Origin of the sequence: Pseudoxanthomonas sp. CCNWLY206-1 (assembly GCF_039710385.1) — a bacterium.
Lineage (GTDB): Bacteria > Pseudomonadota > Gammaproteobacteria > Xanthomonadales > Xanthomonadaceae > Pseudoxanthomonas_A.
The window spans coordinates 397,171-438,259 of the sequence record NZ_JBDKXI010000004.1 but is presented as its reverse complement, the minus strand read 5'-3'; the positions used below and the strand labels follow the sequence as shown (position 1 = coordinate 438,259).

Genomic DNA, 41,089 nt, shown 5'->3' with positions numbered 1-41,089 from the left:
GCAGCGTTTACGAACTCTGCCGCCGGATGTCTTCAATCAAATGCGAGCGCCTTCGTGAAAACGTGGGGATACCTCAGACTCTGACCCCTGTTTCGCCTGTTTCGTATCACACTAGCTGGGTGGCTTTAGCCCGCCCTATGGCCCTGTCGCACCCATCTAGTCCTCGGGTCTGGCATGTCCCAAGATATCCCGAGCCACAACTAGGACGAATCCGGGTTTTGCCGTCGCAGGAACTCCATGGTGCTGACTTTGCTGGTGGTTATGAGTCAGGCCCAGCGTGGATAGCAGTGTCCCCACCGCCGCAAAAGGACCTTCTAGCGCAAATCCTAGGGCAGAAATGCCTAATCCGAGTATCCCGGAAGCATTTCGGCGCAATGCTCCCGAGCGTCTTGTAGCTTGGGCAAGTTCGGCCCTGACTTCCTCCGCTTGCTCTCTGAGTTCGGCCACGCAGTCTTCCCAACCATCGGCTCTAGCAACGCCTGCTCTAGCTGCTAGCCTTCTTGCCAAAAACTCCCGCAATGACGGCAATGCCTGGGATGCTTCATGGCGAAGTTGAATCGTCTGCTCAACTGTCAATCCATTCACCCAGGGGAGTTCTGCAGCCCTTTGGCCTTCGAACTCTCGGTAGTTGAAGTCCTCTCCTGCCAAACCCTCTGCTGTCAACAGACCCCGTAGCCCAGACCGCGAGTTCGAGAATACGGCGCCACTTACCATGCTGGCGTCTCTTGCGTCCCAAAGCGCAAACCTAACGGCCCGGATAGCCATCATCTTTATCAGGCCACGATCTGATTCCTCTGCGAGTCTTGATCCGAATCGCACGAACAGAGGCGGCTCAAACATTGACCCGGTGTTGATTGCTGTGTATTCATCCGTTCTTTCAACAGACATCGCGCCGTCAGTCTGCTGTATTACAGCGTCGGCAAGAACTTCAACACGACGCTCAAACTCATCCATACAGCTCACGCAAGTCGGCAGCACGGGGGCAATAAAACGAAGTAGCCCCTCCCTCACGAGCGGCTTAAGCTGGTGTAGCACATAGACGTCAGCCGTTAGTCTTTCGAGGTCGGCATTGGTAGGTCTTCCCTTAAGATCAAGGATCGTCTCACGCAGAAAATCGTGCATTGTGACTTGGTCTGCCATAAGCGCAATGCTTCTGGATATTCGAGTTGCGTAGCCGATTCGACATAACGGAGCTTGGCAAACACCATCCCTCCCAAACAGATCCAGTCCGCCACTCAAAACGGCTCTAAATACAGAAGGGTCATTCCCTAGATCAGGGAGCATCTCAAAGTTGGCAATTCGAGCCTGGCTACGCAGTTCTGAAAACATCGATTTCAGCTGTCTGCAGACCGCTCTCGCGTCGCTGAGATCAAAATTCTCATTGAGCAACATTGCAATATGAGGCGGCACACCGACTGTCGGATCGATCATCTCCGCTCTCCAATTTTCCAACTTATAGGATAAGCCTTAGCCTGCAGCGATGAAGCATCGTGATCACCACCCGGCGGGCTTGAGCCAACCTATGGCCAGGCTGTTAGGCGTCCTTACGGAGCCAACCGTTGTCCGATCTTTCAATCTCGAAGTGTGATTTAATATATTCGCTGAGCGCTAAAGCAACGTGATACAGCGGAGCGGGCTGCGTTTCAAGTACAGGCTTCTCGTAAGGATAACGCCACGTTTTGAAAGTATCCTTCTCATCGGCGAGAAGTCTTCTAAGGGCATCATCATTAAGTTCAGTGAAGCCGATTTGAAACTCAATGAACTCTGACTGCACGGCATGGGGTAGTGCGTTGAAGAGCGACAAGAGGTCGTGCCCATCACCTTTAGGGCGTCCAACTGAGTAGGCGACCAGAAGTGCTTTTAGTTGAATTTCAATGGCAAGCGTCAAGCACGTTGTGACGGGAAGCGTTGGGACGAGTGCGCCGTTGTCGTCGTTGATCCCGTCACTGTCAATGATGATCTTGGCACCACCCAGATAGGAGCGGGCGGCCTCGAACATGAGGCTAATGGTGTCGATCAGGTTGCCGTCACGTGTCATAGCCACTTATTTCCTGAACTATGCCGGCTTGCGTCGCAGGCCCGGCTTGAACTAGTTGTGAAGGTTCATAACTTAGCCTTCGCCAGAAGACGTTGATGTTCGCTCTTGGCTTTCTGCAGCCGTTCATTGGCGGAAGCCAAAGCTTGGCGCTGGGCATCAAGGACCGACTGGAACTCAGTAGCCAAAGCGCCGGCGGGCGAGCCTACTGCAGCACAGATACTCTTGAAGGGATCTTCAATTCGCTGCAAATGGGCGAGTACGTTGTGCGCATCTGCAACAGCCAAGTTCTCCTGACCTACCAAGTAAGACGCGTAGTCGAGTTGCTCTTCGTATGTCACAGCATGCCCCTATGGCTGAACTAATCCGACCCGCGAAAGTGATTCGGTTGAATCAATTGCTAAGTGCCATTGGCCGGCAGCCTCAAGGGCACTTAGAACCAACCCAGCCTAGGACCTTGGGTATAAGTTTTATGAAGCCTTAGCATCACCACATCCGTTGTGACGAGAAGTCTTCGATCAATCCAAGCTCCTCCAGCCGAATTGCCATGGCGGTTGGAGAAACCCGGAATTTGTTTGCTAGCGAATCAAATGGCAAGCCCATGTACATACTTGCCTGAGCGACGACATAAGAAACATCTCGCGTGTTACGAAGTTTGTGAAGACCGGCACGAAGACTAAGCCCAAAAATTGATTCCTCATTCAAGCGGAATACATCGGTGCCGAACCGTTTTGCAAACTCTCCGAAGACCAGTTTCGGAGACATCAAGTAAGCTGACGTAAACCTATCTGCTTCAACTTCGACCTTCTCTTTGCGGTATTGCGGCCCTGACAATGCGCGGTCGCGATGCAAGCCGTTCATGGCTGGATGAAGAACGGCGTGCGCCAATTCATGTCCTGCCGTGAAACGCGTTTCTTGATGTGTCAACTGAGACGAAATACGTACAATTTTTCGACCCGTATCAATCTGCCCCGCAACTCGCACGCGACGTCCGCAATCGAACATCTCACCCAGATCAATTTCCGTTAGCACTTCAAAGCCGAGCATGCACAAAGCAATTCCCGGCTCCAATAAATCTACTGGATTGTCTGGAATCCGTCCTTTAAACAAATCGCAACGGCTGTTCCAAACCGACCAACGCAGTTGATGCGCCTGCTCCTCGATGGTGGATGCTTTCCGAAGCTGAACTACCTTCTGGTCAATGCCCGCCTTCATGATGATTCCTCACCCGCACTTCGAATAACCACAGTTCAAACACGTAGCGCAGCCGTCCATGATGACGAGCGCTTTGGTGTTGCACTTGTGGCAGAGGGTGGCGGAGGGGGGAAAGCTGGTGCCGTCGCCGGTGACGGCGATGTCTTCGGTGCCGTTGGAGGGCTCAAGATCAAGAGCGACCCCTCCCCGGCCCTCCCCTGCTTTCGCAAGGGAGGGGGAAGAGCTTACGTCAGAGTTTTTTTTTGCGCGGTTTTCGTATTGGGCGCGTTTTTCGGCCAGGATGGCGCGTTGGTGGTCGCTCATTTCCGGGTCGTGGATCAGGCCGATCGACTTCATGTGTTCTTCGACGATGGCGCCGAGTTCGGCGACCAGGGATGGCATGTAGACGCCGCCGGCCTTGAAGTAGCCGCCGCGGGGGTCGAACACGGCCTTCATTTCATCGACCAGGAAGGTGACGTCGCCGCCCTTGCGGAACACGGCGGACATGATGCGGGTCAGGGCGACGATCCACTGGAAGTGTTCCATCGACTTGCTGTTGACGAAGATCTCGAACGGGCGGCGCAGTTCGTGTTCGGTACCAGCGTTGAGCACGATGTCGTTGATGGTCACGTACATGGCGTGTTCCACCAGCGGGGATTTGATCTTGTAGGTGCTGCCGATCAGCACTTCCGGGCGCTCGATGCGCTCGTGCATGTGGATGATGTCGGCGGTAGGCAGTTCGGCCTCGGCCTTGGCGCGGCTGACCGACTCGGCGAGGACGACCGGCGCGGATTCGCGAGCCTTGTCTTCCGCGGTGAGTACGCTGTAGCCCTTGATTTTCTTGTCGATCTTGACGGCCATACGGGGAATCCTGTTTTGCGTTTACGTTGAATTGGTATTGGGTGGTGCGGGCGTTGCGCCTGGCCCCCACCCCAACCCTCCCCCGCACGCGGGGGAGGGAGTGGAGCACTTACTGCACTTATTTACGGGCCGCTTTCTTGGTTGCTTTCTTGGCGGCTTTCTTCGGGGCCTTGCTGGCGACTTTCTTAGCCGCTTTCTTGGGTGCTGCTTTTTTTACCGCTTTCTTGGCTGGTGCTTTTTTTGCTGGCGCTTTCTTGGCAGGCGCTTTCTTCACTGCTTTCTTGGTGGCGGCTTTCTTGGCGGGTGCCTTTTTGGTCGCTGTCTTGCTGCCGGTTTTCTTGGCTGCTTTCTTGGCGGTCTTCTTTGCCGGCTTCTTGCCGGTTACGCGGCTTTGCAGGCTGGCGGCTTCTGCCTTGGCAGAAGCGCTGGCTGCGGCCAATTTCTTCTTGGCGCTGGCCACGGTTTTCTTGACTGCCTTGGTGGCCTTGTCGGTGCGCTTGGTGACTTCCTTGCGCGCGTTCTTGGCCGCTTTTTTCGCCTTGGCGACGGTGGCGTTGGCGCTGTTGACCATCGCTCCGCCGATTTCCATCGCCTTGTCTTTCACGCTTTCGGCGGCGTCGGAAAGCGTCGCCGCTACACCATTACCGTTATTCATGCTGCCCTCCTAATGGGCGTGGGTTGTGACGCTGCCGATGCTATACCGGTTGTTGCGGGTTTTGCGGGTTGATGCGTGTGGAAGTTGCTGCGCTTCATGTTGGGTGGAGCGGTTGGGTTTGGAAATGCAATCAAAAGCAACTCGCGTTGCTCGCTTCCCCCTCCTGCCCCTCCGGGCATCCTCCCCCGCAAGCGGGGGAGGAGATGGAGCAATTGCAAAAGCAAGATCAAGAGCTTTACCCCTCCCCAGCCCTCCCCTGCTTTGCAAGGGAGGGGGAAAAGCAACAGCAAGATCAGGAGCTTTACCTCTCCCCGGCCCTCCCCTGCTTCGCAAAGGAGGGGGAAAAGCAAAGCAAGAGCAAAAGCTTTACCCCTCCCCAGCCCTCCCCTGCTTCGCAAGGGAGGGGACGAAGCTCAGGGCAGAAACTAGAACTTGCCGTAGTAGCCTTCTTTCAGGGCGTCGAAGAGGTTGGCGGCGGTGTGCATTTCGCCGTCGTATTCGATCTGTTCGTTGCCTTTGACTTCCACCACGCTGCCGTCTTCCAGTTCGAAGCGGTAGGTGGTGTTTTCCAGGTCGGCTTCCTTGACCAGCACGCCCTGGAAGGCGGCGGGGTTGAAGCGGAACGTGGTGCAGCCTTTCAGGCCCTGCTGGTGGGCGTAGCGGTAGATGTCCTTGAACTGCTCGTACGGGTAGTCGGTGGGGACGTTGGCGGTCTTGGAGATGGAGCTGTCCACCCACTTCTGCGCGGCGGCCTGTACGTCGACGTGTTCCTTGGGGTGGATGTCGTCGGCGGAGATGAAGTAGTCCGGCAGCTTGGCGTCGGCTTCTTCGGCGAACGGCATGGCCTTGGGATTGACCAGGTGGCGGTAGGCCAGCAGCTCGTAGGAGAACACGTCGACCTTTTCCTTGGACTTCTTGCCTTCGCGGATCACATTGCGGCTGTAGTGATGGGCGAACGAAGGTTCGATGCCGTTGGAGGCGTTGTTGGCCAGGCTGAGCGAAATGGTGCCGGTGGGCGCGATGGAGCTGTGGTGGGTGAAGCGCGCGCCGACATCGGCCAGCTCATCCACCAGGTCCGGAGCCACCGAGGCCACGCGCTGCATGTAGCGGCTGTACTTGGCATGCAGCACTTTGCCGGGGATTTCCTGGCCGATCTTCCAGCCGTCCTTCGCCATTTCCGGGCGCTGGCGCAGCATGGCGGCGGTCACTTCGAAACGCTCTTCCATGATCGGCGCGGGGCCTTTTTCCTTCGCCAGGGCCAAGCCCATTTCCCAACCGGCCACGGCCATTTCGCGGGCGATGGATTCGGTGAACTCGCAGGATTCCGGGCTGCCGTACTTGTGCTTGAGCATGGTCAGGGTGGAACCCAAACCCAGGAAGCCCATGCCGTGGCGGCGCTTGCGCAGGATCTCGGCGCGCTGCTGTTCCAGCGGCAGGCCGTTCACTTCCACCACGTTGTCGAGCATGCGGGTGAACACGCGCACGACTTCCTTGTATTCCTCCCAGTCGAAGGTGGCTTCGTCGGTGAAGGGCTTGCGCACGAACGTGGTCAGGTTGACCGAACCCAGCAGGCAGGCGCCATACGGCGGCAGCGGTTGTTCGCCGCAGGGATTGGTGGCGCGGATGTTTTCGCACCACCAGTTGTTGTTCATCTCGTTGACGCGGTCGATCAGGATGAAGCCCGGCTCAGCGTAGTCATACGTGGAGACCATGATCATGTCCCACAGGTGCCGCGCGCGGATGTGGCCGTAGATCTTGCAGGCGACCAGGCCGTCGTCGCGAACGACGTAGTTCTTGTGGGTGGGCCAGTCGCGCCAGATCACCTGGTTGGCGTCTTCCAGGTCCAGGTCGCCTTTTTCCTTCACGTTGACCGGGAACACCAAGGGCCAGTCGGCGTCGCTGTCCACGGCTTCCATGAAGCCGTCGGTGATCAGCAACGACAGGTTGAACTGGCGCAGGCGGCCGTCTTCGCGCTTGGCGCGGATGAAGTCCTTGACGTCCGGGTGACCGATATCGAACGTGCCCATCTGCGCGCCGCGGCGGCCGCCGGCGCTGGACACGGTGAAGCACATCTTGTCGTAGATATCCATGAAGGACATCGGGCCGGAGGTGTACGCGCCGGCGCCAGCGACGAACGCGCCGCGCGGGCGCAGCGTGCTGAACTCGTAGCCAATGCCGCAGCCGGCTTTCAGGGTCAGACCGGCTTCGTGGACTTTGTCCAGGATGCCGTCCATCGAATCCTCGATGGTGCCGGACACGGTGCAGTTGATGGTGCTGGTGGCGGGCTTGTGCTCCAGCGCACCGGCGTTGGACGTGATGCGGCCAGCGGGGATCGCCCCACGGCGCAGCGCCCAGACGAAGCGTTCGTACCAGTAGGCGCGCTTCTCGGGAGTGGCTTCGGCATCGGCCAGGGCACGGGCCACGCGCTGGTAGGTGCCGTCGATGTCGGCATCCAGCGGATCGCCCTGCTTGGTCTTCAGCCGGTACTTCTTGTCCCAGATGTCCTGGGACGCCGGCTGCATCGGGATGAGGTCTGCCGGCTGTTCTGTTTTGATCGCCTCGAGGCGCACCGTACTCATGATTTTGTTGTTCTCCTTATTCTTGTTCTTGAACCAGGTTCAATGCATCGGCGGCCTGGCGCCCGCCCTTTGTTTACGACCTACCACCTACGACCTTCCCCAGGCCGATGCGGCGACGCCGCGCGCGCGGCTGCACAGGGTGCGCCACGCAGGTTTCTGGTTGATGTAATTGGGCCCTGGCAACGCTGCCATGCCCATGATTTCCCTCGCCATCTCACACTTCTTCCCAGGTGCTTGATCCCAAGCCAAACCCCAGTACTTTGGGTCCATCACGCACCTGACCGCTATATGTAGTGGCGGAGCGAGACTCGCAAGCTACGCCCGGTCGGGCGGCCTGTCAACCGGATTGACAGCTGTTTTCGGTTGCGCCAAAGGGGTGCGCGGATGGCCCTGGACAGGCCGATATCGGGGCGCCCACAGCTAACGCCGGACGGCCGAAAAACCGGACTTCATTGCCGGTTTAACGACCTGTGCGCAGACTCGTTCAGCTATCCCGGCGGACTTGAGTTTCGCCCCTTCCACCGCGATCTGAATATGCACTCAGAAGACCCTTCACGCCCACCGGATATGACTCGACCGATGCGCCTGCGCCCTTTCCCCACCTTGTTAGCCCTCACCGCCGCTGCCGCGTTTGGCGGCTTTGCCGCGACCGCCCTGCAAGACACTTTCGAAAAGCCGGCCCAGGCCAGCCCGGCCGCGGTGGCCGCTCTTCCCGCCATGGCGACCCTGCCGACGGCGGTGGACGGGCAGGCAGTTCCTTCACTTGCGCCCATGCTGAAGCGGGTCACGCCGGCGGTGGTGAGTGTCTACAGCCGGCAGACGGTGCGGGTGGCCAGTCCGCTGGGACCGTTCGCGGATGATCCGTTTTTCCGCCGCATCTTCGGCATTCCCGACATGCCGCGCGAACGCGTGGAGCGCGCGCTGGGTTCGGGCGTGATCGTCGATGCGCAGCAGGGCCTGGTGCTGACTAATCACCACGTGGTTGAGAATGCCGAGGGCGTGTCGGTGACCCTGAGCGACGGGCGCACGATGGAAGCCGAGTTCATCGGTTCGGATCCCGACACCGACGTGGCGGTGATCCGTATTCCCGCCAACAATCTCACTGCCATCCCGCTGGCCGACAGCGACCAGCTGCAGGTAGGCGATTTCGTGGTGGCAATGGGCAACCCGTACGGCCTGGGCCAGACGGTCACGTCCGGCATCGTGTCGGCGGTGGGCCGCAGCGGTATCCCGGTGATGGGATTCCAGAACTTCATCCAGACCGATGCGTCGATCAATCCGGGCAACTCCGGCGGTCCGCTGGTCAACCTGCAAGGCCAATTGGTAGGCATCAACACCGCCAGCTTCAACCCGCGCGGCAGCATGGCCGGCAACATCGGCCTGGGCTTCGCCATTCCCATCAACCTGGCGCGCAACATCAAGGACCAGTTGGTGAGCACCGGCGAAGTCAGGCGCGGCACGCTGGGCATCGAAAGCCAGGATCTCGATGAGCGTCTGGCGCAAGGCCTGGGCCTGGAAAACGCCCGCGGTGCGCTGGTGACGCGTGTGTATCCGGGTTCGGCCGCCGCGGCCGCGGGTTTGCAGGCGGGCGATGTGGTGTTGTCAGCCAACGGGCAGCGCATCGATAACAGTCCGTCGCTGCACAACTTCGAAGGTTTGCAGGAAGTCGGCAGCCGCATCACGCTGGATGTGCGCCGCGAAGGCAAACCGTTGCGGGTGACCGCCACGCTGAAAGAAGGCCTGCGCTCGGTGGACGGCGGCACGCTGGACCCGCGCTTGCAGGGCGCCACTTTCAAGGAACTGGACGAAAGCAGCCGTCAGCAGCTGCGCAGCATGGGTGCCAATGGCGGTCTGCAGGTGGGCACCGTGGCCCGAGGCAGCCGCGCATGGAACAGCGGTCTACGCCCGACGGATGTGGTGGTGGCCGGCACCAGTGGCAACTTCAGCGACCTGACCAGCTTCCGCGCCAGCTTCGAACGCAAGCCGCAGCAGCTGGTGCTGCGGATACTGCGCGGTGGGCGAGCTGCGGATGTGTTGATGCAGTAGCTGGGGTTAGCCCCCTTTCGAAAAGGGGGCGGGCGTCCGCGTGGCGGGCGACGGGGGATTTGCTTTTACCTTTGCTTTTGAAGAGCAACAGCAAATCCCCCTCAATCCCCCTTTTCCAAAGGGGGAGGCAAAGCAAAAGCGCTTCTCGCTTTTTCGATTCCCGATTCCCCATTCCCCATTCCCAGCTCCCCCGTAACAGCTTATTCATGCCCTCCTGCTATAGAGTTGTCGCTCACCTGCCGTAGGAGACGACGATGAGCCCACCAACTGCTTCCGATAACCTGAAGGGCAACCTGAGCGAAGCCGGGTCGCACCTCAAATCCGCCGCTTCCGCCGCCAGCGAGGCCATCAAGGAGGCCGCTGGAGCTGCTGGCGAAGAACTGCGACTGGGCAAGGCCAACGTGAAATCCGAACTGGCCGACAGCGCGTTGTCCGGTATCGCCGCCGCTGAATCGGGTGGTGCTGCCGCACGCGAGCAGGTCGATGCGCTGATGGACAAAGGCCGCGATCTGATCGACAGCGCCGCTGAATTGATTCGCGAGCGTCCGCTGGCTTCGTTCGGCGTGGCTTTCGCTGCGGGCTGGATCATCGCCAAACTGGCGCGTAGCGGCGACAAGTAAGCCGAATCGTGGTGAGCGAACCCGGCCAAACGCCCGACGCTGCCGGCTCGCCCGACGGTCCCCCGCCCGACAGCAGCGCTCCTCCCGGCCTGGATGAAACCTTTCGCCAGGTCGGCGCTGCCGGGCGTGCTGCCTTTGGCTCGGCCAAGGACACCGGGCACGCCATGCGCCGGTTGTTCTCGGCCGACCTGGCACTGGCGCGCAGCGCCTTCGGGCGCGCGCTGGCGTGGGTCGCGGTGGGAATCGTGTTTGGTGCTTCCGCCTGGCTGCTGGTCACCGGCGCGCTGATCGCGCTGCTGCAGCGCTTTGGCTGGTCGTGGCTGCAATCGCTGTCGTTCGTGGCAGCGATCAGCTTGATCATCACCGGCGTGGCGGTGTGGAAAGTGGGGCACTACTTCGACCTTACCGGCATGCACGCCACCCGTCGTCAGCTGTCGCGACTGGGATTTCTCGACGAGAAAGATGACGACGAGCCGGCGCCGCCGGAGAATCCAAGCCCATGAAGTTCGGACTGCTGCAAAAACGCGTGGAGCGCGCCGAGCGTCTGGTGGAACTGCGCGCCGAGCAATCCGTGTGTGAGTGGGAAAGCTTGAAACAAACCTGGCGCGCCGGTTGGACGCCCGCACGCATCGTCGCTGCGGGATTGGCCGCCGGCTTTCTGGTCGGGCGCGCCAATCCCATGCGAGCGCTGAGCGGCACACGCTGGATGCCATTGGTGAGTTCGATCTCCAGCCTGTTCGCCAGCCTGAAAGCGGCGATGGCTGCCGGGCAAGCCGGTGAGGCGGCGGACACGGCCGTGGAAACCGCCGATCAAGCCGCGGCCCACTCGCAGACAGCCCCGGCTTTCGATGATCTGGAAGAAGAGCCCGTGGTGGACGAGGCCTTCTACGACGAAGACGAAGACGGCGATCCCATCGCCCCGCGACCGGCTGAAGCGGCGACCGAGGTTTCGGAACGCTGAGCAAAAGCTCGCGCCGGGACGGCGCTCCTACAACAACGTTCGCCCGTGTAGGAGCGCCGTCCCGGCGCGAGCTTTTGCTTTTGCCTTTTCGCCAAGCCAGACAAACGGGACGGCCCCGAGGAGTTCACGCCGGGACGGCGCTCTACGGATGCCGAAACGATTCCCACCTGCGGCGCTGACAAAGGTATTTAATGCAGCCATCACCATCGGGCGACCATCCTTCATGCACACCCTTGCGAGCGGCCTTCTTTGAACGTTTCCGCTGACTCCGATACGTCACCATCCGGCGAAGCGACGACACCGGAAACCGCCCTGCCGCCACGGCCGCGCGCGCCGGTGTCGCTTTTGGTACTCGCCACGCTGGCGGTCTGCTTTACGCTGTGGGCGGTGCAGGATGTGTTGCTGCCGGTGTTGTTGGCGGTGTTCTTCGCGCTGGTCGGCAATCCTTTCATTCGATTGCTGCGGCGGCTGTACATACCCCGATTCATCGCCGCGTTGCTGGTGCTGGTGGCGGGCATCGCCGGCATGTTGGCGTTGGCCAACCAGCTATTGCCGCCGGCGATGGAATGGGCCAGCGATGCACCGCGAGAAATGCGCCAGCTGGCACCCAAGCTGCGCGCGCTGACCAAGCCGATGCAGGACGCCAGCAAGGCGGCCGAAAGCTTCGCCCGCGCGGCCGGCGGCGACACCAGCAAGCGCCCGCCGCTGGTGCATATGGCACCGGACGATCCCTACCGCTTGCTCACCGCTACGCCCAAGCGGCTGGCATCGATCCTGGCGGTGGTGTTGCTGACGTTCTTCTTCATGGTCTATGGCGAAAATCTGCAGCGCAATGCGATTGCGTTGATGCCGGGGCGGCAGCAGAAGAAATTCACCGTCGGCATCTTGCAATCGATCGAATCCGAAGTGTCGCGCTACGTGCTGACCATCAGCGTGATCAACGTCCTGGTGGGTGTGGTGTTTGCCGGCGTGCTGTACGCGCTGAAGGTTCCTCCGACGGAGGCGCTGCTGTGGGGCACGATGGCGGCGGTACTGAACTTCGCGCCATATGTGGGGCCGCTGATCGGGGTTCTGGTGATGGTGGCCGTCGGCTTCATCACGTTTGATGATCTGTGGGAATCGCTGCTGCCTTCAGCGTCGTATCTGATGCTGCACACGCTGGAAGGCCAGATCATCACGCCCATCGTGCTGGGCCGGCGCATGGCCTTGTCGCCATTGATATTGATCCTGGCGCTGATGGTATTCGGGTGGTTGTGGGGGATCATCGGTTTGCTATTGGCGGTGCCGCTGCTGGTCTGCATCAAGCTGGTGCTGGCGCGGGTGGAAGGCATGGAAGGCTGGGCGAAGTTGTTGGAATGAGAGGTGGTGAGCGTCGTAGAGCGGAGCTTGCTCCGCTGCTTTTGCTTTCCGCGAAAAGCAGCCGAGCAAGCTCGGCTCTACAAGAGCGCTGGCGGCTATTCGTTATCACCTGCCGTTGCGACGGCTTCATTGCTACTGGTTCGGTATTATCGCGGGGCGCAGCTCGGCTCTACAAAAGCGCCGTCAGCTATTCGCTATCATTCGCCGTTGCGACGGCCTCATTGCCACTGGTTCGGTGCTATAGCGAGGCGCCCCATTACGTTAAGATGTCGCGGTGAGCTTTCCTGTCCGCGCCATCACCCTTGATCTCGACGACACTCTCTGGCCGTTCGCCCCTATCGGTGCGCGGATCGAGCAGGTGCTGCATGCGTGGTTGCTGGAACATAGTCCGCGCACCGCGGAGTTGTTCCCAGTTGAAAAGATGCGTGCGCTGCGCGAACAACTCTTCGCCCAACACCCGCAATTGCATCACGATTTGAGCGCACTGCGGCGGCTGACCTTGCAGCAGGCGCTGGCCGAAAGTTGTGCCGATCCTTCGCTGCTTGAACCGGCGTACGAGATCTTCTACGCCGCGCGCAATCAAGTGGAATGCTATCCCGACAGCATTGCCGCGCTGGAGCGCATTGCCGCGCGCGTGCCGGTGGCTGCCGTTACCAACGGCAATGCCGATCTGGAGCGCATTGGACTCGCGCAGCACTTTGTATTTCAGCTGGGTGCGCGCGAACACGGCGCTGGCAAGCCTGATCCGGGCATCTTCCACGCGGCCTGCTCGCGACTGGGGTTTCCCCCGGCTGAAGTGCTGCATGTAGGCGATCACATCGATATGGATGTGATCGGCGCGGCGCAGGCGGGCTTGCGCAGTTGCTGGATCAATCGTCCGGACCTTGACGGCCGCGCGCAGGACTGGGCGCGCCAGGATCTGCAACCGGACCTGCATTTCGACACTCTCACCGCGCTGGCCGACTGGCTGGACGCTCATCCCCAATTTGCCACGGAGCATGCCGCCGCATGAGCCTTCCCCACGGTTTCACCGATTCCGCCGCCAACGCGCTGCCGCTGTATGTGCTGGAGCGCGCGCAACTGGATGCCTGGCGTGCGACGCAGCCGGCTGCCACTGGCGCTTGGCTGGATGCGCAGAGTTTTACTGCGGCAGCTGGCACGCTGATGTTGTTGCCTGGCGATACCGGCATCGCGGGTGCGGTGATCGGTATCGGTGATCCGCTGGATCCGTATTCCTATGCACACGCGCCGCTCGGTTTGCCAGTAGGCGACTGGCAGCTGGCGGGCGACCTGGCTGCCGATGCGCGCGCTGCATTGCAGCTGGGCTGGGGACTGGGCAGCTATCGCTTCGATCGCTACAAGACGCCGCTGCGCAAACCGGCACGACTGCTGCTGGAGCACGCCGATCCAGAAACCTTGCACGTGTTGGCTGCCAGCCTGCGCGTGCGGGATCTGGTCAACACGCCGACCGAGCACATGGGCCCGGACGAGTTGGAAGCGATCGCCCGTGAAATCGCATCGACGCATGGCGCGCAATTCGAAGCCATCACCGGCGACGAACTACTGACGCAGAATTTCCCCGCCATCCACGCGGTCGGCCGCGCCTCGCATCGCGCACCGCGTCTGATTGCGTTGCGCTGGGGTGAACCCACTCATCCGCATGTGGCGCTGGTCGGCAAGGGCGTGTGCTTCGATACCGGCGGCTTGGACATCAAGCCAGCCGATGGCATGCGCAACATGAAGAAGGACATGGGCGGTGCCGCGCATGCGATCGCCTTGGCGGAACTGGTCATGGCGCAGCGTTTGCCGGTGCGATTGACCTTGCTGGTGCCTGCGGTGGAGAACGCTATTGGCCCGAATGCGTTCCGCCCGGGCGAAGTGGTCGCTACGCGCAAGGGCATAAGCGTGGAAATCGACAACACCGACGCCGAAGGCCGCATGGTGCTGTGCGATGCGCTGACGTATGCGGGCGAGCAGTCGCCCGACCTGATCCTGGATTTCGCCACGCTGACCGGCGCAGCACGCATCGCGCTTGGTCCGGATTTGCCGGCGCTGTTCGCCAACGACGATGCGCTGGCCAATGCGTGGATCGATGCGGGCATGCAGCGGCGCGATCCGGTGTGGCGTATGCCGCTGTGGCGCCCTTATCTGCGTTACCTGACCAGCAACGTCGCCGACCTGGCCAACGCCGGTTCGCGCATGGCCGGCGCGGTCACCGCCGCACTGTATCTGGAGCGCTTCGTACCCGCCGGGCAATCGTGGGCGCACCTGGACGTCTATGCGTGGAACGACAGTGATCGCGCTGGACGGCCTGCAGGCGGCGAAGCAATGGCGTTGCGTAGCGCATTCGAACTGCTGAAAGGCCGCTACGCGTTGTAGGAGCGCCGTCTACGCTTTGTAGGAGCGGCGTCCCGCCGCGAGCTCTTCCCGGCAGATCGCGATGAAGCCAAGAGCAATTCAAGCCCCAGGCGTCCGCCATCCGGGCGCGCTGCGGCGCGCTTTTGATCACGCACGCCGAGAGGCTACCGGGGCGCGGAGCGGCGTCTCGGCGCGAGCTCTTCCTGCAGATCGCCATAAGAGCGAAAAGCTCGCGGCGGGACGCCGCTCCTACAAGAAAATGTTTGAGCTGGAGGATGGCTTCCTAGCCTCGGTAATGTAGGAGCGCCGTCTCGGCGCGAGCTCTTCCTGTCAGATCGCGATGAAGCCAAGAGGAATTCAAGCCCCAGGCGTCCGCCATCCGGGCGCGCTGCGGCGCGCTTTTGATCACGCACGCCGAGAGGCTACCGGGGCGCGGAGCGGCGTCCCGCCGCGAGCTCTTTCTGGCAGATCGCCATAAAAGCGAAAAGCTCGCGGCGGGACGCCGCTCCTACGGAAAATGTTTGAGCTGGAGGATGGCTTCCTAGCCCTCGTAAATGTAGGAGCGCCGTCTCGGCGCGAGCTCTTCCTGCAGATCGCGATAGAGGCGAAAGCTCGCGGCGGGACGCCGCTCCTACAAATTTTTGATCCCGATGATGGCGTTCTTTCGACGGATTGCGCTATCACAGCAAGCCTTTCTGCCGCGCCAATCGATAGGCCTCAATCCGATTGCCGACGCCCAGTTTGCCGATGGCCTCGGAAAGATAATTACGCACCGTGCCTTGCGACAGGTTCAACTGGCGCGCGATCTCGCTGGCCGACATTCCCTCACCGGCCAGCCGCAACACTTGTCGTTCGCGATCGTTCAGGGGATCGGCTTCCGACCAGGCTTCCACCGCCAGTTGCGGGTCGATGGCGCGGCCGCCGGCCTGCACCTTGCGTAGCGCATCGGCCAGGTGTTCGGCCGGTGCGTCCTTCAGCAGATAGCCGACGACACCCGCTTCCAGCGCGCGGCGCAGGAAACCGGAACGCGCGAAGGTGGTGACAATGACGACCTTGCAGCCGATGTCGTGACGCTGCACGCGCTGCGCCAGCTCCAATCCGGTCAGGCCGGGCATCTCGATGTCGGTCACCAGCACATCCGGCCGCAGGCGTTGCAGTTCGCGCCAGGCGATTTCGCCATCGGCGGCGGTGCCGATCACATCGATGTCAGGTTCCAGATTCAACAGCGCCGACAACGCGCCCCGCACCATCGCCTGATCTTCGGCCAGCAGTACTCGGATCATGGGATGTGCCGGGAAAGAAAGACGCCAGCAAGCTAGCAGAAGCGCCGACGGAAGGCGCTAGGGCAGCAACGAAGCCGGGCCCATCGCAGCCGGCAATGCTTGGCTCTCCTTCTCCGCCGGCGGCAGCGGAAGCTGCACCTCCAGCGTGGTGCCGCGGTTCGGTGCCGAATCGATGCGCAAGCCGCCGCCCAGCGCTTCCAGTCGCTCGCGCATGCCGGTCAATCCATTGCCGGGCACCACCGCGCTGCCACGGCCGTCGTCGATGACGCGCAGGATCACTTGGCGGTTGGTGAAATGCACCGACACCTCCGCCTTGCCTGCACGCGCGTGCCGCTGGATATTGGTCACCGCTTCACGCACCGCTAAAGCCAGCACGGTTTCCAGTTCCGGTGGAATCGGCTTGGGGTCGGCCTGGTAGGCGAACGCGATACCGTCGGATTCCATCAGCAGCTTGGCCGATGCCAGCTCCGCCGCCAGTCCCGCCGCACGAATGCCGCTGACCGCACGTCGCACCTGCGACAAAGCATCGCGCGCGACCCGGCTGACGTCGTCGATTTCTCGCTTGGCGGCCAGCGGATCGCGTGTCATCAACTTGCCGGCCAGATCCGATTTCAATGCCACCAGCGATAGCGTGTGCCCCAGCAGATCGTGCAGGTCGCGACCGATGCGTTCGCGTTCGGCCAGCGCCGCCAGTCGCCGCACTTCCTCGTGGCTGAGCGCCAGTGCCGCGTCGGCCTGTGCACGGCGAGCGACGCTGATATTCATCAATCCGACCGCCAGCCCTACCAGCACCGCGCTGGCCATGTACAGCAACGACCAACCCAGCCACAGCCACTCGGCTACGTACAGCCCCAACAGCACCACCATCCATGACGTGGCGCCGCGCGGTGTCGCGCAGAACGCGAAGAACGCGCAGGCGTAGATCAGATATCCCTGCGCGCCGGGATTGAACGGGGTAACCACGAAGCTCAGTGCGGCAATGCCCAGCGTATTGCCCAACAACTGCCGGCGATCGCCGAAGTAGGCCCGGTAGTACAACACCAGGAACACCGCATAGCTGGCGACGGTGGGCCACAGCCAGTTCTTGAAATATTCCGGCTGATACAACGGTGTAATGAAGATCCACACCGACCACACCAGCATCATCACCGGAAACCAGTGCCGCTTCTTGGGAGTGAACTCGCCGCTCAGGCTGCCCATGCCGCCTATCCCACGCGTGCGCAGCAGCGAGTTCGGGTTGGGGCGGAACAGGTGGATGATCACGGGAAGGTCCTCATCGGGATCGCATCGGCAGCCACTGTATCGATCCCCTCAAGCGCGCGCCAATCGCCGCCATGCCAGCGCCAGGAACAGCGCGGTGACCACCGCCAGCACGGCGATGTGCCCGGCGATGGCACCGCCAGCATCCATGCCGACCACCTTCAGCGCCACCTGTGCCAGGTGATACGACGGCCATACCGGCGTGGCGGCGGACAGCCATGCCGGCAACATCGTCAACGGCAACCACAGCCCGGACAGGAACGACATCGGCAGATAGACCAGGTTGACCACCGCGGGCGAGCCCTGCCCTCCCACGTGCGTGCCGATGAACAGGCCGATGGCACAGAAAGGCAGTACGCCGACAACATCGACCACCAGCAAAGCCAGCCACTGCCACGGCGTCAGCGACACGCCGCCCAACGTGACGGCCAACAACGCGAGCAAGATGGAAATCAACGCCGCGAATATCGCCGCCATCGCCATCTTCGCCAATAGATAAGCGCCGCGAGGCATCGGCAATGCGCGCTTGAACGTCAGCAGGCCACGCTCACGTTCCATCGCCACGGTTACGCCAAAGCCGAACAAGCCCACGCCCATGACACCGAACACGCCATACGTCGCCAGCAGATAACGCGCGGCTTCGCCGCTGCCGGAACGATTGAGGAGGATGCCGAACAACAGATAGAACAACGCGGGAAACGACAGCACTGGCAGCACGAAGGATGGCGTGCGCAGCAAGCGCAGGAATTCGTATCGGGCTTCCAGCGCGTACGCCCGCCAGGAAGAGAAAACGGGAGTGGCGATAGTGTTCATGCAGCCTCCGGCAGTGCATTACGGCGGGTCAGTTCGACGAAGGCTTCGGCCAGCCCGGCGCGCTGCACTTCCAGGTCGCTCAGGCCGGGATCCTCGGCCAGCAGCCGATACACGATGGGTTCGGCGATATCGGCGGTGACTTCCAGATAGCCGCCATCCGTTTTCGCATGCTGTACGCCCGGCCACCCGGCAACGGCTTCCGGCGATAACGACGACATGCAGCGAATGCGCCGCTGTGCGACATGCGCGCGGATGTCCTGCACGCTGCCCTGGGCCATGATGCGTCCGCCATCGATCACCACTACCCTGTCGGCCAACGCTTCGGCTTCTTCCAGGTAGTGCGTGGTCAACAGCACTGCGCAGCCTTGCGCCACCAGTTCACGGATCGCTTTCCATAGTCCCTGGCGTGCTTCGATGTCCAGGCCGGTAGTGGGTTCATCCAGGAACAGCAGTTGTGGCCGCCCGCAGATGGCGAGCGCGAATTGCACCCGCCGCTGCTGCCCGCCGGACAACTGCCCGTAGCGTCGCTCCATCAGTCCGTCCAGACCGGCCAAGGCGATGCAGTCGGCCATGCTGCGCGGATCGGGGTAGTAGCTGCGGGTCAGCGCCAGCAGTTCGCGGACTTTCAAGGCTTCCTGGATACCGGCCGACTGCAGCATTACGCCAACGCGTCGGCGTGCGGCCAGTTGCTGCGGATCCAGTCCGAACAAGGTGGCCTGCCCGGCATCGGCCCGTTGCAGTCCCAGCAGCAAGGCAATGGCCGTTGTCTTGCCGGCGCCATTGGGGCCCAGCAGCGCCAACAGTTGCCCCGCCTGCACGTCCAGGTCGATGCCCGCCAGCGCCCGTACCTTGCCGTAGCTTTTCTGTGCAGCCTGCAACTGGCCGAGGATGGGGAGAATAGGATTCGGAGAAGACATGGCGCACTCCTGTCGGGATGCCGCCACGATAGGCGCGCATCGCCGTAGGGTTCAGTGGCGAGCTTCATGCGCTGCGGATGACAACTGTCACTTGGTTGCGGCGTGTCGGGGCGGCATGATTCGCCCGGTGCCGAATACCGAGTGCTCCGTCCGCGGCAGCACGGACCTTCCGGCAGAAGACATATCCACATCGCCAATCCGCTCGGCAATGGTGGGTACGTCCCAAGCTGGTGTAGCCTACGCGGTCACACTTTCGCAACCGTCACGTCTGGGTACTTGATGAACACTTCTGCTGACCTGCTTAAGGAACTCCGCATCGATCGCAAGGCTCCGGCTCCCGAGCCGAAGTCGGGTCGAAGCATATGGATCGTGCTGGCCGTGGTGGTCGTGCTGCTCCTGGCGGCAGGCGCCTGGGCGATATTCGGCCGCGAGAAAGCCATTGAAGTGCGCACCGCTCCGACCGTGTCGCTGAGCAGCGGCGGTGCGGCGGCGTCCGTTCTGGATGCTTCGGGTTATGTCGTGGCGCGGCGCATGGCGACGGTATCGGCCAAGGTCACCGGCAAGGTGCAGGAAGTGCTGATCGAAGAAGGCATGCAAGTGGCAGAAGGCCAAGTACTGGCGCGACTGGAACCCATCGATGCCAACGCCGAGCGCGCATTGGCAGGCACCCAGCTGCAAGCCGCGCGTAGCCAGAGCAACGGTATCCAGGCACAGCTGAAGGAAGCCGAAGCCCATGCCCGCCGTTTGTCGCAGTTGGTCGACCAGCAGCTGATCTCCCGATCCCAGTACGACCAGGCAGTCGCCACGCGCGACTTGCTGCGCGCGCAGCTGATCACGTCGCAACGCAATGAGAGAGTCGCTTCGGATCGTCTGCGCATCACCGACATCGGACTGGACAACACCATCGTGCGCGCACCGTTCGCGGGCGTGGTGGTGGCCAAGGCCGCGCAGCCGGGCGAAATCGTATCGCCGCTGTCGGCGGGCGGCGGCTTCACCCGCACCGGCATCGGCACCATCGTCGACATGGATTCGCTGGAAGTCGAAGTGGACGTGGGCGAAGCCTTCATCGGCCGCGTACAGCCGAAGATGCCGGTCGAAGCCACATTGAATGCCTACCCGGACTGGAAGATCCCGGCCGAGGTCATCGCCATCATTCCCACCGCCGACCGCGGCAAGGCCACGGTGAAAGTGCGCATCGCGCTCAAGCAGAAGGATCCGCGTATCGTGCCGGACATGGGGGTCCGGGTCAGCTTCCTGGAAGCGGCCAAGCCCGAAACGGAGAAGAAGCCGCAAGGCGTGCGCGCACCTTCCGCTGCCATCGTCGAACGTGGCGGCCAGCAGGTAGCCTTCGCATTGACCGAGGAGAACACGGTTGAACAGCGCGCGCTGAAGACCGGCCTGGCGATGGGTGATGATCGGCAGGTGCTTTCCGGGTTGTCTGCCGGCGAAACGGTGGTGCTGGATCCACCGGACACGCTGAAGGACGGCTCCAAGGTGAAGCTGGTGGAAGAAGCGGCGGAAGAATGACGGCATGGGCGCGAGTATTCGCGCCATGACGAGCCACATAGGTATTGCCTGGTTTTACTGTTGTAGCGGACGCTCGGAAGATGGCCGCAAACGCTGTAACCCGAATACCCCTTCGTCTCAGAGCGGGAGACGAAGCGCAACCAGTATTGAATTCCAGCTTGCTGGAATGCCAGGCGACGCGCGCGACCAACGGCGCTAGCGGTTCCAGAAGCAGCTTTCCCATTACGTCCTGCAAGACGACGGGCAGCATCCCGACCGGCTCACGGACGTCCAACGAACACACAGAAGGAGAACACGATGTCCTCACTGGTCACCATCCGCAACCTCGTCAAGACCTATCAGCGCGGCCCGGAAAAAGTGCAGGTGCTGCACGGCCTGGACCTCGAGATTCCCAAGGGTGATTTCGTCGCACTGATGGGGCCGTCCGGCTCTGGCAAGACCACGCTGCTGAACCTGATCGGCGGCCTGGATCTGCCCAGCTCCGGCGAGATCGAAATCGAAGGACAACGCCTCGATAAAATGAGCGCCGGGCAGCTTTCCGCGTGGCGCAGTCACCATGTCGGCTTCGTGTTCCAGTTCTACAACCTGATGCCGATGCTGACCGCGCAGAAGAACGTGGAGCTGCCGTTGCTGCTGACCAAGCTGGGTGCCGCGCAGCGCAAGCGCAATGCGGAGATCGCGCTGCAGCTGGTGGGCCTGGCAGACCGCGGTTCGCATCGTCCCAATGAGCTCTCAGGCGGACAGCAGCAACGCGTGGCAATCGCCCGCGCGATCGTGTCCGATCCCACCTTCCTGATCTGCGACGAGCCCACCGGCGATCTGGATCGCCATTCGGCGGAGGAAATCCTGGACCTGCTGCGCACGCTCAACCGCGAGCACGGCAAGACCATCATCATGGTCACCCATGATCCCAAGGCCGCTGAATACGCCACTCACACTATCCATCTCGACAAGGGCGATTTAGTCGAAGCCCCCGCGATGGCGCACTGAGCGGGAGCCCGCCATGAAATATTTTTCCCTGATCTGGGCCCAGCTGTTCCGCAGCAAGACACGCACCCTGCTGACCTTGTTGTCGGTGGTGGCGGCGTTCTTGTTGTTCGGCTTGCTGGATTCCGTACGCGTGGCATTCAACTCTGGCGGCAGCGTCGACGGCGCCAACCGCCTGGTCGTCGCTTCGCGTCTTTCCATCACCCAGTCGCTGCCGGTCAACCTGGCGCCGCAGATCGAATCGGTGCCGGGCGTAAAGAAGGTGACGTACGCCATGTGGTTCGGTGGCATCTACCGCGACCCTAAGGAATTCTTTGCGAATTTCTCCGTGGCACCGAACTTCTTCGATGTCTATGGCGAGTACGAAGTGCCACCGGCTCAACTGAAGGCGTTCCAGGAAACCCGCAACGGCGCCATCGTCGGCGAAACGCTGGCGAAGAAGCACAACTGGAAAATCGGCGACATCATTCCGCTGCAGGCCACCATTTTCCCGCGTGGTGGCAGCAACGATTGGCCGTTGGAATTGAAGGCGATCTTCCGCGTGAAGGATCGCAAGGACGTGGGCGCGGAGAACCAGTTGATGATGAACTGGAAGTACTTCGACGAATCCAACGACTACATCAAGAGCCAGGTCAGCTGGTACACCGTGCAGCTTGCCAATCCCGCGCAGGCTTCACAGGTGGCGCGAGCGATCGACGCACTGTCGGCCAACTCGGACCATGAAACCAAGAGCCAGACCGAATCGGCATTCCAGCAAGCCTTCGCCAAGCAGTTCGCCGACATCGGCCTGATCGTCACCGCCATCATGGGCGCGGTTTTCTTCACGCTGCTGCTGCTGACGGGTAACACCATGGCGCAGGCCGTGCGCGAGCGCATACCGGAGCTCGCCGTGCTGAAAACACTCGGTTTCAAGGACAGCACCGTACTGATCCTGGTGATGGTGGAATCGGTGCTGCTGGTGGTGCTGGGCGGACTGATCGGCATGGGCCTGGCGGCATTGATCATGCCGGGCCTGACCGCGGTCAGCCAGGGCGCGATCGCGCTACCCACCGTACCGGCGCAGACCTGGTTGATTGGACTGGGCCTGATGATCGTGATCGGCGTCGTGGTGGGACTGCTGCCCGCCTTGCGCGCGCAGCGCCTGAAGATCGTCGACGCACTGGCCGGACGCTAGGGGCTGTTGATGATTCCCGAGCAGGTCGCGTTGGGCCTGGCGAGCCGTCAGCGCGCGTTGCGTGGCGCAGCGCTTGACTGGCGGTCAGGTCAAGCCGCGCGGCGCCCGCTGACGGCTCGCCAGGCCCAACCCGAAGGGCCGCCTCTGCGCGCGCCCCGGGGCTGCGTCATCGCGCGGGCGTGGACGGAGGTCCACTTCCTTACTCTTCCTTGCCCCGAACGCGCGCAGAGGCGGCGCGGCCTACTCGGGAACCGTCAACAGCTCCTAGGAGAACGACATGCCTAACTGGATTACCAACATTATCTCCGTCGTCCTGCTGATCGTCGGCCTGGTCGCCTGGATACTCGCCCCTTGGTACGTGATCGCCGGTGTCGCCGTTCTGCTGGTGCTGTGGCTGGCGCTCACCCGCAGCGGGCGGCTGGCGCTGGCGGCCGCACGCATCGGCATCAGCAGTCTGCCGCAACGCTGGGGTGCGTCCTCGGTCATCGTGGTGGGCATCGCCGGCGTGGTTGGCGTGCTGGTGGCGATGCTGGCGATGGGCGAAGGCTTCAAGGCCACCCTCAACAGCACCGGCGACGAGAAAACGGCGATCGTCCTGCGCGGCGGTTCCCAGGCGGAAACCAATTCGGTCATCACCCGCGAACAGGTGCCGCTGCTGGCCAACCTGCCCGGCGTGGCGAAAGGACCGAACGGCAAGCCGCTGATATCCGCCGAGCTGTCGCAGGTGGTGAATCTGCCCAGCAAGGCCGACGGTACCGACGTGAATGCGCAGTTCCGCGGCGTCGGCGAAGAAGCCTGGCTGGTGCGCGAGAAGCTGAAGATCGTGGAAGGCCGCAAGTTCGCCGCCGGCCTGCGCGAAATCGTGGTCGGCCAGGGCGCGCAATCGCAGTTCCGCGGATTGGAGGTAGGCAAGAAGCTGAATCTCGGCAACCAGGAATGGACGGTGGTCGGCAAGTTCGCCTCCGGCGATGCGCACGATTCCGAACTGTGGGGTGACGCTGAAACGCTGGCGACCACCTACCGGCGCGGCGCCTTTCAATCGATAACGGTGCGCACGGAAGGCACCGCGGGCTTCCAGCAGTTCAAGGCCGCAGTGGAAGGCGACCCCCGCCTGAAACTGGACGTGGATACCACGCTGGCCTACTACAGCAAGCAGTCGGGCCAACTGGCGACGATCATCAAGTGGCTGGGCATCATCATTGGGTCGATCATGGCGGTCGGCGCGGTGTTTGGCGCACTCAACACGATGTACGCGGCGGTATCCGGAAGAGCGCGCGAGATCGCCACCATGCGTGCGATCGGTTTCCGCGGCTTGCCGGTAGTGACGGCGGTGATGCTGGAAACCATGCTGCTTGCGTTGCTCGGCGGACTGCTGGGCGGATTGATCGCGTGGGCCATCTTCAACGGCTACAGCGTGTCGACCCTGGGCAACAACTTCAGCCAGGTGGTATTCCAGTTCAAGGTCTCACCGGAGCTATTGTGGAACGGCTTGAAGTGGGCGCTGGGTATCGGCCTGGTCGGCGGCTTGTTCCCCGCCTTGCGGGCGGCCCGGTTGCCCATCACCCAGGCCTTGCGCGCGATCTGAGGCGCGCAGGATAGGTCCACCCATCGATTTGATGGGTGGGCCGGCTTCGCTGCTGGAAGACGGCTCAACAGCCGAAGGCTGGTTCAGCCGCTGCGCTCAACCCATCCTGCAAACCCTGATGCCGTCACCCCGGCGCAGGCCAGGGCCCAGCGACTTTCGCCATCTGGAGTGCAAGGCTCTAGGTCCCGGCCTGCGCCGGGACGACGATGAATATTGATTCTGGTCGCTGCTCGGGAAAATCCCGGCTGAACTGTCATGTATTTGTCATCGTTTTGAGGTAGCGGCGTTTGCCGGGCTACCGCTATGGTGCGCGACCGTTTGCTCCCCTTGTTGCCCGCCATGCTGCGCTTGCTCGCGCTGGTCTGCGTCTGCTTGTCGCTGGCCGGCTTTACGTTTACCTCCACGCAACTGCCTGCCCTGTCGCTGAGCGATCGCCTGGCCGCGCCCGGCGGTGTGTCGCCGTTGCTTCCGCGCGAGCGCATCGACGCTTTGGTGGCTCGGCTGCCGCATCACGATGGCTTCGTCACCACCGCTGCCGGCGTGCGTCTGTACTGGCGCGCGTTCGATCCGGGCGATTATGGAATGCGCTACCGCTACGATGGCGGGACAGCCGACAACCGCATGGATTTCGATCTCGATGTCGCCGCGCCGCGGCCGATGCCGGTCGTCGCGCCGCGCGGCACCGTGGTGCTGCTGCACGGCTGGATGATGGATAGCGGTTCGCTGCTGCCATGGGCGTTGGAACTGGCGCAAGCCGGCTACCGCACCATCGGCATCGACTTGCGCAACCACGGACGTTCCGGACCGGCGCCATCCGGCTACGGCACCCGCGAAGGCGAGGATGTGGTCGCGGTGTTGCGTGAGCTACGCGCGCGCGGCGAAATCGCCGGCCCCTTGCATGTCATGGGTGTGTCCTACGGCGCGGCGACCGCAATCTTCACGGCTCGCGATCTTGGTGTGCAGGCCGGCGGCGTGGTGGCGATGGAATCATTCGACAACGCAGGCAGCGCGATTCGCGACATGGTCCCGCACATGCTGTCGCGGCCACCGGAGCGCTGGAGCGATTGGCTGGCCCTGCCGCTGGCGCGCTGGCGCTATGACGGCAAGTCGTTGGACACGGCCATCGCCGATGCCGACCGCAAGCTCGGGCTGGACCTGGATCGCATCGATGTAGGCGCCGCACTGGCGCAGGCGCCCGCGTGCGTGCTCCTGATCCACGGCAGCGACGACCAGCACATTCCAGTCGCGCATGGCCGTCTTCTGGCAGCAGCGGCTCCACGCGCGCGCTATCTGGAAATCACCGGTGAAGATCATTTGAGTTTGCCGATGCGGTTGGATCGATTGGCACCCACGGTAGTCGACTGGTTTGATCGCACGCCTACGGCGAGCAAGGATTGTCCACAGCCGTTGCTGCCGGGTTAGCTCCGCTGCTCTGTTTTTTTTTCGCTCCGGATCGAAGAGCAGCCGAGCAAGCTCGGCTCTACAACCAGCGCGCCGCCTTTTTCTATTGGATGCAATTAGTTCGACGTAGAGCGGAGCTTGCTCCGCTGCCTCGGATTCTTCGCTCCGGACCGGAGAGCAGCCGAGCAAGCTCGGCTCTACAAGAGCACTGATCCTCTTGTAAGGATGCGACCGCTCTTCGTAGAGCGGAGCTTGCTCCGCTGCCTTTCGCCGTACATCGCGCACCTGCAACGCGGACCGGAGAGCAGCCGAGCAAGCTCGGCTCTACAAGAGCACTGACCCTCTTGTAAGGATGCGATCGCTCTTCGTAGAGCGGAGCTTGCTCCGCTGCCTTTCGCCATACATCGCTCACCTGCAACGCGGACCGAAGAGCAGCCGAGCAAGCTCGGCTCTACGACCGGCGAACGGGACCATACTCCGCTATGCGGTATTCCCGTCTGCTGCGACAGGGTCCAGCCACCCCTTCGCGACGGCAGCCGCGACATCGTCCTCGGTATCCAGATCATCCTGCAATTCCGGCGCCGTCATCATCGCCAACCCATCGCGCGGAAATGCGTTGAGTACTTCGCCCAGGCCGTGGTCGCCACGCAAGCTGTGGGCGGTTCGCAGCACCGATGCCGACACCACCACAGGAATTCCAATCCGTTCGCCATGCGCCGTAGCCGCGCAACCGGAAGGTGTGTCCTGTGCGAGATCCACTAGTTTCTGAAGATGCTTGGTGGTCAACGCAGGCTGATCGCAGGACAAAATCAACGTCGGTCCCAGGTGACGCGCCAACGCGGAGGCAGCCACGCGCAGGCTGCCGCCCAGCCCATCTTGCCAGTGCGTGTTGATCAGCAGCTCGACCGGCAAGTCCTGCATCGCGGTGCCTACTTCTTCGGCGTAGCCGCCGCATACCACCAGCAGACGATCGGGTGCGGTATCCAATGCAAGACGGGTCATGCGGTGGACCAAGGTTTCGCCATCGCGTCGAAGCAACTGCTTGGGCCGGCCCAGCCGGCGACTACCACCCGCCGCCAGCACGATGACGGCATGCGGCTTCATCCTTCGCGTCCGTTGCGCCAAGCTTGCAGCTGCGCAGCGATGCTCAACGCAATCGCTTCCGGTCCATAGCCGCCCAGGTCCAATCCGACCGGCGAACGCAACCGTGGCAGCAGTTGCGTGTGCGCGGACGGCGGCAACAGGCGGAATAGATCTTCGCGGCGACGGTTCGGGCCGAGCAGGCCGACGAAGGGAATCGCGGTATCGGCCAACATCTCCAGTGCCTCCCGATCCAGTTCGAAATGATGATGCATGACGAGCGCGGCATCGAACCGTCCATCGGCCACCGTCTTCGCTGCCGATGAAGGTGTCGCTTCAGTGGTGTCGTCCGCCATTTCTCGCATCGGCAACCAGCGCGAACGCCGTTCGACCAGATGGGTTATCCAACCCAACTGGCGCAGCAGCGGCAACAACGCCGGTGTCTCCGGTCCACCGCCGAACACGACCACGGCCGGCGGCGGCGCGATCGACACCTGCATCGTTGCCGTCACTGGCCAGGGTGGCAGAGCCGCTGTGAGTCGCCAGTGTTCGCCATGTTCGCCAACGCTGGCAGTCAGCGTTCCATCAGCTTGCAGCTGCAACACCAGCGCACCCAGGCGTTGGCGCCACGCCTGCACCAGCGCCGACCAACCGGGCAACAGCCGCAGCGGTATCAACGCGATATGCAGACGGCCGCGGCATCCCAAAGCCGAGCCGGAAAGCAGGTCTTCATCGTCGCGGGTGTCGATGTCCATCCACGCCAGTTGCGCATCGCGGTCGGCCGCGGCGGCGCGTTCGGCGATCTCAGGTTCCAGGCAGCCGCCACTCAACCAACCCCACTGTTGTTGCGCCTCACCGAACAGTGCCATGCCGCCGGCGCGCACGTAGGTGGAGCCTTCGGTATCGACCACCAGCGCGAGTACTGCCGACTGTGTGGTCGCGGCGTAGGCGGATTGTTCAAGGATGTGGGCAGTGCTGGACATGCTTGCCACGATGGCTCAGGCCAGGGTGGATTGGCAACCGCGAAACTGCTCGGACTGGCAGCCGCTATAGCCTTCTCTCGCGATCGGGCAAAAATCCAGCAGGATCAGGCAATCGTCATTCGGCAGCAGGGAGTAATGTCTGCTGGCCCTATTGATTCAGAACAGCCGAATCAATCCCCCACCCTTGCCTCCCCCGCGAGGCGGGGAGGGAAAAAAGAGGGCACTCGATGCTCCGAGTGCCGCATACCCAAGCCGCCGCCAGGGGATTCCTATGAAGCTGCAAGTCAACGGTGCCGATCACGAAGTAGACGCTCCGCCCGATATGCCTCTGTTGTGGGTCCTGCGGGACCTGATGGGACTGACCGGCACCAAGTTCGGTTGTGGCATCGCTCAATGCGGCGCCTGTACCGTGAATATCGATGGCGCACCGTTACGCGCTTGTGTCACGCCGGTATCCGCGGTCGCCGGCAAAAACATCACCACGATTGAAGGTTTGTCCGCCGACGGTACCCATCCCGTACAACAAGCCTGGTCCGAATTGGACGTGGTGCAATGCGGCTACTGCCAGTCCGGGCAAATCATGTCTGCCGTCGCGCTGCTGGCCAAGGTGCCCACGCCCACCGACACCGATATCGACCAAGCGATGTCCGGCAACATCTGCCGTTGCGGTACCTATCCGCGCATCCGCGCGGCAGTGCATCGCGCCGCCACGCTGGCCAAAGGTTGACGTCTCGAAGGCCGTCAGCCTCCGCTTCACCCTGTCATCGAACAGCAGGTTCTTCACGACGTTCGTAACGCCATTGCCGGAGATTCTCGTGAACGCTGTGACCAACAACTCCCGACGTAATTTTTTGAAAGCCGGTGCCGTCATGGGCGGCGGCCTGGTAGTCGCCTTCGTGGTGCCAGGCGCGCGGCGCTTCGCCAACGCACAGACGCCAGCCGCTGCCGCGGTCGCCCCATTCGCGCCCAATGCATTCCTTCGCATCGCCAGCGACGACAGCGTGACGGTATTGCTGGCGCACTCGGAAATGGGCCAGGGTATCTGGACCACACTGCCGATGTTGATCGCCGAAGAACTGGATGCCGACTGGAGCAAGATCAAAGTGGAACACGGCGGCGCATCATCCGCCTATGCTCACGCGGTATACGGCATGCAGATGACCGGCGGCTCCAGCACGACCTGGTCCGAGTTCGATCGTTACCGCCAGGCCGGCGCCACGGCACGCGCCCTGCTGATGCAGGCAGCGGCTGATCGCTTGAAGGTACCCGTGGCGGAACTTCGCACCGAAAAAGGTGAAGTAATCTCCGGCAATCAGCGCCTGCGTTATGGCGAACTGGCTGATGCGGCCGGCAAGCTGACGCCGCCGGATCCCAAGTCGCTGACGCTGAAGGATCCGAAAGACTGGAAACTCATCGGCAAAAGTACGAAGCGCCTGGATACGCCCGAGAAAATCACCGGGCGCGCGCAGTTCGGCATGGACGTTCAGTTCGAAGGCCTGCTCACCGCGGTGGTGGCGCGGCCACCTGTATTCGGCGGCAAAGTCGCTTCGTTCGACGACAGTGCAGCCAAAGCTATTCCCGGTGTGCGCCAGGTGGTGCAGGTACCCAGCGGAGTCGCAGTGGTCGCCGATCATTATTGGGCCGCCAAGCTCGGCCGCGATGCATTGAAAGTAGAGTGGGATCTGGGCCCCAACGCCGGGCTGGATACCGCCGAGTTGCATAAGCAATTCGCCGCATTGGCGCGCACGCCTGGCGCCGTGGCCGCACAGACCGGCGATGCCGCTGCCGCGATGGAAAAGGCAGCCAAAGTGGTGGAAACCGAATACAGCGTGCCGTACTTGGCGCACGCACCGATGGAACCGCTGAACTGCACGGTAAAGATTACGGCGGATGGCTGCGATATCTGGACGGGCACGCAATTTCAGACTGTCGATCAGCAGGTCGCGGTGGGCATTACGGGATTGAAGCCGGAACAGGTGCGTATCCACACCACGTTCCTGGGCGGCGCTTTCGGCCGGCGCGCGACGCCGGCGGCGGATTCCGTTCGCGAGGCCGTGCACGTTGCAAAGGCCGCGAACGCGCCGGTCAAGACGGTCTGGTCGCGCGAGGACGACGTTCGCGGCGGCTTCTATCGTCCCGCCTACGTGCAGCGCGCGAGGGTCGGTCTGGATGGCAACGGCGTGCCGGTGGCCTGGCAACAGGTGATGGTGGGCCAGTCGATCATCACCGGCACGCCGTTCGAGGCAGCGATGTTGAAGAATGGCATTGACGCCACCTCGGTCGAAGGCGTCGCCGATTCGCCCTACGTTACCGGCACGCCGGCGCATCGTGTCGATCTGCATTCGCCGCGGACCGGTATTCCGGTGCTGTGGTGGCGTTCGGTGGGACATAGCTACAACGGCTTCGTGATGGAAAGCCTGGTGGACGAACTGGCCCACGCCGCCGGCAAGGATCCGGTGGAATATCGCCGTCTTTTGCTGAAGGACCACCCCCGGCACTTGGCGGCCCTTAACCTGGCGGCTGAGAAATTCGGCTGGGGCAAACCGCCCGCCCAAGGACGTGGCCATGGCATCGCGGTGCACGAATCCTTCGGCAGCTTCGTCGCGCAGGCGGCGGAAATATCCGTGGAGCGCGCCGCCGACGGTAGCAACGCCATTCGCGTGCATCGCGTGGTCTGCGCCATCGACTGCGGACCGGTGGTCAATCCGGACAACGTCACGGCGCAGATGGAAAGCGGTATCGCGTTTGGATTGGGCGCGGCGCTGCACAGCAAACTGACGTTCCTGGCGGGCCGTGTGCAGGAATCCAACTACCACGACTATCAAGTGCTACGGCTCAACGAGATGCCGGTGGTCGAAGTGCATATCGTGCCCAGTACCGAAAAGATGGGCGGCGTGGGGGAACCCGGCACACCGCCGATCGCACCGGCCGTCGCCAATGCGGTGTTCGCATTGACCGGGCAGCGTCTGCGTGATCTGCCGCTGCGCCTGGCCAACCCCACGACGGAGGCTTGAGGAATGTCCATGCGAATCGCTGCAATTCCACTGATCGTCCTTGCGCTCTCCGCCTGTGGGCAGCGCGTCAGCCCGGAGCAGCAGGCTGAAGCGGTGCGTGCCTTCGCCACGGTGGAGAAGGTCTTCCAGCATCCGCGCTGCAGCAACTGCCATATCCCGGGCGACCAACCACTGCAGTTCGACAGCCAGACGCCACACATGATGAATGTCGTGCGCGGCCCCGAAGGCAAAGGTGCACCCGGCTTGCCTTGCTCAACCTGCCATGGCGAAGCCAATCCGCCCGCCAGCTACAGCGCGCATGCACCACCCGGCGCGCCGCACTGGGCGCTGCCTCCGCCGGATCAGAAGATGGCCTGGATTGGCGTACCCGCTTCCGATCTGTGCGCGATGATCAAGGACAAGAAGCAAAACGGCGACCGCGACCTGGAGGCGATGCTCAAGCACGTTTCCGAAGACAAGTTGGTGCTATGGGGTTGGCAGCCCGGCGGCAACCGCGCACCGGTATCGGTGCCGCACGACGAATTCGTCGCCGCGTTCAAAGCCTGGTCTGACGCAGGTGCGCCGTGTCCGGAGCGGGACGTTGCCAAGGCCGGCGCTTCGCCGTAGAGCAGAACAGGTTTCCCTTGGGATCGGCGGCTTTTGTAGAGCCGAGCTTGCTCGGCTGCTCTTCCCACCGATGCATAAAGATCAAAAGCAGCGGAGCAAGCTCCGCTCTACGAGGAGCGTCGCGAGCGAATATCGGCGCGAGCTTTTGTAGAGCCGAGCTTGCTCGGCTGCTCTTCCCACCGAGTGCATAGAGATCAATAGCAGCGGAGCAAGCTCCGCTCTACGAGGAGCATTGCGAGCGAATATCGGCGCGAGCTTTTGTAGAGCCGAGCTTGCTCGGCTGCTCTTCCCACCGATGCATAAAGATCAAAGCAGCGGAGCAAGCTCCGCTCTACGCGCTTTCCGCCACCGGCACTGTTGGTCTACGGCGCGAGCGCCACAAGCCATCGCTGGCGAACACCAACAGGCCTACCCAGATCGCCGCGAATCCAATGGCACGGTCGGCGCCAAAATCTTCCTTGAACACGAACACGCCGATCAGGAACTGGATGCTGGGTGCGATGTACTGCAGCAGCCCGACCACCGACAACGGAATGCGTCGCACACCGTAGGCGAAGCCGATCAACGGTACCGCCGTGACCACGCCGCCGAAGATCAGCAAAAGGCCATTCCACACGCCACCGTGCAAAAAACCGCCACCGTAGCCCATCTCGGCCCACACCACATAAGCCAACGCGGGCAGGAACAAGTAGACGCTTTCCACGCCCAAGCCCGCCACTGCGTCCACTGAAATTATCTTGCGCAGCAAGCCATACATGGCGAACGAGAACGCCAGGCCCAATGCGATCCATGGCGGCGAACCGGACTGCACGGTCAGCCAGCCGACACCCAGCAATGCGAACGCCACCGCGACCCATTGCGCGGTATTCAGGCGCTCGCGCAACAGCACCACGCCCATCAGCACGTTGATCAGCGGATTGATGAAATAGCCCAGGCTGGTTTCCACCACATGGCCGGCATTCACCGCCCAGATGTACAACCCCCAGTTGAACGCAATGAACACGCTGCTGAGTGCCAACGTCGCCAGCGCGCGCGGCTGTTCGCGAATGGTCCGCCACCAGCCGAACCCGTTCCGGAGCACCAGCCAGCCCACTACCAGCAAACCACTCCAGACAATCCGATGCGCGATGATCTGGAACGATGGTATGGCTTTCAGCAGGTACCAGTACAACGGCACCACGCCCCACAGCAGGAACGTCAAGGACGTGACGATCAAACCTTTGCGGTCGATAGGCGCGGCGGCTTTCATCAGCTGCGCTTCGCCTTGGCCAGCGTGATGATCACCACGCCCAACAGGATCACCGCCATCGCGCCCAGATCGTGCGCGCTGAAGGTTTCATTGGCCAGCCATGCGCCAAGCGCGACGGCGATGACCGGATTGACGTAGGCGTAGCTGCTGGCCAGCACCGGGCGCGCATTCTGCAACAGCCAGACGTAGGAACTGAAAGCGATAATCGAACCGAATACCGCGAGATAACCGATGGCCGCAGCGCCCTTCACAGTCCACTCGCCGTCGAAACGCTCACCCACGAGCAAGCCGGTAATCATCAGGAACACGCCGCCGCAGATCATCTGCGCGGATGCCGCCATGAAAGGAGAAGGTTGATCGCGGCCGCGCGACCACACCGAGCCGAACGCCCACGCCACCGGCGCGATCAACAGCAGCACCAGGCCTTTGGGAGAGGCGGTCAGCGTGCTGCCGGCGTTGAGCCACACCACTCCCGCGAAACCCACCGCGATGCCCAGCCATTCGCTGCGCGTGGGGTGCTGCCCGCGCATCATGCCGAACAACCCCATCCACAACGGCACCGATGCGATGGCAATCGCCGCCAGGCCTGAAGAAACGGTCTCTTCGGCCAAGGTCACCAAGCCGTTGCCCAGCATCAGCAGCAACGCGCCCATGATGGCCAGGTTCTTCCATTGCGCACGGGTCGGCGCCGGCACACCACGCCAGCGCAGGAAAGCGAACATCAACGCGCCGGCCACCACGAAGCGGGTGCCGGACACCATCAGGAATGGCGGGAAGCCGCCCTCCAGGGCGAAACGGATGCCGAGGTAGGTGGATCCCCAGACGATATAGACAGTCGCCAACGCCGCAACGACGGCTAAGCCGCCGCGCGCGGGCACTGCCGTGGCGGGTGCGGAGGAATTCATGGGGGGAGGCGTCTCGGGTATGGCGGTTATTCTAGGCCAGCCGGATGTCGATAATGCGGCAAAGCGTCGCGAAAGGTTTGATACGACGCGTTGCATTTGGCTCAAGTCGCGCCCCGGTAGCCATTCGGCATGCACGATCACGAGCGCGCCGCAGCGCGTCCAGATGGCGAACAGCGAGCTTTCGTCGTCCTTCGCATCTAGCGCGCGCTGACAGGAAGAGCTCGCGGCCGGAGACCGCTCCTACAGGATCGTGGATTGATTCAAGCCCGCTCGCGCTCCAGCAGGCTCTGCTTCATCGGCAGGCCCCAGCGATATCCGCCCAGCGAACCGTCGCCGCGCACGATGCGATGGCAAGGCACCACCACCGCAACGCGGTTGTGCGCGCACGCGCTGGCGACGGCGCGCGCCGCCCGCGGTGCGCCCAGCTGCTCCGCCAGTGCGGAATAGCTCAATGTCTCGCCAGCGGGAATCTTCATCAGCGCATCCCACACGCGTTTCTGGAAACTGGTGCCCATCAGATCCAGCGGCACTTCCGCGCGCAGTCCCGCCAACCGGTCGGCCACCGCTTGCAGACGCGGCGCAAGGAACTCGTCACTGCCGGCATCCACGCGCTCGATCCGCGCGCGCGGGAATTCCTGGCGCAACCGCCGCTCCAGCACTTCGGCGTCATCGCCCAGTTCCACCGCACAGATGCCGCGCTCCGTAGCCGCGACCAAGGCTTTGCCCAGGGCGGTGTCGACCATCGACCAGCGTATCTCCACGCCCAAACCGCCCGCGCGGTACGTGGCCGGCGTCATGCCCAGCTTCGCCGAACTCTGTTCATAGACACGCGATGGCGATCCGTAGCCGGCGTCGTATAGCGCCGCGGTGACATCACTGCCGGCGCGCAATGCGGATTTCAGCGCCGTCAGCTTTTTCTGCGCCAGATATTCCGCAGGGCTGATGCCATAGCGCGCGCTGAAACGGCGTTGCAGGTGCGATGCGCTGAGCCCGGTGTGCGCCGCCAGTTCGGCTAGCGTGGGTTCGCCGCTGTCGAGCAGCTGACGCGCCTGCTCCAGGGGATCGTGCACCAAGGGACTGTATTGTTTGGCCATGATGTTCATGCGCCTAGATTAGGACTGGGTAGGGATCGCCGCTATCCGGATCTTGCTACTCCCCGCTTCAAGAAAGACAAGCCCGGAAACGCGGAGAGGGTGGAAAGAAGCGCATTCGCGTTCTCACCACCCTCTCGGCATTTCACCACCGCTGGCGCAGCGTAGGCGCTTACTCGGCCCAGCTTCCAGGGGCCGTGGACTCAGGCAATACCTGAGCCGACAGCTTGCGATCCTGGCCCAGCACGTCGATAGCGTCGGCCAGGATGGCGGCCGATTCACGCAACAGCGGATCAGGACGCTTGTCCGCCAATTTCTCGCGCGCGGCATCCTTGATGATGTCGCGTTCGTTGGCACCTAGTCCGTCGTCGGCCATGTCCTCGGCCAGCGGATCCAATGCCAGACCCAGCGTCTTGCGCTCGGCCTGGCGGGCGATGCGCTGCTTATCCTGCTTCTCACGCTCGGCACGGCGTTCGGCTTCGTTCAACGACAGGTATTTCTTGGCGGCTTCGGCGCGGAACTGTGCGACGTCCTCGGACCACCACTGGAATTCCTTGTCCTTGGATACGCGGTTGGCATGCAATGCCTGCAGGCGCGGCACCAACGGCGCGAAGTTGCCGTACTGCGTGTGCGGCACCGCGGCGATGCGGGTCCACGGCAGCGCATTGTCGTAGGTGTTCTCGCCGTATTCGGTAGCATCCACGCTGACCGGGAACGCGATATCCGGCACCACGCCCTTGTGCTGAGTACTGCCGCCGGCGACTCGGAAGAACTGCGCGATGGTCAGCTTGACCTGTCCGAAGCGCGGCGTTTCGTTGCTCGGCCAACGATCCAGGTCGACCAGATTCTGCACCGTGCCCTTGCCGAAGCTGGTCTCGCCGATCACCAATCCGCGACCATAGTCCTGGATGGCGCCAGCAAAGATTTCCGAAGCCGACGCGGAACCGCGGTTGATCAGCACTGCCAGCGGACCGTCCCAGGCGACGCCGGGTTTGCGATCGCTGTTGACCGTTACTCGGCCGCCAGACTCGCGTACCTGCACCACCGGGCCCTTGTCGATGAACAAGCCGGTCAACTCCACCGCTTCGTCCAGCGATCCGCCGCCGTTGTTGCGCAAGTCCATGACCACGCCGTCGACGCCGTCCGCCTTGAACTTGACCAACAGCTTGCCAATGTCGCGGGTCGCCGAGGTGTAGTCGTTGGGGTTGCGGCGGCGGCCCTCGAAATCCTGGTAGAACGCCGGCAACTTGATCACACCGATGCGGCGCTCCGGCTCCGTGGCGCTGGCGGGCAAGGTGATGGTCTCCGCCTTGGCGGCCTGCTCTTCCAGCTTGACCTTCTGGCGCGTGATCGTGACCTGCGCGTGCTTGCCATCGATACCGGCTTCGGCCGGGATGTATTCGATTCGCACCTGCGTATCTTTCTTGCCGCGGATCTGGGCGACGACATCATCGATGCGCCAGCCGATCACATCCGTCAGCGGGCCCGAGCCGCCTTGACCCACGGCGACGATGCGGTCGCCCACCTTCAGCTTGCCGCTGAGGTCGGCAGGACCGCCGGGGACGATCTCGCGGATCGCTACCAGGTCGTCCTGGCGTTGCAGCACCGCGCCAATGCCTTCCAGCGACAGCGACATGGACTGATTGAAGTTTTCCGCGGTCTTCGGCGTGAAGTAGTCGGTATGTGGATCGATGGCCGAGGTATACGCATTGAGGAACGTCTGGAAGACATCCTCGCTCTTCAGTTCGCCAACGCTGCGCTTGAGGTTGGCATAGCGCTTGTCGAGCGTCTTGCGGATGTCGTCTGGCTTCTTGCCGGCCAGTTTCAGCCGCAGCCAGTCATTCATCACCGACTTCTTCCAGATGGTATCCAGCTCCTGCGCGTCCGTCGCCCAGGGCGCTTCCTCGCGGTCGTACTCCCAGCGCTGGTCGCCGCTGAAGTCGAAGTTCTGCTTCAGCAGCGCACGCGCGTAGGCCACGCGCTGATCGACGCGTTGGCGGTACAGCGCGAAGATGTCGTAGGCCGGTGCCAGATCGCCGCTGCGGATGGCATCGTCCATCTGCGTCTTGTAGGGCTCGAACTTGGCGATGTCGGCTGCGGTGAAGAATTGCTTGCCGTTGTCCAGCGCTTCCAGGTAGCGCTTGAAGACATCCTGCGAAAGCGCGTCGTCCAGCGCTCGCGGACGATAGGCATAGCGGCTGTCGGACAGCAGTCCGTACACCAGCTTGGAGGTTGTCGACTGATCGGCGCTGGGAGCGGCCGGCAGACCGGCCGGCAGAGCCTCGCCATCGCCGCGCGCCAGCAATGCCAGCGGGGTGGTCAGGGCCAGTGCCAGGAGTACTACGGGGAGTCTTGGTTTCATGCGACAGCTCGGGCCCTCAAGGCCGGAAGGTGGATGCTACGGAAGCGCTTGGACCGGTTCACTGTGCCGAAAGTTGCAACACCTGTCACCTTGTCCAGAGCATCCCCAGCCTAGCCGCGGGAACGTAGAAAAGAGTGAATGGGATCGTATCGGGCGGCGGTGGGCGGCGCCGGCTGAAACAAGCGGGAATCGCCACCCGTAGGGCGGGTCTCGACCCGCCAGCGCAGCTACCGTGATGCTCGTTGACCAAGATTGGGGCAGTCGACCGCGCGATTCCGCTGTGAACGCAGCCCGAATGTGGGAAGAACTGTTGCCGCGAGCGGCGGGTCGAGACCCGCCCTACGCGGCTACACCAGCTTCCGCCGCCTGGCGATCGGCGTGATAGGAGGAACGCACCAACGGCCCGGAGGCGACGTGACTGAAGCCCAGCTCATCGCCATAGAGCTCAAGCTCCTTGAACTCATCCGGCGTCCAATAGCGCATCACCGGATGATGGTGGGCGGTGGGTTGCAGGTATTGGCCGATGGTGACCATGTCCACATCGTGCGCGCGCAGGTCGCGCAAGGTGGCTTTCACCTGCTCCATGGTTTCGCCCAGGCCGAGCATGATCCCGGACTTGGTAGGCAGCTGCGGGTGCTGCTGCTTGAACTTCTGCAGCAACGTCAGCGACCACTGGTAATCGGCGCCCGGGCGAACGTTGGGATACAGGTCCGGCACGGTTTCGATGTTGTGGTTGAACACGTCCGGCGGGTTCACCGCGAGGATTTCCAGCGCACGGTCCATGCGGCCCTTGCCGCGGAAATCGGGCGTCAGTATCTCGATGCGAGTCTTGGGCGAATGCTCGCGTATCGCCGCGATGCAATCGACGAAATGCTGGGCACCGCCGTCGCGCAAATCGTCGCGATCAACGGAAGTCACCACCACGTACTTCAACCCCATGTCCGCGACCGTGGTCGCCAGGCTCAGCGGTTCACTGGCATCGGGCGGCTTGGGGCGGCCATGGGCCACGTCGCAGAACGAGCAACGACGCGTGCACACCTCGCCCAGGATCATGAAAGTAGCGGTGCCATGGCTGAAGCACTCATGGATGTTCGGACAGCTGGCTTCTTCGCACACGGTTACCAGGCGGTTCTCACGCAGCTTGGCTTTCAGGCGCGCCACCGAACCATCGGAAGGAATGCGCACGCGTATCCAGGACGGCTTGCGCAACACCGGCGCATCGGCGAACTGCACGGGCGAACGCGAAATCTTGTCGCCACCCATTTGTTTCACACCGGCCTCCAGTGGAGCAGCCGGCGTATTGCCTGAAACGACTTGGAGTGGGATCTGGCGAGGAGTGGAATCGGTCATGCGGCCATTCTACTCCGAGGCCCCGCTGGGGCCGAGCCCGCCCAGGCGGCTGGCGAGCCAGGGCCGCCGGTGCACCCCACGGAAAGGCCGCTCAGCGGGCCGATGAAATTTTTTCCGGGCGGGGCCGTGGGGGCAAAAAAAAGCCCGCAAAGGCTAGGCCAATTGCGGGCTTTGCTCCCTCCCCCACGTCGGGATGCGGGACCATCGTGAAGTAGCTCTTGGCGATCTTGCACGCTGCACTGCAAAACAGAACTGGGCGGTTCAGTAGAAGGTCCCGCGGAGCCATATCTGTGAACCGGGTCGCAAGCCTTGTCCTACTTAGATGTTACCGATACCAGACCAATTCCGGATTCCTGGAAAACATCGCCCCAACCGGGTGCGGCCTTCCAAACTGAATAGGGCATCCGCCTCCCGGGGACTCGCGAAAGTGCGCTATTTGAGCAGCGCCGGCTGGGCGTCGTACCACGCTTTGGCGCCGATCAGATGGAAACGTCGGCGGTCGTCGTTCAACTCCAGGCCCAGGCTCAGCGCCCGCCACTTGGCGTAGAGCTGGCCATTCCTGCGCGCGCCCTGCAACCGCAGCCGGGCATGCAGGTCGAAACGCTGGTTCCGCGCCTCCATGCTGTCCAGGATCAGCGCATCGGCACGCCACTGCACCCGGCCCCTCATCTGCGCCGACCCCGCGTCGATCAAGCGGTATATCCAGGCCGGATATTCGCGCTGCCGCGAGAACAGCGACAACAGGAAACCAACATCCTTCATCGTGACGCTGGCAAAGCCGCCTGCGTTGAGCGGACGATCGATATCCAACTGAGCGCGGTCCAATACGATCCGGGCCCACCAACCGCTGCGGGCCTCGCCACTGGGCTCCTGGAAGCCGATGTTCTTCAGCTGCACCGTACTGCCGTCGACAACGAAACGGCGGCGTTTCAGATCCGCGCGCCGCAACTTCAGATCGATATCCACATCGCCGCGCAATCGCATGCCAGCCATCATCATCTGCGCTCGCTGCCCCATCACACGCAAAGTGCCGTGTCCGACATTACCCGCCGCGTCGAGCACCATATCGCCGCTGAGCCGTCCGGAGCCGCCAAGGAAGCGCAGCTGCGGCTGCGGCAAGTAGCGGTTGTAGACACGCAGATCAGGCACCGATGCATTCTTGAAGGTCACCTGCCCTCGCAGCGACTGGCGCAGATGATCCAGTTCCGGGCCGGCATCCAAACGCAGCCGCAAGTCGCGTCCCTGTACATAGGGCTTTCCTGGTGTTTCCACGGCGGCAATGTCGAAGCGTTGCATCACCGCATCCAATCGCGGCAGCAATTCGCCGTTCGGGCCGGCTTCCAAACGGATATCGGCACGCGCGCGGCCGCGAATGCGATTGCCCATTACATCCGCCACCGCATCCACATCCGGCACGCCAATGCGGCTGCCCGCCGTCAGTTGTCCATTCGCTACCTGCACGTCGGCATCGACGTCACCGGCGCCATCCAGCGACAGCCACGGCGCCTGCGGAAAGAAATCGCCAAGCCAGCGCAGCGAACCGAATCGCCAACGCGCCACGATATGGCCCGACGCGCGTGGAATCAGCGTGGTGAAGTTGCGCAGCGGAACCTGTGTGCCGGCGATGTGCAGGTCGGCGTCCACCGATAGTTTCCCCTCGGCCTGCGGCGGCACTTTCACCTTCAGCGTAATGTCGCGGTCGACCGAAAGCGCGATGTCGAGTTCGTCGTTATGTTCACCACCGGCGATGTCGCGTCCGGTCACCGGCGCGGTCCACCGCAACTTGCTGCCAGGCTTCAGTTGCCCGCGCGAAAACGCCAGGTCGGTGTGCGCGGCGCCCTTCCCCGGCAACGACGTCACCGCGACCTTGCCATCCGGGCTGACTTGGATGTCCAGCGCAGCGGTGACGCCATCCAGTTTCAGGCGCGCATCGGTCTTCAACAACTTGTCGATGCCGACTGCATCCGCGCTCCGGTGCTCGGCGATGGCGAACTCGGCATCGAGCGCCGCCTCACGGAGCCACTCCGTACCGTCATGGGTCAATCGCGCATTGCGGAATGCCGCCTTGGATGGCAACAGCGTCATCGGCCCGCCCCGCAGTTGCTGGGAAAAGCTCACTTCCGCGCTGCCTTTTCCCTCCAGCACGAGTCCGTCGAAGCGCCCTTGGCGTACCGAGTCACTGGCGATGCGATCGAAACGCAGCATCCAACCTTCGCCCGCCGGCCGCGACGATGCCGATGCCGATGCCGATGCAGGTCTCGCCTGTTTCCGTTCGACACTGCCGCTGACGTCGTCCACGCGTAGTTCGGGCACGTGCACCTGTTTGCGCAATAACGCCAGCAGGAAGATATGTCCGCTGGCGCGGCTTGCTTCCATTTGCCAGTCCGCGCGGCTCGCATGTCCCTGGATCTTTACGTTCGCAATGCTGATGCGCCCAGGCCACCAGGTCTGACCGGAACTCCAATGCATCTGGAACTTCTCCGGCTTGCGATTCACCGTCCACTCGCCGAGCGAGGTGTTGAGAAACAGATTGCCCAGGGTCAGGTATACGCCGTAGAGCAGCAGCAAGGCCAAGGCGATACGGCGCAGCCAGCGTCTTGCGCTAGGCGAAAAAAATGACGTCCTGTTCATGGCGACAGCATGCCCGAAGAGATGAAAGCGGGGAATCTCTTCGATCTGACGGGTAGAGCTCGGCGGGACGCTGCTTCTACGGACTAAAGGTCGCTGTTATGACGCGCTCCTTCGTAGGAGCGCCGTCTCGGCGCGAGCTCTTCGCTTCTATCGTGATCTGAAGGGAAAAGCTCGCGGCGGGACGCCGCTCCTACGGGAAAGTC

Annotated in this window: 34 protein-coding genes; 15 read left to right on the top strand and 19 right to left on the bottom strand. The window is 62.6% G+C overall.

The genetic code is table 11. From position 1 onward, the window contains the following. Nucleotides 1-156: 156 nt before the first annotated feature. From AADW18_RS12240 to AADW18_RS12210, 7 genes are all read right to left on the bottom strand, one after another. Nucleotides 157-1,431, bottom strand: coding sequence for a hypothetical protein (locus AADW18_RS12240; protein ID WP_337343661.1), 1,275 nt, complete (start codon nucleotides 1,429-1,431; stop codon nucleotides 157-159). A gap of 103 nt (nucleotides 1,432-1,534) precedes the next feature. Beyond that, nucleotides 1,535-2,038, bottom strand: a complete 504-nt coding sequence (locus AADW18_RS12235; RefSeq protein WP_337343660.1) for a hypothetical protein — start codon at nucleotides 2,036-2,038, stop codon at nucleotides 1,535-1,537. 65 nt (nucleotides 2,039-2,103) lie between these two features. Beyond that, entirely contained in the window at nucleotides 2,104-2,376 is a 273-nt protein-coding gene (locus AADW18_RS12230) for a hypothetical protein (RefSeq protein ID WP_337343659.1), read from the bottom strand. Between the two features lie 145 nt (nucleotides 2,377-2,521). Next, on the bottom strand, nucleotides 2,522-3,250 hold the full coding sequence (locus AADW18_RS12225; RefSeq protein ID WP_337343658.1) for an ImmA/IrrE family metallo-endopeptidase: 729 nt from the start codon (nucleotides 3,248-3,250) through the stop codon (nucleotides 2,522-2,524). 9 nt (nucleotides 3,251-3,259) lie between these two features. After that, on the bottom strand, nucleotides 3,260-4,090 hold the full coding sequence (locus AADW18_RS12220; RefSeq protein ID WP_337343657.1) for an NrdJb: 831 nt from the start codon (nucleotides 4,088-4,090) through the stop codon (nucleotides 3,260-3,262). A gap of 118 nt (nucleotides 4,091-4,208) precedes the next feature. Then, nucleotides 4,209-4,745 carry a hypothetical protein gene (locus AADW18_RS12215; protein ID WP_337343656.1) on the bottom strand — a complete coding sequence of 179 codons (537 nt, stop codon included), beginning with the start codon at nucleotides 4,743-4,745 and terminating at the stop codon, nucleotides 4,209-4,211. Nucleotides 4,746-5,170: 425 nt separating this feature from the next. After that, nucleotides 5,171-7,324 carry an adenosylcobalamin-dependent ribonucleoside-diphosphate reductase gene (locus AADW18_RS12210; RefSeq protein ID WP_337343655.1) on the bottom strand — a complete coding sequence of 718 codons (2,154 nt, stop codon included), beginning with the start codon at nucleotides 7,322-7,324 and terminating at the stop codon, nucleotides 5,171-5,173. A 585-nt stretch (nucleotides 7,325-7,909) separates the two neighbouring features. Between AADW18_RS12210 and AADW18_RS12205 the strand changes: the two genes are divergently transcribed. The 7 genes from AADW18_RS12205 (at nucleotide 7,910) to AADW18_RS12175 (ending at nucleotide 14,689) form a co-directional block, all read left to right on the top strand. After that, the gene (locus AADW18_RS12205) at nucleotides 7,910-9,370 is read left to right on the top strand and encodes a Do family serine endopeptidase (protein ID WP_337343675.1); all 1,461 of its coding nucleotides are present in this window, start codon (nucleotides 7,910-7,912) and stop codon (nucleotides 9,368-9,370) included. A 254-nt stretch (nucleotides 9,371-9,624) separates the two neighbouring features. Beyond that, nucleotides 9,625-9,990, top strand: coding sequence for a hypothetical protein (locus AADW18_RS12200; protein ID WP_337343654.1), 366 nt, complete (start codon nucleotides 9,625-9,627; stop codon nucleotides 9,988-9,990). An 89-nt stretch (nucleotides 9,991-10,079) separates the two neighbouring features. Beyond that, entirely contained in the window at nucleotides 10,080-10,493 is a 414-nt protein-coding gene (locus AADW18_RS12195; RefSeq protein WP_337343674.1) for a phage holin family protein, read from the top strand. Continuing rightward, nucleotides 10,490-10,951 carry a protein sip-5 gene (locus tag AADW18_RS12190; protein ID WP_337343653.1) on the top strand — a complete coding sequence of 154 codons (462 nt, stop codon included), beginning with the start codon at nucleotides 10,490-10,492 and terminating at the stop codon, nucleotides 10,949-10,951. The genes AADW18_RS12195 and AADW18_RS12190 overlap by 4 nt, the downstream gene beginning before the upstream one ends. 312 nt (nucleotides 10,952-11,263) lie before the next feature. Beyond that, nucleotides 11,264-12,310 carry an AI-2E family transporter gene (locus AADW18_RS12185; protein WP_337343673.1) on the top strand — a complete coding sequence of 349 codons (1,047 nt, stop codon included), beginning with the start codon at nucleotides 11,264-11,266 and terminating at the stop codon, nucleotides 12,308-12,310. A 274-nt stretch (nucleotides 12,311-12,584) separates the two neighbouring features. Next, a complete protein-coding gene (locus tag AADW18_RS12180) occupies nucleotides 12,585-13,322 on the top strand; it encodes an HAD-IA family hydrolase (protein ID WP_337343652.1) in 738 nt (245 codons plus the stop codon). Continuing rightward, entirely contained in the window at nucleotides 13,319-14,689 is a 1,371-nt protein-coding gene (locus tag AADW18_RS12175) for a leucyl aminopeptidase family protein (RefSeq protein WP_337343651.1), read from the top strand. The genes AADW18_RS12180 and AADW18_RS12175 overlap by 4 nt, the downstream gene beginning before the upstream one ends. Nucleotides 14,690-15,348: 659 nt before the next feature. On the opposite strand, the gene AADW18_RS12170 is transcribed toward AADW18_RS12175, so the two are convergent. The 4 genes from AADW18_RS12170 to AADW18_RS12155 are packed head-to-tail and all read right to left on the bottom strand — an operon-like array spanning nucleotide 15,349 to nucleotide 18,941. Beyond that, entirely contained in the window at nucleotides 15,349-15,951 is a 603-nt protein-coding gene (locus AADW18_RS12170) for a response regulator transcription factor (RefSeq protein ID WP_337343650.1), read from the bottom strand. A 57-nt stretch (nucleotides 15,952-16,008) separates the two neighbouring features. Beyond that, nucleotides 16,009-17,214: a sensor histidine kinase gene (locus tag AADW18_RS12165; RefSeq protein WP_337343649.1), complete on the bottom strand. Its 1,206-nt coding sequence runs from the start codon at nucleotides 17,212-17,214 to the stop codon at nucleotides 16,009-16,011. A 48-nt stretch (nucleotides 17,215-17,262) separates the two neighbouring features. Further along, a complete protein-coding gene (locus AADW18_RS12160; RefSeq protein ID WP_337343648.1) occupies nucleotides 17,263-18,024 on the bottom strand; it encodes an ABC transporter permease in 762 nt (253 codons plus the stop codon). Next, nucleotides 18,021-18,941, bottom strand: a complete 921-nt coding sequence (locus AADW18_RS12155; RefSeq protein ID WP_337343647.1) for an ABC transporter ATP-binding protein — start codon at nucleotides 18,939-18,941, stop codon at nucleotides 18,021-18,023. The genes AADW18_RS12160 and AADW18_RS12155 overlap by 4 nt, the downstream gene beginning before the upstream one ends. A gap of 279 nt (nucleotides 18,942-19,220) precedes the next feature. Here AADW18_RS12155 and AADW18_RS12150 point away from each other — a divergent pair, with 279 nt between their 5' ends. The 5 genes from AADW18_RS12150 to AADW18_RS12130 all read left to right on the top strand — a co-directional run bounded on the left by AADW18_RS12150 (nucleotide 19,221) and on the right by AADW18_RS12130 (nucleotide 25,636). Continuing rightward, complete coding sequence (locus AADW18_RS12150) at nucleotides 19,221-20,468, top strand: efflux RND transporter periplasmic adaptor subunit (protein ID WP_337343646.1); 1,248 nt, start codon at nucleotides 19,221-19,223, stop codon at nucleotides 20,466-20,468. A gap of 297 nt (nucleotides 20,469-20,765) precedes the next feature. After that, nucleotides 20,766-21,458: an ABC transporter ATP-binding protein gene (locus AADW18_RS12145; protein ID WP_337343645.1), complete on the top strand. Its 693-nt coding sequence runs from the start codon at nucleotides 20,766-20,768 to the stop codon at nucleotides 21,456-21,458. Between the two features lie 13 nt (nucleotides 21,459-21,471). After that, on the top strand, nucleotides 21,472-22,629 hold the full coding sequence (locus AADW18_RS12140) for an ABC transporter permease (protein WP_337343644.1): 1,158 nt from the start codon (nucleotides 21,472-21,474) through the stop codon (nucleotides 22,627-22,629). A gap of 277 nt (nucleotides 22,630-22,906) precedes the next feature. Beyond that, nucleotides 22,907-24,214 (top strand): ABC transporter permease, encoded by a 1,308-nt coding sequence (locus AADW18_RS12135; RefSeq protein ID WP_337343643.1) that lies wholly within the window; start codon nucleotides 22,907-22,909, stop codon nucleotides 24,212-24,214. 339 nt (nucleotides 24,215-24,553) lie between these two features. Beyond that, a complete protein-coding gene (locus AADW18_RS12130; protein WP_337343672.1) occupies nucleotides 24,554-25,636 on the top strand; it encodes an alpha/beta fold hydrolase in 1,083 nt (360 codons plus the stop codon). A gap of 459 nt (nucleotides 25,637-26,095) precedes the next feature. Here AADW18_RS12130 and AADW18_RS12125 read toward each other — a convergent pair whose 3' ends face one another. Both AADW18_RS12125 and AADW18_RS12120 read right to left on the bottom strand, forming a co-directional pair. After that, nucleotides 26,096-26,719, bottom strand: coding sequence for a nucleotidyltransferase family protein (locus AADW18_RS12125; RefSeq protein WP_337343642.1), 624 nt, complete (start codon nucleotides 26,717-26,719; stop codon nucleotides 26,096-26,098). Continuing rightward, nucleotides 26,716-27,678: an XdhC family protein gene (locus AADW18_RS12120; RefSeq protein ID WP_337343641.1), complete on the bottom strand. Its 963-nt coding sequence runs from the start codon at nucleotides 27,676-27,678 to the stop codon at nucleotides 26,716-26,718. The genes AADW18_RS12125 and AADW18_RS12120 overlap by 4 nt, the downstream gene beginning before the upstream one ends. A gap of 271 nt (nucleotides 27,679-27,949) precedes the next feature. On the opposite strand from AADW18_RS12120, the gene AADW18_RS12115 reads away from it, so the two are divergent. The 3 genes from AADW18_RS12115 to AADW18_RS12105 all read left to right on the top strand — a co-directional run bounded on the left by AADW18_RS12115 (nucleotide 27,950) and on the right by AADW18_RS12105 (nucleotide 31,298). After that, nucleotides 27,950-28,405, top strand: coding sequence for a (2Fe-2S)-binding protein (locus AADW18_RS12115; protein ID WP_337343640.1), 456 nt, complete (start codon nucleotides 27,950-27,952; stop codon nucleotides 28,403-28,405). Between the two features lie 88 nt (nucleotides 28,406-28,493). Next, nucleotides 28,494-30,692 (top strand): xanthine dehydrogenase family protein molybdopterin-binding subunit, encoded by a 2,199-nt coding sequence (locus tag AADW18_RS12110; RefSeq protein ID WP_337343639.1) that lies wholly within the window; start codon nucleotides 28,494-28,496, stop codon nucleotides 30,690-30,692. A 9-nt stretch (nucleotides 30,693-30,701) separates the two neighbouring features. Further along, nucleotides 30,702-31,298, top strand: coding sequence for a hypothetical protein (locus AADW18_RS12105; RefSeq protein ID WP_337343638.1), 597 nt, complete (start codon nucleotides 30,702-30,704; stop codon nucleotides 31,296-31,298). A 331-nt stretch (nucleotides 31,299-31,629) separates the two neighbouring features. On the opposite strand, the gene rarD is transcribed toward AADW18_RS12105, so the two are convergent. The 6 genes from rarD to AADW18_RS12075 form a co-directional block, all read right to left on the bottom strand. Then, entirely contained in the window at nucleotides 31,630-32,547 is a 918-nt protein-coding gene (gene rarD, locus AADW18_RS12100; RefSeq protein WP_337343637.1) for an EamA family transporter RarD, read from the bottom strand. After that, nucleotides 32,547-33,452, bottom strand: a complete 906-nt coding sequence (gene yedA, locus AADW18_RS12095) for a drug/metabolite exporter YedA (RefSeq protein WP_337343636.1) — start codon at nucleotides 33,450-33,452, stop codon at nucleotides 32,547-32,549. The genes rarD and yedA overlap by 1 nt, the downstream gene beginning before the upstream one ends. A 260-nt stretch (nucleotides 33,453-33,712) precedes the next feature. Continuing rightward, a complete protein-coding gene (locus tag AADW18_RS12090) occupies nucleotides 33,713-34,546 on the bottom strand; it encodes a methylated-DNA--[protein]-cysteine S-methyltransferase (protein WP_337343635.1) in 834 nt (277 codons plus the stop codon). A gap of 169 nt (nucleotides 34,547-34,715) precedes the next feature. After that, entirely contained in the window at nucleotides 34,716-36,905 is a 2,190-nt protein-coding gene (locus AADW18_RS12085; protein WP_337343634.1) for a carboxy terminal-processing peptidase, read from the bottom strand. A gap of 339 nt (nucleotides 36,906-37,244) precedes the next feature. Beyond that, nucleotides 37,245-38,255, bottom strand: coding sequence for a lipoyl synthase (lipA, locus tag AADW18_RS12080; RefSeq protein WP_337343633.1), 1,011 nt, complete (start codon nucleotides 38,253-38,255; stop codon nucleotides 37,245-37,247). A 432-nt stretch (nucleotides 38,256-38,687) separates the two neighbouring features. Continuing rightward, nucleotides 38,688-40,886 carry a hypothetical protein gene (locus AADW18_RS12075; protein ID WP_337343632.1) on the bottom strand — a complete coding sequence of 733 codons (2,199 nt, stop codon included), beginning with the start codon at nucleotides 40,884-40,886 and terminating at the stop codon, nucleotides 38,688-38,690. Nucleotides 40,887-41,089: the final 203 nt, after the last annotated feature.

Excerpts from the sequence above, each read along its gene's own strand:
- AADW18_RS12240 (WP_337343661.1), bottom strand. The coding sequence starts at position 1,431 with ATGATCGATCCGACAGTCGGTGTGCCGCCTCATATTGCAATGTTGCTC.
- AADW18_RS12235 (WP_337343660.1), bottom strand. The coding sequence starts at position 2,038 with ATGACACGTGACGGCAACCTGATCGACACCATTAGCCTCATGTTCGAG.
- AADW18_RS12225 (WP_337343658.1), bottom strand. The coding sequence starts at position 3,250 with ATGAAGGCGGGCATTGACCAGAAGGTAGTTCAGCTTCGGAAAGCATCC.
- AADW18_RS12220 (WP_337343657.1), bottom strand. The coding sequence starts at position 4,090 with ATGGCCGTCAAGATCGACAAGAAAATCAAGGGCTACAGCGTACTCACC.
- AADW18_RS12215 (WP_337343656.1), bottom strand. The coding sequence starts at position 4,745 with ATGAATAACGGTAATGGTGTAGCGGCGACGCTTTCCGACGCCGCCGAA.
- AADW18_RS12210 (WP_337343655.1), bottom strand. The coding sequence starts at position 7,324 with ATGAGTACGGTGCGCCTCGAGGCGATCAAAACAGAACAGCCGGCAGAC.
- AADW18_RS12200 (WP_337343654.1), top strand. The coding sequence starts at position 9,625 with ATGAGCCCACCAACTGCTTCCGATAACCTGAAGGGCAACCTGAGCGAA.
- AADW18_RS12190 (WP_337343653.1), top strand. The coding sequence starts at position 10,490 with ATGAAGTTCGGACTGCTGCAAAAACGCGTGGAGCGCGCCGAGCGTCTG.
- AADW18_RS12175 (WP_337343651.1), top strand. The coding sequence starts at position 13,319 with ATGAGCCTTCCCCACGGTTTCACCGATTCCGCCGCCAACGCGCTGCCG.
- AADW18_RS12170 (WP_337343650.1), bottom strand. The coding sequence starts at position 15,951 with ATGATCCGAGTACTGCTGGCCGAAGATCAGGCGATGGTGCGGGGCGCG.
- AADW18_RS12160 (WP_337343648.1), bottom strand. The coding sequence starts at position 18,024 with ATGAACACTATCGCCACTCCCGTTTTCTCTTCCTGGCGGGCGTACGCG.
- AADW18_RS12155 (WP_337343647.1), bottom strand. The coding sequence starts at position 18,941 with ATGTCTTCTCCGAATCCTATTCTCCCCATCCTCGGCCAGTTGCAGGCT.
- AADW18_RS12150 (WP_337343646.1), top strand. The coding sequence starts at position 19,221 with ATGAACACTTCTGCTGACCTGCTTAAGGAACTCCGCATCGATCGCAAG.
- AADW18_RS12145 (WP_337343645.1), top strand. The coding sequence starts at position 20,766 with ATGTCCTCACTGGTCACCATCCGCAACCTCGTCAAGACCTATCAGCGC.
- AADW18_RS12140 (WP_337343644.1), top strand. The coding sequence starts at position 21,472 with ATGAAATATTTTTCCCTGATCTGGGCCCAGCTGTTCCGCAGCAAGACA.
- AADW18_RS12135 (WP_337343643.1), top strand. The coding sequence starts at position 22,907 with ATGCCTAACTGGATTACCAACATTATCTCCGTCGTCCTGCTGATCGTC.
- AADW18_RS12130 (WP_337343672.1), top strand. The coding sequence starts at position 24,554 with ATGCTGCGCTTGCTCGCGCTGGTCTGCGTCTGCTTGTCGCTGGCCGGC.
- AADW18_RS12125 (WP_337343642.1), bottom strand. The coding sequence starts at position 26,719 with ATGAAGCCGCATGCCGTCATCGTGCTGGCGGCGGGTGGTAGTCGCCGG.
- AADW18_RS12120 (WP_337343641.1), bottom strand. The coding sequence starts at position 27,678 with ATGTCCAGCACTGCCCACATCCTTGAACAATCCGCCTACGCCGCGACC.
- AADW18_RS12115 (WP_337343640.1), top strand. The coding sequence starts at position 27,950 with ATGAAGCTGCAAGTCAACGGTGCCGATCACGAAGTAGACGCTCCGCCC.
- AADW18_RS12105 (WP_337343638.1), top strand. The coding sequence starts at position 30,702 with ATGCGAATCGCTGCAATTCCACTGATCGTCCTTGCGCTCTCCGCCTGT.
- rarD (WP_337343637.1), bottom strand. The coding sequence starts at position 32,547 with ATGAAAGCCGCCGCGCCTATCGACCGCAAAGGTTTGATCGTCACGTCC.
- yedA (WP_337343636.1), bottom strand. The coding sequence starts at position 33,452 with ATGAATTCCTCCGCACCCGCCACGGCAGTGCCCGCGCGCGGCGGCTTA.
- AADW18_RS12090 (WP_337343635.1), bottom strand. The coding sequence starts at position 34,546 with ATGGCCAAACAATACAGTCCCTTGGTGCACGATCCCCTGGAGCAGGCG.
- AADW18_RS12085 (WP_337343634.1), bottom strand. The coding sequence starts at position 36,905 with ATGAAACCAAGACTCCCCGTAGTACTCCTGGCACTGGCCCTGACCACC.
- lipA (WP_337343633.1), bottom strand. The coding sequence starts at position 38,255 with ATGACCGATTCCACTCCTCGCCAGATCCCACTCCAAGTCGTTTCAGGC.
- AADW18_RS12075 (WP_337343632.1), bottom strand. The coding sequence starts at position 40,886 with ATGAACAGGACGTCATTTTTTTCGCCTAGCGCAAGACGCTGGCTGCGC.